Origin of the sequence: Burkholderia latens (assembly GCF_902499045.1) — a bacterium.
GTDB lineage: Bacteria > Pseudomonadota > Gammaproteobacteria > Burkholderiales > Burkholderiaceae > Burkholderia > Burkholderia latens.
On record NZ_CABVPL010000006.1, the window covers coordinates 173,015 to 220,770 of the forward strand.

Below are 47,756 nucleotides of genomic sequence, written 5' to 3' on the forward strand. Positions count from 1 at the left end.
TTGATCACGGTCGCACGGCGCTTGTCGGGGCAAAACTCGCCCATCATCGTGACCGCGTTCGGCATCGCGGCGCCCAACCCGACGCCGGTGATGAAACGCAGCACCGTCAGGTGCCCGATGGTGTTCGCGAACGCTGACGCGAAACACGCGACGCCGAACAGGAACACCGAGCCGAGCAGCAGCGAGCGGCGCCCAAGGCGATCGGACAACGGGCCCGACACGAGCGCGCCGCATGCAAGGCCGAACAGCGCTGCGCTGAGCACGGGCGCGAGATCGGGTTTGGTGAGGTTCCATTCGCCGAGCAGCGACGGCGCGATGAAGCCGATCGCGGCCGTATCGAAGCCGTCGAGCAGCACGATCACGAAACACATCAGGAATACGAGCCACTGAAAGCCGCCGAACGGCTGCTCGTTGATGAAGGCCTGGACATCGACCACGGGTGTGCGATTCATCGCTAGTCTCCTTGTCGGCCGGAATGGGCGCTTCCGCGCTGGCTCCGGTCGCATCCAACATTGATATATGCAACAAGCGCGGCCTCGTGGCCGCGCCTTTCCTTCGTTCACGCACCGATTCGCCGCCGGTGCGCGGGTCGATCGTCACGGCCCGCCGGCATCAGCGGGCCGCGCGACCGGATTACTGCCGGCTGCGCTCAGGCGGCCCCATCCTGTTCCTTGAAGATCTTGTCCGCGAGATGGAACGCGGAATTCGCGGCCGGCACGCCGCAGTAGATCGCCGTCTGCAGCAGCACTTCCTTGATCTCGTCACGCGTCACGCCGTTGTTGCGCGCGGCGCGCAGGTGCAGCGCAAGCTCCTCGCCGCGGTTGAGCGCGACCATCATCGCGATGGTCAGCAGGCTGCGCGTATGGCGCGGCAGGCCGTCGCGCGTCCAGATCTCGCCCCACGCATAGCGCGTGATCAGGTTCTGGAATTCCTCCGTCACCTCGGTGCGGTTCTCGATCGAGCGGTCGACGTGCGCGTCGCCGAGCACCGCGCGACGCACCTTCATTCCCGCTTCGTAACGTTGCTGGTCGTCCATCGTCAAAGCCTCACGCGGTCAGGAAATCGAGCAGCGCGCGGTTGAAACCGTCGGTGCACTCGATGTTCGAAATATGCGCAGCGTCGAATTCGACGTGACGCGCGCCGGGAATCGCGGCAGCGAGTGCGCGGCCCTGGTCGGGCGGCGTCGACATGTCTTTCGCGCCGGTCACGACGAGCACCGGCAGCGCAATGCCCTTCACTTCGTCGCGCAGGTCGGCCGCGTTCAGCGCGTCGCAGTTCGCTGCATAACCGTCCTTGTCGGTGTGCACGAACGTGTCGCGGATCGCATCGAACAGGCGCGGCTCGCGCTCGACGAACGCATCGGTGAACCAGCGCGGCAGCACGGCGTCGGCGAGCGCGGCCATCCCTTCGGCGCGCGCCTTTTGCGCGCGCGGCGCCCACACTTCCGGCGAACCGATCTTGGCCGACGTGTTCGCCAGCACCGCGCGCTCGATGCGCGACGGGAAGCGTGCGGCAAGCGCGGCGCCGGTCAGCCCGCCCATCGAGATCCCGCAGAAATGCGCGCGCTCGATGCCGACGTGATCGAGCAGGCCGATCACGTCGCCCGCGAGCTGGTCGATGGTGTACGAACCGGCCGGCGCGTCGGAATGGCCGTGGCCGCGCGTGTCGTAGCGCAGGATGTTGAAATGCTGCGCGAGCGGCCGAATCTGCGGCGCCCACATCTGCAAGTCAGCGCCGAGCGAGTTCGAGAAGACGAGCCACGGCGCATCGTCGCGCGCGGCACGGTCGATCCGGTAATGCAGTTTCACGCCGTTGACAGTGGCGAAAGGCATCTCAAGGTTCTCCTGGTTATTGCGCACCCGCATGCAGCGCGAGCACGGCGTCGACGTAGGCCTGCGCGTCGCCGACGTAATGTGCGGGATCGAGCAGCCGCGCGAGCGCATCGCGCGACAGGTGGGCCGATACGGTCGCATCGGCGGCGAGCACGTCGAACAGCGTCGCGCCGGTGCGCACGGCTTCCTTCGACGCATGTTCGACGACGTGATGCGCATCGAGCCGGCCGATCCGGTCGCCGAGCGCGAGCATCACGGCTTCGCCGAGGATGAGCCCGTGCGTCAGGTCGAGATTCGCGGCGAGGCGATCGGTGTTCACGTCGAGGCCCGCGACGATCTGCGCGACTTGCGCGAGCGCGCCGCCGGTCAGCCGCGCAAGCTCGGGCAGCGCGTCCCATTCGGCCTGCCAGCCACCGAGCGCGCGCTCGTGCTCCTGCACCATCCCCGCGAACACGGTCGCGACGAGGTTCGGCGCGCGCACCGCGGCGGTCAGCACGGCCGCGCAGCCGACGGGGTTACGCTTGTGCGGCATCGTCGACGAGCCGCCCTTGCCGGCGGCCGCCGGTTCGCCGAGCTCGCCGATTTCGGTCTGCATCTGCAGCGACACGTCGCGCGCGATCTTGCCGAGCGTGCCGGTCAGCATCCCGAAGCACGACGCGGCTTCCGCGATGCGATCGCGCTGCGTATGCCACGGCACGGCCGGCAGCGCGAGCTTCAGGTCGGCCGCGAACGCGGCGCTCACGCCGGCTGCGTGCTCGCGCAGGCTCGCGAGCGTGCCGGCCGCACCGCCGAACTGCAACACCAGCGCACGCGCGCGCAGCTCGGCGAAGCGCGCACGATGGCGCAGCAGCGCGTCGAGCCATTGCGCAAATTTCAGGCCGAGCGTGATCGGCAGCGCCTGCTGCAGCCACGTGCGGCCGATCATCGGCGTCGCGCGATACGTACGTGCGAGCGTCGCGAGCGACGCGCACGCTTCGTCGAGCAGCGGCTCGAGCACGTCGACCGTGTCGCGCAGCTGCAGCACGGTCGCGGTATCGATGATGTCCTGGCTCGTCGCGCCCCAGTGCACGAACTTCGCGGCCTCGGGGTCGTCGGCTTTCACTTGCGCGGTGAGCTGCTTGACGAGCGGAATCGCAAGATTGCCGCCGAGTGCGGCGCCTTGCGCGAGCGCTTCCGCGTCGAGCCGAGCGGCGTCGCATGCGCGCTCGATCGGTGCGACCGCGGCGGCGGGAATCACCTGCTGCGCGGCGAGTGCGCGCGCAAGCGCGGCTTCGACGTCGAGCATCCGCTGGATCGTCGCGCGGGGCGACCAGATCCGGTTGAGCGGCTCGGTGCCGCAGATCAGGGAGGTCAGGCGGGCGCTGTCTTCGAGCATGGCGTCAGAGTGGGGAAACGGCGTGCGCCTATTGTCTACCCAAGCGTGCCGGCGTGCAGTCGATCTGTCGATCGCGCAGCCGGCACGCTTGCCGTTCAGGCCGCGGCCTTGCGCGTCGCGTCGATCAGCGGCACGCCGGTCAGCTTCTGCAGTTCGTCGAACGACAGGTCGGTGAAGATCTCGCTCACCGCAAGGCCGTCGGACGTCACGTCGAGCACCGCGAGATCCGTATAGATGCGGCTCACGCATTGCACGCCGGTGACCGGATACGAGCACTGCGCGACGATCTTGCTCTCGCCCTGCTTCGTCAGGTGCTCCATCATCACGAACACCTGCTTCGCGCCGATCGCGAGATCCATCGCGCCGCCGACCGCCGGAATCGCGTCGGGCGCGCCCGTATGCCAGTTCGCGAGGTCGCCGTTCGCCGACACCTGGAACGCGCCGAGCACGCAGTAGTCGAGGTGGCCGCCACGCATCATCGCGAACGAATCCGAGTGGTGAAAGTACGCGCCGCCCGTCAGCAGCGTCACGTGCTGCTTGCCGGCGTTGATCAGCTCGTCGTCTTCCTCGCCGGGCGCGGGCGCCGGGCCCATGCCGAGCAAGCCGTTTTCGCTGTGCAGGAAGATTTCCTTGCTCGGGTCGAGATGGTTCGCCACCAGCGTCGGCACGCCGATGCCGAGGTTCACGTACGCGCCTTCGGGAATGTCCTGGGCGACGCGCTTGGCCATTTCATCGCGGGTCAGTCGTTTCATGTCGATTTCCTCCAGGCGGTCAGGCGGCTTGCGATGCGGCGTGTTCGGCGGCCAGCTCGGCCGCATGCGCGGCCTGCGGCACTTCGACGACGCGCTGCACGAAAATGCCCGGCGTCACGATGTGTTCCGGATTCAGCGCGCCGAGCGGCACGACTTCCGACACCTGCACGATCGCGACCTTCGCGGCGCTCGCCATGATCGGCCCGAAGTTGCGCGCCGTCTTGCGATAGACCAGGTTGCCCCAGCGATCGCCCTTGTACGCCTTCACCAGCGCGAAATCGGCGTGGATCGGCGTCTCGAACACATACGGCTTGCCGTCGATCACACGCGTTTCCTTGCCTTCCGCGAGCTTGGTGCCGTAGCCCGTCGGCGTGAAGAAGCCGCCGATGCCGGCGCCCGCCGCGCGGATCCGCTCCGCGAGGTTGCCCTGCGGCACGAGTTCCAGCTCGATTTCGCCCGCGCGGTACAGCGCATCGAACACCTGCGAGTCGCTCTGGCGCGGGAACGAGCAGATGATCTTGCGCACCCGCTTCGCCTTGAGCAGCGCCGCGAGGCCCGTCTCGCCGTTGCCCGCGTTGTTGTTGACGATCGTCAGGCCGCGCGCGCCCTGCTCGATCAGCGCGTCGATCAGCTCGGACGGCATGCCCGCCGTGCCGAAGCCGCCGATCATGATGGTCGCGCCGTCGTGGACGTCCGCGACCGCCGATTGAAGCGATTCGAAAATCTTGTTGACCATGTCTCTTCCTGATACGAACCCGCGGCACGATGCGCGGCCTGTCGAGGGGACACGCGCGTGTGGCGTGCCGCGCCGGAAGGCCGTCGTCGACCTTCGGTTTTGTTCACTATTCGAACCTAGATTCGATTAGCGAACGATGGGCCGATCATAGAGTCGCGCACAGCGCGTTGTCAAGGCGGGATCCCTCGGGGGGCAGCTGGTCGTCGAACGGCAGACCGACGTAGTTTTCGGCCAGCGACTGCGCGGCGGCCCGCGAGCGCGTCACGTATTTCAGCTCGGCGAACTTCAGGCGATTGACGAACGGCGAGTCGTCCGGCGACGCATGCAGCATGTTCGTCATGAAGTACGAGAAGTGCTCGGCGCGCCATACGCGTTCGAGGCAGGTCGCCGAATAGCGCTCGAGCGGTGTGGCATCGCCGTTGCGGTAGCGCGCGCCGAGCGCGCGGGACAGCGCGCGGACGTCGGCCACCGCCAAGTTCATTCCCTTCGCGCCGGTCGGCGGCACGATGTGCGCGGCGTCGCCGGCCAGGAACAGGCGGCCGTACTGCATCGTCTCGGATACGAAGCTGCGCATCGGCGTCACGCTCTTCTGCGTGATCCGGCCCTCGGTCGGCGTCCAGCCGGTGTCGTTCGAGAAGCGCGTGTGCAGTTCGTCCCAGATCCGCGCGTCGGACCATTCGGCGAGGTCTTCGTCGGGCTTGCACTGCAGATACAGGCGCGTGACGGTCGGCGAGCGCATCGAGAACAGCGCGAAACCGTTGTCGTGATGCGCATAGACGAGCTCGTCGAGCGACGGCGCCGCGTCGGCGAGGATGCCGAGCCACGCGAACGGGTAGACGCGCTCGAACGTCTTCAGCCGTTCGGCGGGAATCGTCTGCCGCGCGATCCCGTGGAAGCCGTCGCACCCGGCGATGTAGTCGCAGTCGATGCGGTCCGCACGGCCGTCCGCGTGCTTGAACGTGACGAACGGATGCTCGCTGTCGACATCGTGCAGCGCGACGTCGGCGACTTCGAAGTGCATCTGGTGGCCATGCGCGTCGCCGGCCGCGATCAGGTCGCGCACGACCTCATGCTGGCTGTAGACCGTGATCGCGCGCCCGCCGGTGAGCGCGCTCAGGTCGATGCGATGCCGCTGCCCGGAGAACAGCAGCTCGATGCCGTGGTGTTCGAGCCCTTCGCGACGCATCCGGTCGCCGAGGCCGGCTTCGTTCAGCGTATCGACCGTGCCCTGCTCGAGCACGCCGGCACGGATCCGGTTCTCGCAGTATTCGCGCGAACGCGCTTCGACGAGGATGGAATCGATGCCTTGCAGGCGCAGCAGATGGGACAGCAGAAGCCCGGACGGACCGGCGCCGATGATCGCGACTTGGGTGCGCATTGTTCGTCTCCAGAACATTGGTTCGAATAATGGAACACATTTGAGCGCTTTCCCGACTATGCGGCAATGCGATTCAGGAGATATGTTGTATACGTTTTGAAGATACTGGCCCGCGATGGACGCGCTCGATCTGAACCTGATTCCCTACCTCGTCGCCCTCGACGACACGCGCAACGTGAGCCGCGCGGGCGACCTGCTCGGCGTGAGCCAGCCGCGCGTGAGCACGGCGCTCGGCCGCCTGCGCGAGTACTTCGGCGATCCGCTGTTCGTGCGCACGTCGCGCGGGATGGAACCGACGCCGCGCGCGCTCGCGCTGCTGCCGGCCGCCCGCGACGCGCTCGCGCAGATCGAGCGCGGCCTCGTCGCGCCGCACGATTTCGACCCGGCCGCGAGCGCGCATACCTTCTCGATCGCGCTGTCGGACGTCGGCGAGATCGTGTTCCTGCCGAAGCTGCTGCAGGCGTTCGCGACGCATGCGCCGCACGCGAACCTGCGTTCGGTCTCGCTCGCGCACGACGAAGTCGGCCGCGGCCTCGAAGCCGGCTCGATCGATCTCGCGGTCGGCTACTTCCCCGATCTGGACGGCAACAACTTTTTCCAGCAGCGTCTGTTCACGCACCGGTTCGTCTGCCTGATGCGGCGCGGCCATCCGCTCGAACAGGCGCGCCCGTTTACGGCCGAGCAGTTCCTGTCGTGCGGGCACGCGGTGGTGCGCGCCGAGGGACGCAGCCAGGAGGTGCTCGAGAAATATCTCGCGAAGCAGCGCATGCACCGGCGCGCGGTGCTCGAAACGCCGCACTTCATGAGCTTGCCGTTCATCCTGAGCCGCACGGACCTGATCGCGACGGTGCCGCATGCGATCGGCTATGCGTACGCGGCCGAACACGCGTTCATCGTGCCGGTCGAGCCGCCGCTGCCGCTGCCGCGCTTCGACCTGAAGCAGCACTGGCATCGCAAGTTCCACAACGATCCGCGCACCGCGTGGCTGCGCGGGGTCGTCGCGTCGCTGTTCAACGACGAACAGGACGAATGGCCGAAATGAATGCGGCCGAGCGGCAGGTGAACGGCAGCCGGGCGGCCGGCCGCACGCACGAGCCGCGAAAGCATGAAACAATGGCCGGATATCCGCGCCGCCGCTGGCGGCCGCATTCGATGGAGCGACTAGATGGGTAAAAAAAACGCGCGGCCCGAGCCGGCCGCATCCCGGCCGAGCCGGCAGGAAGCCGAGGATGCCGTTCGCGTGCTGCTGCGCTGGGCCGGCGACGATCCGAACCGTGAAGGGCTGCTCGACACGCCGGCGCGCGTCGTGCGCGCATACGAAGAGTTCTTCGCCGGCTATGCGCTGGAACCGCGCGACATCCTCGCGCGCACGTTCAGCGAAGTCGACGGCTACGACGAGATGATCGTGCTGAAGGACATCCGCTTCGAGAGCTATTGCGAGCACCACATGGTGCCGATCATCGGCCGCGCGCACGTCGCGTATCTGCCGAACCATCGCGTCGTCGGCATTTCGAAGCTCGCGCGCCTCGTCGACGCATTCGCGAAGCGCCTGCAGATCCAGGAAAAGATGACCGTGCAAATCGCCGACACGCTGTTCGACGTGCTGCAGCCGAAGGGCGTCGGCGTGATTCTCGAAGCCGCGCACCAGTGCATTTCGACGCGCGGCGTGCACAAGCCGGGCGTCGAGATGGTCACGTCACGCATGCTCGGCACGTTCCGCACCGATCCGTCGACGCGGCGCGAATTCCTGTCGATCGTCGCGAATCCTTCTTCAGTCAACCTGACGAATACGTAATGCAGTCCACGAAGCAAACGGCGAACGCGCCGGTCGTGCTCGTGACCGGCGCCGCGCGCCGGGCCGGCCGCGCGTTCGCCGAGTATTTCGCCGCGCATGGCTATCGCACCGCGGTGCACTACGATCGTTCGGCCGATGGCGCGCACGCGGCGGCCCGCGCGATCGCCGAGCGCGGGCACGACGCGGCCGCGCTGCGGGCCGATCTGTCGGATGCCGCGCAGATCACCGCGCTGATCGATGACGTGTATGCGCGCTTCGGCCGCCTCGACGTGCTGGTCAACAACGCGTCGGTGTTCTGGCAGGACCATTTCCCGAGCTTCGACCTGGCGGCGTTCGACCACGCGTGGGCCGTGAACTGCCGCGCGCCGATCCTGCTCACGCGGGCATTCTACGAACGGGCACGCGCGGCCGGCACGCAGGGCGTCGTCGTGAACGTGGTCGACCAGAAGATCAAGGAAAACTTCCACCGCGACCACTTCAGCTACACGGTCGCGAAGGCCGCGCTCGGCAATCTCACGCAGATGCTCGCGCTGTCGTCCGCGCCGGTGCTGCGCGTGAACGCGGTGTTCCCCGGGCTGATGCTGCCGAGCGACGACCAGACGCAGGCCGACTTCGAACACGCAAGCCGCGCGTCGACGCCCCTCGCGCGCATCGCCGGCCCCGACGATGTCGCGAGCGCGATCCTGCTGCTGACGGGCAGCGCGTACAACGGCGTGGATTTCGTCGTCGATGCGGGGCAGAACCTGATTCGCGTCGACCAGGACGTGCTGTACAAGCACCGGTCGCCGGGCGGCAAGCACTGACGGATCGGCCATCGATGCGCGGCGCGGGCGGCCGCCTTCGTGACCCGGTGCGGCGGTGCGGCGAGATCGCGTCGCACAGGGCATACCGCGCACGCTGCGCGGCCGCCGCTTCGGCCGCGTCGTTACGGCTTTTCGGCGCTGCCGCCTTCGCGGACCTTGCCCTGCGCGACGCTCGTGCCGGGCGGCACGCTGTGCGTGAGCCACACGTTGCCGCCGATCACCGAGCCGCGCCCGATCGTCACGCGCCCGAGGATCGTCGCACCCGCGTAGATCACGACGTCGTCCTCGACGATCGGATGGCGTGCATTGCCCTTGACCAGCGCGCCGTCGCCATCGGCCGGGAAGCTCTTCGCGCCGAGCGTGACGGCCTGATACACGCGCACGCGCTCGCCGATGATCGCGGTTTCGCCGATCACGACGCCCGTACCGTGGTCGATGAAGAAGCTCGGGCCGATCTGCGCGCCCGGGTGGATGTCGATGCCGGTGGCCGAGTGCGCGATTTCATTGATGAAGCGAGCCAGCAGCGGCACACCGAGCCGGTGCAACGCGTGCGCGAGCCGGTGGTGCATCATCGCGAGCACGCCCGGATAGCACAGCAGGATCTCGGTGATGTGCTGCGCGGCCGGGTCGCCCGCATACGCGGCCTGAATGTCGCTCACCAGCAGCGCGCGAATCGACGGCAACTGCCGGCCGAATTCGCGCGCGATCTCGAACGCGCGTTCGTCGAGCTCCGCGAACGGCGTGTCCGCGTGCTCGGGCAGGAACGGCAGCGCACGGCGAATCTGTTCGGACAGGATCCGCAGCGTGCTTTCGAGGGTATGACCGACGTAATAGTCGACGCTTTCGTCGGTCAGATCCGGCGCGCCGTAATGCGTCGGAAACATCGACGCGCGCAGGCCGGTGACGATCTTGCAGATCGCGTCGCGCGACGGCAGCTCGCGGATGCCGCGCGGGTGACGCGTGCGATGGAGTTCCTCGCGCGATTCGCGCAAGCCGGCGACGATTTCTTCGAGGCCCCACTGACGGGCGGGTGATGTCGACATATGCCAATGCAGGCAGCCGCGCTCGATCGCACGGCCGCTAATAAAGTGACGGGTTCCGCAAGATTACCGCGTTTTCGTCCGGCAGCGGCACGCCCGGGGGATCGGCCGGACGGCCGAGCCCGCCGTTGCGCGACGGCGTCAGATCGTGATGCTGCTCGCGTCGATCCAGCGCACGGCCCAGTCCCGCGCGTGCGCGATCGCGTCGCCTTCGTCGTTGAACTGGAGCTCGGTCGGGAAAAAGCGGTTCGCGACGAGTTCCCCGTCGCTCGATCGGGAGATCACGACGTAGGGTTTGAACGAACCGTCGCTGGCGCGCGCGGGCGCGCAATTCAATAGATATCCGCGGTGCGTGAAGGCAGTAGTCGCTTGCATGAATCCGCCACCTCTAGTCCCTTGCTTTGTTGTTCGCTACCCGTCTTTAAGGGTGCTGCGGCGCCCCGGCGCGGGCGGAGGCGGCGAGACTGCATCCCCTGTCGCCGCTTCGCAGGAAAAGAATCATACTCTGTAGAAAACGGGTGTTCTAGCTGAAATAAATCATGACAAATCAGCGCGCGTCGCGCGACGGCGGCGACGCCCCGCGCGCCGTTTTCCCGTGGTGCCCGGAACGGGATTTGCTTCGATCCGGAGCGCTTCGCCGCCAGGAGAGCCGTGATGGAAACGTCAGCTCACGCGCGCGCCACGCGCCCGCGCAGCATCGAACTGGACAACGACGACACGCACGACAGCACCGTCGACACCGACGGCAAGAACCGCGAGGCCGCGCGTCTCGCGAGCGGCCGCGTGTTCTCGCCGGACCAGATCACGCGCAGCAACGCGTCGCTCGTCAACGCGATGCCCGAGGCCGGCGACGGTTTCGCCGGCTTCGACAGCCGCCCCGGCGGCAATCATCCGGCGTTCGCGTTGCGGGCCGGGTACATGGTGATCGAGAAGGGGTTCGACGCGCCGCCGCAGGCGGCCGACGCGCTGTTCGGCCCCGTTCACCGGATGCACGGCAGCGCGTACTGGCCGGCCCACGGACGCCGCCCGGAGCGCGTGATCGAAATCACCGCTGTGCCGAGATAGCTCGCGCGGCGTTTGAATCGGGCGTTCGATTGCTCGGGGGATCGAAGAAGCCGGCGGGCGGTCGCGCGAACGCGCGTGTACGCGCGAGCTCGTCGGGCGGCCGGTCCGCATGCGGGCGTTCGGCCGTATCGGCGCGGGGACCGATATCGGCGCCGGTTCCCGCGCGGCAATCGACGTGACGCAACATCGGACATCGCATTCCGAACGGCTTCGATGCAGCGGCGTTGATCGACGTCACGTCCTCGCGATGCGGTTGCGATTCAATGGAGGCGACGGGCGCGGGTCGTCATGCGATCGTCGATAAGCATCCGTGTCACGCTTGCGAGGCTCGAACACGTTCGCAAACCGTGCCGTCGCGCGACGCGCAAGCGCAGTAGCCGATGCGAATCGAGATATCGGCTCGACGCGCGCCGCGCCCGGCGCGATTCCGCGGTGCAGGTGGCGGACACGATCGTCACACGCGCTGGCGGTCCCGCGTGTTGATCGCGTGCTGCACAGCATGCACGCGTGCATCGCCCGCGATCGCCGCAACGACTGAAGCGCCGCGATCGCGTCGACCGGTGCGTCGCTGCAGAGTCCGTGCCGTTGGTTTACTCTGCCTCGCAGTAATGCATGGCCCGCCCGGCCATTCGGCCGACTTTCGTTCAACCCGCCACACGGAGACACCATGTACAAGCGCATTCTGGTTGCCATTGACGGCAGCGACACGTCGCGCCACGCGTTCGATGCGGCGCTCGCGCTCGCGAAGGAGCACGGCGCGGAACTGCAACCGTTCTACGTCGTCGAGAACGCCGCGATCTATTACAACGTGCCGGGCTACGATCCGTCCGTGCTGCGCGACCAGCTCGTCGCGCAGGGCAATGCGCTCGCGGCCGATTTCACGAAGCTGATGCAGGCGGCCGGCGTAAACGGCAAGACGGTGATGAGCGAGGCATCGTCGATCAACGACGTGTCGACGCTGATCCTCGACGGCGCGAAGGCATTCGGCGCCGATCTGCTGGTGCTCGGCACGCACGGCCGCCGCGGCTTCCGCCGGCTCGTGCTCGGCAGCATCGCCGAACAGTGCGTGCGGCATGCAACGCTGCCCGTGCTGCTGATTCCGGCCGCCGCGCACGCGGACGAGCAGGAAGGCTGAGCGGCAGCAGCGGCCGCAGCCCGGCGCGGTGCGGCGCGGTGCGGTGCGGTGCGGTGCGGTGCCACGTCATGCCGTGCCGTGCGGCGCCTGCCGCCGGTGCGGTCCGGTGCGAGGCGGCGCGCACGCACGCTTGCCTGCCGCACGTGGTTGCGCTTCGCGCGGCATGCGCGCGGGGTCGCGACGTTTTGTCACCCGACAGCCGTAACATGCGGTGGGACAATGATTCCGTCGATTCAACGCCGGAGTAACGATCATGCTGACGCCCGTCGCCACACGTCCCGCCGCCACGCCCCATGCAGGCAGCTGGGCTCCCCGCCAGGCACCGCACTGCTCGTCGTGCGCGATGCGGCATCTATGCATGCCGCAAGGCCTCGCACCCGAGGCGCTCAGCCGCCTCGAAGCGGTGATCTGCGCGGCGCGCCCGGTCAAGCGCGGCGAAGCGCTCTTCCGCGAAGGCGACGCGTTCGACAACCTGTACGCGGTGCGCTCCGGTTCGCTGAAAACCGTCGCCACGCGCCACGACGGCCGCGAGCAGGTCACGGGCCTGCATCTCGCGGGCGAAGCGCTCGGCCTCGATGGCATCTGCGACGACACGCATCCGCGCACCGCGGTCGCGCTGGAAGACAGCTCCGTCTGCGTGATTCCGTACGCGGCCCTCAAGTCGCTGTGCTCGGAAGCCGGCTCGATGCAGTTGCGCATGCACAAGCTGATGAGCGAGCAGATCGTGCGCGAAACGACGCAAACCATGCTGCTCGGTTCGCTGAACGCGGAGGAACGCGTCGCCGCATTCCTGCTCGACGTGTCGTCGCGCTACCTGAAGCGCGGCTACTCGCCGTCGGAATTCAACCTGCGGATGACCCGCGAAGACATCGGCAGCTACCTCGGCATGACGCTCGAAACGGTAAGCCGCACGCTGTCGAAGTTCCAGAAACGCGGCCTGATCGAGATGCATGGCCGCCTCGTGCAGATCGTCGACTTCGACGGCCTGCATCACGTGTGATGCCGCGCGGCGCGCGCGTCGGCGCCGCCGCCCGTCCGCTCCCGCCCCTTGCGCACGATCAGTCGAGAAACAGCGCGGCGCGCGCCTTCAGCGCCGCGCTGAAATCGTCGAGCCAGCCGATCGACAGCCGCCAGCTCTGCCAGTAGAGCTCGATGTCGACGGTCCGCCCGCGCGACATGTCGACCAGTTCGCCGGCCGCCAGCTGGCGCTCGACCATCCGGTCCGGACACATTCCCCACCCGAGCCCCGTTTCACATGCGCGCAGGTAGCCCGCGACGTGCGGAATCCAGTGTTGCGGCGGATCGAGATCCGCGCGCGTCACGCGCCGGATGAAACGCGCCTGCAAGCCGTCCTTCGGATTGAACATCACGCACGGCGCGCGGCGCAGCGCATCGCGCGTGATGCCCGCGCCAAAGTAGCGTTCGTGGAACGCCGGCGAACACACCGCGCGATAGCGGATGCGCCCGAGCCGCGTCGACCGGCAGCCCTGGATCGGCTCGGCCTGCGCGGTCACCGCACCCTGCACGCTGCCGTCGCGAATGCGCGCGGCCGTGTGGTCCTGATCGTCGATCACGAGGTCGAGCAAGGTTTCGCGCTCGGTGCAGAACGGCCCGACCGCATCGATGAACCAGGTCGCGACGCTGTCGTCGTTGACGGCCACGCGCAACGTCGGCCACGCGCTCGCGATCTGGCCCGGCAGCGCGGGCATCCGGCCGCCGAGCTCCGCCTCGAGCAACTGCACGCGTTCGGTATGCCGGCACAGCAGCGCACCCGACGTCGTCGCGACGCACGGCTGCCCGCGCTTGACGAGCACGCTGCCGACGCGCTCCTCCAGCAGTTTCACGCGCTGCGATACCGCCGACGGCGTGACGTTCAGCTCCTTGGCTGCCCGTTCGAACGAGCCGTGCCGGATCACGGCCGCGAGGGCGTCGAGCAATGCATAGTCGAGCATCAGTTTTCCTTAATCGGCATTAGGTGAATTAGCTTCTCTTATGTCCGGTCTGCCCGCAGACTAGCGCTAACCGTGTCACCCGTCTACTGCTTCACCTTCTCCCATCATGAACTGGATCGCCTTTTCCCACGGCGCCGCGCTGTGCGGGTCGCTCATCGTCACCATCGGCGCGCAGAACGCGTTCGTGCTCCGCCAAGGCATCATGCGCTCGCATGTCGGCAAGATCGTGCTGTTGTGCGCGCTGTCCGACATGATCCTGATCGGCGCGGGGGTCGGCGGCGCGTCGGTGCTCGTCGAACGCTATCCGACCTTCGTCCACGTGGTGCTGTACGTCGGCCTTGCGTATCTCGCGTGGTTCGGCGTCAATGCGCTGCGCCGCGCGTTCAAGCCGGGGCACGAAACGCTCGAGGTGCGCGGCGACGCCGTCGCGCCGCCGCCGCAAGGCGCGGTCGCGATCGTGCTGATGACGCTCGCGTTCACGTGGCTCAACCCGCACGTGTATCTCGATACGTTCCTGTTGATCGGCACGGCCGGTGCACGCGAGCCGGAAGGTGCGCGCGTCGCGTTCGCGATCGGCGCGATGACGGTCAGCATCGTATGGTTCCTCGGGCTCGGATACGGCGCGCGACTGCTCGCGCCGTGGTTCCGCAAGGCTGTCGCTTGGCGCGTGCTGGATGCCGCGATCGGCAGCATGGTGCTGTTTCTCGCGGCCGTGCAATTGCGATAACGGCGGTCGCCACCGATCGATCACGGGCGGCCGCATGCCGCCCGTTTTTCGTTGCGGCGCAGCGCCGCAAATCTCATGAACTCCGATCCGCACCGTATCGGCGGCGGCCCGGCACCGCGAAATTCCGCTCCAGATCCAACCTGGCAGCACGAACCGTCTGCATAACGTACGCGGCGTCTGCGATGCAGCGCCATTTCTCCGCGTTCGCGGCCGCGGGCCGCCTGCACGATTCCGGCCGATGCGCGAGAATGTTCCGGTGTCCCGCGACAACGGCGAAAGCGCTTCGCCCATCCGCCGTCCCGTCGCATTCGTCTCGACCCATCCCGTCGTTCGATTCTTTCATCTCGCAGATATCGGAGAGAAACATGGCACTACGCACCCTCGGCACGTCGGACATCCAGGTTTCACCGCTCGCATTCGGCGGCAACGTCTTCGGCTGGACCGTCGACGAGCCAGCATCGTTTGCGCTGCTCGATGCCCTCGCCGACACCGGCATCAACTTCATCGACACGGCCGACGTCTATTCGGCCTGGGCGCCCGGCAACAGCGGCGGCGAATCGGAAACGATCATCGGCAAGTGGCTCAAGCGCTCCGGCAAGCGCGAACAGGTCGTGATCGCGACCAAGGTCGGAATGCTGCAAGCGCGTGCGGGGCTGACGAAGGCGAACATCCTGAAAGCCGCCGACGATTCGCTGCGCCGGTTGCAGACCGACTACATCGACCTGTATTTCTCGCATCGCGATCTCGCCGACACGGCGCCGCTCGAAGAAACGCTCGCCGCGTACCAGACGCTGATCGACGCAGGCAAGGTGCGCATCATCGGCGCGTCGAATTACAGCGGCGCGCGCCTGCGCGAAGCCGCCGATGTCAGCAAGCGCAACGGCCTGCCTGCATACCAGGTGATTCAGCCCGAATACAACCTCGTCGACCGCGCCGAATACGAACGCGATCTCGAACCGGTCGTGCGCGACCTGAAGCTTGGCGTCGTCAACTATTACGCGCTCGCGAGCGGCTTCCTGTCGGGCAAGTACCGCAGCGAGGCCGACCTGAAGAAGAGCGTGCGCGGCGATCGCGTCGCCCGCTATCTCGATGCGCGCGGCCTGCGCATCCTCTCGGCGCTCGACGACGTATCGGCGAAGCACGGCACACGACCAGCCGCGATCGCGCTCGCGTGGCAAATCGCGCGGCCGACCATCACCGCACCGATCGCGAGCGCGACGTCGCTCGAGCAGCTCGCGCTGCTCGGCGAAGCGATTCGCGTGCGGCTCGACGACGACGATATCCGCAAGATCGACGCGGCCAGCGCGGTCTGACGTCGTTCTGCCGTGAGCGGAATATCGGCTGCACGCGAGCCGGCCTGCGCTGGACGGTCCGGCCGATACAGTCGCACGTTGCCGGAGTTCGCGATCGCTTGCGGGTTTTCGGACATCACGCACTTCGGGCGCGCGTTCAACGCGCGGTTCGGGTGCAGTCCGCGAGCGTATCGCGTCGCGTGCCGCCAGCCCCAAGCCTCGCGAGGCACGAGCGTATGGCCGCGAGTGCCGGCCATACGCCCGCGCCGCAGCGCGGCCAGGCGCCACGCATCAGCCGAGCGGCGTCAGCGAAATACTCGCGTTCGTCGAATCGGACACGCTATCGGCATTCATGACGACCCACTGCTGGTTCGCGCCGAACAGCGGAATCGAGATCGACGATGCCGTGGTCACGTTGACCTTCGTGTTGGTGATCGCATACGTATCGCCCGGGAACTGCGACACGTTGGCCGTGTACTGGTCATCCGGCGCGTTCAGCACGTAGACGGCCACCTGTCCCGACGAATTGAACACCGCGAAGTAGAACGCGTTGATGCCCGACGATACGTTCAACACGTACCGCTGCGCACTCGGCACGAAGTAGTAGCGGCTGTACTTGTTGAACGGATAGCGCTCGCCGTTGGCCTGCAGGTTGTTGTTGTTCAGGCCCGACGTATTGGTCGGCATCGCCTGGCTGCCCAGCCACGCCTCGGCCTGCGCACCGTTGCCGGCCTGCGGATCGAGCGTCGCGGTCAGGCTCGCGGAGCCGCCGTTGCTCGGTCCCGAGAACGTCAGCAGCGCCGCCGAGCCCTGATTGCCGGTCGTTTGCGCGATATTGACCTGCGCGTAGTACTGGTTGGCGCCAACCAGATCGATCGGTACTTGTTGCGCGGCCTGCGTCGTGTTGTACAGAAACGCGACGTTGATCGGATTCACGATCGAATTCACGCACTGCAGCGGATTGCCTTGGCTCACGACCAGACGATTGCCGCCATTCCAGTTTTGCGTACCCATGATGAAGCTCCGTATCGATTGCAGCGGATTATCGAGAGACGCGCCGCCTGTGCCGTCCGCGGAGACGGCCACGTCGCTCACCTGTCGCCGCCGGTAACGGGACGCGTGTCGTCCCGGCGCCGGCGGCGAAATGCCTGGCGTTTGGTCAGCACTTGCCCCACAGCACGATCGTGTAGACCGCGGAACCGTTGAGATAGACGGTTGCCTTCAGCCCCGTCGGGATGAGGCTGCCGCATGTTTGCGCGCAGACCTTGAGCTGCCCGCCGATCGGAACCGGAATCGGCAGCGTGATGCAGAAGTTCCCGTAGATCGGGATCGAGAAGCACAACTTGCGGGTCGCCGGGTCGTAGTTCGCTCCGACGCACACCGACAGCTTGAGCGCTTCGACGCCTTCGAGCTGGACGTTGCCTTGCTGGGAAACTTCCCCGTCGAAACCCGTTGCAGCAAAGTTCGGCACGTGATCGGCACCGCCGTTTTCCTGACATGAGCAGCCTGACATGATGACTTCCTCTCAGTGTGGATCCATGATCGGGATGCACGAACGGATCCGGAATCCGCGCACCCTGACGTCCGGCCGGTTGCCCACTTCATCTGCATCCCTAATGATCTGGCATGCGATACGTCGTGGATCATCCGACCGCGCCCCGCGGGCAATCGAGTCGAGGGTGCCGTTGGTCTCCTCATCGTCACCGCCGCCCGCCCGCCGGAACATCATGCAACGCCTGTGCCAGCCGCAGGCTCACACGTACGTGCAGGATCGGAAACGGATGCACGGGGGAGAAGCGGACGACGGCGTCCGCGGCGCGCGCGCGCGGTGGACGATTTCGTCCAGTCGCATGCCGGTGCGGTGACGGCACGGCCGACGACGGCGCACGCGAGCGCACCGGGCGTGCGCTCGCGACACGCGCCCGGGTGCTCGAATGAACGGGGAACGAAACGGCGGCGCCTCCGGAAGTCCGGTGCGACGCGACGGGTCGCACCGGAAGCGCCGCGGCTGCCGGTCAGCCGCCGGCAGGGACCTTGCTGTACGTGAGCCGGCTGGGGCGCACGCGCATGCGTACCAGCGATACGAGCAACGAGAAGCCCGCATGATTCGGATCGATCACCGGCACGTACGTGCCGGTCGCTTCCTCGATCAACACCGACACGCGCGCCGCCACATCGACGAAACCCGTGCAGCCGAGCAGGATCGACTGCGCGCCGTCCTCTTTGATCGCCTTCATGGCCTGCTCGAACGTGCGCGCCGCCACCACGTCGACGTTGTCGAGTTGAGCCACCGGACAGTCGATCGCGCGGATCGACGCAAACGTGTCCTGCAGTCCGTAGCTTTGCGGATGCCCGCGCTGCATCGCAAGCGTGCTCTGCAGGATCGTGATGATCGAGAAGCGCTGGCTCAGCATCAACGCCGAGAACGCCGACGTCGGAAAGCCGCCGACGATCGGGATGTCGATCGCTTCGCGTGCGGCCTCCACGCCGCACATGTCGAAATCGGTCAGCCAGATGCCGTCGAAGCCGTCCCGCTCGATCGCACGCGCGAGCTCGACGACGGGCATCCCGTTCTCGAGCCAGTCCGTCCGGTTCTCGATGTCGGGATGGCCGGCCGCGATGTTGCGGATGTCGACTTGCACGTCGGGCGGCACGACCGGCGCGACCGCCTTCATGATGCGGTCGTTGAACCGGGCAGTCGCGACCGGCACGAGTACGCAGATACGAAGCGGCGTCGTCATGATGCGTCTCCGTGGCGGTTGGCCGGCAGCGATCCCAGCGGGACGTACGGCCCGAGATACCCGAGCGATGCGAGCAATTGCATGAAGCTGTCGAGAATCAACCCGCCCGGACGGGACAGTTCCGGATCGGCACGCCACGCGAGCAGCGTCACGGGACGCTTGCCGACGGCCGGGTTCAGCGAGCCGCCGTCGGTCAGCAGATCGCCGTTCGTGAAGATCGGCTGACCATCGCCGCCGACGAAATAGGCGACGCTGTCCGGCGACAGCACGATCGGTTCGGAACGGCGGCTGTCCCATGCAATCAGCGATTCGTTCTGGTACAGCACTGTATACAGATGCTCGCCGGCACGAATGCAGATCTGGCCGACGTCGAAGCCGCCGCTCGTATCGACCTTGGCCGACACCAGCTCGCCCGGCTCGGACACCGCGCGCGCCACGATCCCGCATTCCGCGGCGAGATACGCGATCATCTGCGCCGCGCTGCGCACGTCGCCGCTCTTCACCGCGCGCCCGAGCGCCAGCGCGCGCGACAGCGTACCGCGGATCGGTGTCGCGCGACGGATCTCCGGCGGCGTCATCACCCACATCGCGAGCCCGCCGAACTGGCCGAACTCCGGATCGGCGACGACCGGGCGCAGCATCTGCTCGACGATGGCCGACACGTCGCGCTGGTGTGTCGCGTTGCCCGCGCCGCCGCCGCGCGGCGTCACGTCGAGCTCGACGCACAACCCGCGCTGGCTGACGAGGAAGGCAGGACGCGGATCGATTTCAGCGGCGGCGAACGTCAGCATCGGCAGCGACGGCACCGCGCGCCCGGCACCATCCGCGTCGATCACCGCAAGGCCGAGCTTCGCCGCGACCAGTGCGGCCACCGTAAAACCGAGCGCGCCGCTCTCGGGCGGCATGATATACGCGAGCTTGCGGCCCTGCGACGCGAGCCGCGCCTGAACGTTCTGCACGGCCATCACGGGCCCGGTCGGATACATCGCCGAATTGATCGCTTCCGGCGCGCCGAGGTAGGCGACCATCACGGCTTCGCCCTCGGTCGCCTCGTCGACCGACACGACGCGGATCGTATCGGTCGCGTAGTAGTCGCCGCGGCGAAATTGACGGGCAAGATGGCTGGCGGACGTGATGGTCCCGCCGCCGCCGCTACCGAAGAACGCTGCGCCGAGCAGCAGCGAAGGGAGGTCTTCCTGACGCAGTTCATAGCTCATTTGCGAGTCCTTTCCTGGACGGGGTGGGGAACATGTCGCCGCGGAGCTCTGCAAGCAGGTTCCGCGCGTCGGCAAAGCGCGGCAGCGGATCGGGGGCGAGCGCACGCAGCGCGCGCTCGAGCGTGTCGGCGGCTTCCGCACGGCGACCGGTGTGCAGCAGCAGTTCGGCGAGATAGCGCGCGGCGTCCACGCGCGCGGGTACCGAGCCGAGCGCGAGCGCGGTCGACAACGCGGTGCGCAAGCCCTGCTCGGCCGCGACCGGATTGCCGAGCGCCCATTGCGCGCGTGCGCGGACGATCAGCAGTTCGCCGAGGTAGACGCGCTCCTGTCTGGCGAGTACCTCATCGAGCGCGATCGCGGTGACGACTTCGCACGCGTCGGGCCGGCCGGCGCGCAGCAGCAGCTCGCCGTGCCGCCACGCCTTGAACGAATGAAACAGCGCGCCGCCATTGCAGACGACATGATTGTCATAACCGTCCAGCATGACGTCCTGCGCTTCATCGAACCGGCCCAGCGAGCCGATGTGGCAGGCACGAAACACCTGGCCAACCCCGCGATAGAACGCGAAGCCGTTCGCCATCGAGATCGATTCGAGCTCACCGGCCAGCGGCCCGAGCCGCTCCATGTCGCCGAACAGGCACGCAAGCCACGCCGCTCCTTGCAGGTTGACCGCGCGAGCGAACACATGCGACTCCTGCGCCCATGCACGCTCGATCAGCATCTCCATCGCGCGCCGTGCCTGTTCGAACGCCCCGACCTGATAAGCCGCCAACCCTTCGAACGTCAGCGCGAGGCTGGCCAGATCCAGCCCCTGCGAACCGGTGCGCGTATCGTCGCGCGCGATGCCGAGCAGGTTGCCGCGCGCCAGGCACGCCAGCGCTTCCTCGCTGTCGCCGAGCCAGAACAGCGTGTTCGTCATCGCCACGTGCGCTTCGTCGAGAGCGGTTCGCGCGCCCACCGCCTGCGCGCGTTGCAGCATGTCCTGCGCCGTCGCGCGCGCGTGCTTCAACTGCAGCGTCGTCAGTTGCGTCGTCCATACGCCGAACTGGATCGACGCGATTTCCGCCGCGTCGCACACGCCCTCGCCGACCGCCAGCGCCGCGGCATAGCAGGCGGTCGCCTCCGAATACAGCCAGCCGTGCACGCTGCGCAGGCACATGGCAAGCAGCCGGTACGCGTCGAACTGCAGCCGGCGCACGTCGTCGTGCTCGTGGTGGGCCTGCAGCACGTCGAGGCAGCGGCGCAGCGGCGCGATCGCATCGGTGAAGCGCGAAGCATCGATCAGCGCACTGGCGCGCTCCAGACATTTGCGGGCCTCGCGGCCATGCTCCTCGCGCGCTTTCAGGCGCCGCTCGATCGTCTTGCGCCCCACCCCGAGCAGGACCGCTGCCGCGCTCTTGTTGTGTCCGGTGCGCTCCAGCGCACGATCGATCATCAGGTTCTCGGCAGCCGCGAGCTTGTCCCGTCCGTCCAGCTGCAGCAGCATGTCGGCAAGACTCGAGCGCGACACCGATCCGGCCGTCTCGTTCGCGAGGAACGGCTCGAGCGTTTCGACATCGACGTGCGCGCGCTCGGCGAGCACGCTCAGTTGACTGACCAGATTGCGCAATTGCCGGATATGGCCCGGCCACGCGTGCTGGCACAGCCGCCGGATCGCGGCGGGCGAGAATTCGAGGCGGCGCGGCTGCTGCGCGGCAAAGTGCGCGACGAGCGCGGGGATATCGTCGACGCGCTGATCGAGCCCGGGCACCGTGAGCACGAATACCGCGAGCCGATAGAACAGATCTTCGCGAAAGCGGCCGTCGCGGGCCAGTTCGCGCAGATCGCGATGTGTGGCCGCGACGACGCGGCCCTCGAAGCGCTGGCTCGCCGACGCGCCGATCGGACGGAACGTGCGGGTTTCGAGTACGCGCAGCAGCTTCGGCTGCAACGCGAGCGGCAGTTCACCGATTTCGTCGAGCAGCAGCGTACCTTTGCCGACCGCCTGGAACAGACCGGGCCGATTCTCGCCCGCGCCGGTGAACGCGCCCTTGACGTGCCCGAACAGTTCCGCTTCGACGAGATGCTCGGGAATCGCGCCGCAGTTCACGTCCACGAACGGCTGATCGTGATGGAGGCTGCGCGCATGCACGCGCCGCGCGACCAGTTCCTTGCCGGAGCCGGTGGGGCCGACGATCAACAGCGCGTGGTCGGTCGGCGCGACGCGGTCGATCATCTGCATCAGTTGGCGAAACGGCGGCGACGCGCCGATGAACGCGCCCTGATTGTCCTTGTCGGGGACGAACGGAACGAACGCGGTCGGATTCATCTGGACACGCGCGGCAGGGCGATCACGGGAACACGCGGCACGGTAACGCCGCGCCGTGGCGGCCGGTACTGGCCGACAGCGTCACGCGGCGTGATCCGGCTTGTGCGGAATTGCCGGCAATAAACCCGTCAAAGCGTAATCGCCGAGCAAGAAAATCGTCTGCGAAAGCGCGGCGCCATTCACTTGAATCGAATGAAATCGGGTTCCGGGTCAGTCTCCGCCTATCGGTGAAGCGGGATTTCCCGACAGCCCGGAATTTGGCCGGCACGATTTCACCGATATGAACTCGCATCGCCGCCGCTTTGCCCAAACAGCGACGCGCAGAATGACTGACGACACGAATCGACATGGCGCCCCCGGATTAGATGGTCTCTCGTTGTTTTGCTTGCAACGGCGCAACCGGCGCGACCCTGCGTAGCGCTGCGCCGAAGTCCGCGCAGGAACACGCCGGGAGCCGGCCGAACGCGGCAAGCCCCTCGCTGGCTCGATGGCTCGATGGCTCGCCCGACTGCTTGGCGCTCAATCCCGGAAAAGCCGGGCCACTCGCCGTGCGCCGCTATCGGGTCTCGCAACGAGCGTTGTCGTCGCAAAAAAATATGACAGCACCGTCATTTAACTTATTCATAAATCAACATTTCGCTACGAATACCGCAATACGCGACAACTTGGACCCGAGTGAAGTCACGCCCCGAAAGTATAGGATTTTACATTTCGACATATCGGCATCCAGAAAAAATCAATTGGATTTAAAAAAGCAGTAGTAAGGCGTTACCCCCATACCGGATCCGCCGTTATTGAGCTTCAAGTTTTCAGCCGTAATAATGAATTCGAATATTTCAGAAAACAGCGATGGGCCGCCCCGACGTCATCTGTCCCCACGAAAATCGTCCTTGACACCCTATCTTTCGATATATATCTTTAGACATGTTTTCCGACATATAGGACTCGATCATGCGACACAACCCCTGCCGTGACCATGCCCGAGGCGACGGACATGGTGCGCATGCGCGCCCCGACTGGTTCGTCGGCCTCTGGCACGCGATCGGCCGCCACCGCCGCGGTCACGACCCATTCGGCGGCGGTCCGTTCGGCGGCCGCGGCGGACGCGGCGGCTTTGGCGATTTCGGCGACGACGGCATGCCGCGCGGCCGCCAGTTCAGCTCCGACGATCTGCAGTTGCTGCTGCTCGCGCTGGTCGCCGAGCAGCCGAGCCACGGCTACGAACTGATCAAGGCGCTCGACACGCGCTCGAACGGTTTCTACAGCCCGAGCCCCGGCATGGTGTATCCGGCACTGACCTATCTCGAGGAAGTCGGGTTCGTCGTGTCGCAGGCGGAAGGCAACCGCAAGCGCTACGCACTGACCGACGCCGGGCGCGCGCATCTCGATGCCCAGCGCGAGCGCGTCGACATGCTGTTCGCACGCCTCACGCATCTCGCGCGCAAGATGGAATTCATGCGTCGCGCGTTCGCCGGCGAATCGGCGGGCAGCGACGCGCCGGACGACGCGCAGTCCGGCTGGCTGCCGGAGTTCGTCGAGGCCCGTCTCGCACTGAAGCGCGCACTGCTCCACAAGAGCGCTGCCGACGCCGACGAACAACGGCGCATCGCGGCGATCATGCGCCGCGCGACGGCCGAAATCGAAGGCGGCACCGGCGCGTAATCCGCGCCTCCGTCAAAACCCAAGGAGAACGGATCGATGCAGAACCCATCCGAACGCACCGTTACCCGCGTGCGCCATACGCTGAAATTCCGCCTGCTGCAGGTCGTGCGCGTGCGTGCAGTCACGCCGCACCTGCTGCGCGTTACGCTCGGCGGCCCCGACCTGGCGGATTTCGAATCGTCATCGTTCGACGATCACGTGAAGGTGTTTTTCCCGGCGCCCGGCGCCGAACGACCGGCGATGCCGACGCTCGGCGCGAACGGCCCCGAGTTCCCGGAAGGCCAGCCGAAGCCGGTCGCCCGCGACTTCACGCCGCGCCGCTTCGATCGCGCCGCCTGCGAGCTCGATCTCGAATTCGTGCTGAACCATCCCGGCCCCGCGTCGCAGTGGGCGGCGCAAGCGCGCGTCGGCCAATGGCTCGGTATCGGCGGCCCGCGCGGTTCGTTCGTCGTGCCGACCGATTTCGACTGGCATCTGCTGATCGGCGACGACACGGCGCTGCCGGCCATCGCGCGGCGGCTCGAGCAATTGCCGGCCGGCTCGCGTGCGGCCGTCGTGCTGGAAGTCGCGGATCGCACCGCGCAGATCGCGTTCGACACGCGTGCCGACGTGCACGAAATCTGGCGCTTTCGCGCGGAAGCCGATCCCGCCGACGGGGACGCGCTGTTGACCGCCGTGCGCGAACTGCCGCTGCCGTCGGCCGGCGACGGTTACGTGTGGGCAGCGGGCGAAGCACAGTCGATGCGCGCGGTGCGGCAACACCTGACGGGCGAGCGCGGCGTCGACAAGTCGCGCATCCGCGCGGCGGCCTACTGGAAGCGCGGCGCGGCGGCCGTGCACGAAACGCTGGAAGACTGACGGAAACGGGCGCCCGCGCATCGGCGGGCTTGGCATCGGCGCGGCGGCTGGTATATATGTATGTCTGCGACGCCGCTGTCGGGCGACAGCCGCCGCAGCCTGCCGAGGAGCGCCCGGTCATGACAAAAGAAAGCCACGCTTCGCCTTTCCTTCGCAACCTGAAAATCGCCAGCTATTGCGGCCTGGCGGCCGTCGTGCTCGCGCTGTTCGTCGCGATGTGCGCGATCCTGAAGGAAAGTTCTCTCGAACGCGATGCCGCAAGGCCTCCGGGCGAAACGTCCGAACTTCACGATGCGGGCGGCAGCACGTCGGCATCGGCCGAGTCGGCCAGGACGCCCGGTTGACGGCGTCCCGCCCATCCTGCTTCCACGTCGCGGTCCCGCTCAAGGCGTGCGCTCGCGCCCCATCATCACCGCGTGCACCACGTCGCCGAGCCGTTCGAGCAGCTCGACGATGCGTTGCCCATATACGTGCGCGGCCAGTGCACCGGCCGTGCCGACCAGCACGCCGCCGACCATGTCGAACGGCCAGTGCACGCCCGCATACACGCGTCCCCATGCAATCGCGGCGGCCATCGCGATCATCACGTACCCGGTAAGCCGCGTGGCGCCGGCGAACAGCATGCCGAGCGCGAGACTCCACGCGAACGTCATGTGATCGCTCGGAAATGAGCTGTCCGGTGCATGCGGAATCAGTTGCGTGCCGACGCCGGCCATGAACGGCCGCGGCGAGAACCACACATGGCCGATGACCTGTGCGAGTACGAGCGCGACGCACGTGCCGACACCGGCTTCGATCGCCTGGCGCCGCGTCGGCCGCTCGCCGAAGATCCAGGTCAGCAGCAGCATCGCCGGAAGCGCATAGACGAGCCAGTCGGCGGCGAAGATCGCGAGACGGGCAACGCCCGGGTGCGGCGCGGTGCCGGCATTGATCGCGGAAAACAGGATGAGATTGAGGTTCTGCATGAATCGGATGACGTGGGACGTAAGAATGGGGCCGGGCAGGCCGGTCGGACCCGAACGATGCTAGTGCTCACTCGCTTAAGCGCCGCTTAAAGCGCGCCGCGAGCGCGATCGGGCCCGCCGCTCGCGCGCGAACGCGCTTAGAACCCGCACTGCAACACAAGTTCACACAATTGTCACATTCCCGCGCGACCGTCTCCCGGAAAAGCTCACCGTCCATCCCGTAAACGCTCACCTATTTCACATCGTGGCGTCATTGTCGTATGCGAGCATCGGGCGATCTGGTGCCGTCCCCGTCGTTTGTACCGATCGCCTCAACATTTGCGTGGTAAATAATTCGAAATCGGCAACAATTAATTCCATATGCGGCATCGCACAACGGCAACGCACAGGCATAGGATTACGAGCTTACGAGCACTCTTCCACGAAGCGATCAACAACAAGGAGTCCGCATGAAAACGAGCGATGTCCGATCGAAAGCGTTTGCGATGCCGTTGACCAGCCCGGCGTTCCCGATGGGCCCGTACCGTTTCGTCGATCGTGAGTTTCTGATCATCACGTATCGCACCGATCCGGACCGTCTGCGCGAGATCGTCCCCGAGCCGCTGCAGATCACCGAGCCGCTCGTCCATTACGAATTCATTCGCATGGCCGATTCGACCGGCTTCGGCGACTACACGGAAAGCGGCCAGGTGATCCCGGTCGAATACAACGGCCAGGCCGGCGGCTACACGCTCGCGATGTATCTCGACGATCACCCGCCGATCGCCGGCGGCCGTGAGCTGTGGGGTTTCCCGAAGAAGCTCGCTTCCCCCACGCTGCACGTGAACACGGATCACCTGCTCGGCACGCTCGACTACGGCAAGGTGCGCGTCGCAACGGGCACGATGGGCTACAAGCACAAGGAACTCGACATCGACGAGCAGACGAAGCGCCTCGCCGGCCCGAACTTCCTGCTGAAGATCATTCCGCACGTCGACGGCACCGCCCGCGTATGCGAACTGGTGCGCTACTACATGGAGGACATCAAGATGAAGGGCGCGTGGACGGGCCCCGCATCGCTCGAACTGGCGCCGCACGCGCTCGCGCCGGTGGCCGACCTGCCGGTGCTCGAGATCGTCGAAGCGCGCCACATCGTCGCGGATCTCACGCTCGGTCTTGGCGAAGTCGTCTACGATTACCTCGCTCAGTAACCGCGCCCACACGTCCGCAGTCGTTTCTCCCTGTCAATCCTTTCACCACGGGAAATTCAAAAATGAGCAACCTGAATGGCAAGACCGCAGTCGTCACGGGCGCCGCAAGCGGCATCGGCAAGGAAATCGCGCTGGAGCTCGCGAAGGCGGGCGCGGCGGTCGCGATCGCCGACCTGAACCAGGACGGCGCGAATGCGGTGGCCGACGAGATCAACAAGGCGGGCGGCAAGGCGATCGGCGTCGCGATGGACGTGACCAACGAAGACGCCGTGAACAGCGGCATCGACAAGGTCGCCGAAACGTTCGGCTCGGTCGACATCCTCGTGTCGAACGCGGGCATCCAGATCGTCAATCCGATCGAGAACTATTCGTTCTCCGACTGGAAGAAGATGCAGGCGATCCACGTCGACGGCGCATTCCTGACGACGAAGGCCGCGCTCAAGCACATGTACAAGGACGATCGCGGCGGCGTCGTGATCTACATGGGTTCGGTGCACTCGCACGAAGCATCGCCGCTGAAGTCGGCGTACGTGACGGCCAAGCACGGGCTGCTGGGCCTCGCGCGCGTGCTGGCGAAGGAAGGCGCGAAGCACAACGTGCGCTCGCACGTCGTGTGTCCGGGCTTCGTGCGCACGCCGCTGGTGGACAAGCAGATTCCGGAGCAGGCGAAGGAGCTCGGGATCAGCGAAGACGAAGTGGTGAAGAAGGTGATGCTCGGCAACACGGTCGACGGCGTGTTCACGACGGTGCAGGACGTCGCGCAGACGGTGCTGTTCCTGTCGGCGTTCCCGAGCGCGGCGCTCACCGGGCAGTCGTTCGTCGTCAGCCACGGCTGGTTCATGCAGTAACGTCGCCGCCTTCGTCGCGGGAAGCGATTCCCGCGTCACCGCTGATTCTCACGCGGGAGCGCCGTCGGTCGACGTCGCTCCCGCCGACTCCGCCGTCCACGGCGGGATTTCTCGGAGCAACTGATGAAACCGCACGCGCGTACAGAAAAGCAGGCCGTCGATGCGGCAGACCTGCATCACGAAGCCGGCGCGCCGGCCGCTGCGCGGTCGCTGCCGTACGAAACGATCGCGCTCGTCCTCCAGGGCGGCGGCGCGCTCGGCGCGTATCAGGCCGGCGTATTCGAAGGGCTGCACGAAGCAGGCATTCCGCTCGACTGGATCGCCGGCATCTCGATCGGCGCGCTCAACACCGCACTGATCGCCGGCAACGCGCCCGAACATCGCGTCGAGCGGCTGCGCGAATTCTGGGAAACGATCTGCCAGCCGGCGTTCTTCCCCGCGATCCCGGCCGCGTTCGAATTCGCGCTGTTCAACAGCATCGACCAGATCCGCACGTTCTTCACCGCGTCGCAGGCCGCGAGCGCGATGATGCAGGGCCAGCAAGGCTTTTTCGTGCCGCGCTTCCCGCCGCCGCTGCCGGGCGTGTCCGATCATCCGCAAAAGATCAGCTGGTACGACACGTCCGCGCTGCGCGCGACACTGCTCAAGCTGTGCGATTTCGACCGGATCAATTCGGGCGAGACGCGCGTGTCGATCGGCGCGGTCAACGTCGGCACGGGCAACTTCGTGTACTTCGACAACTCGCGCATCCGCCTCGCGCCCGAGCATTTCATGGCGTCCGGCGCGCTGCCGCCCGCGTTCCCGCCGGTCGAGATCGACGGCGAGTATTACTGGGACGGCGGTGTCGTCTCGAACACGCCGCTGATGGAAGTGCTGCGCGCACGGCCGCGCCGCGACACGCTCGCGTTCCAGGTCGACCTGTGGAGCGCGCGCGGCCCGTTGCCGCGCACGATGGCCGACGTCGCGGAACGCACGAAGGACGTGCAGTATTCGAGCCGCACGCGCTTCGTCACCGACACGCTGCAGCGCGAACAGCGCTACCGCAACGTGCTGCGCCACGTGCTCGAGCAGGTGCCGGAAGAGCAGCGCAAGAACGACCCGTGGTGCATCGAGGCTGAAGCGATGTCGAGCGGGAAGAAGTACAACATCCAGCACCTGATCTATCAGCAGAAGGCGTACGAGCACCACTACAAGGACTACCAGTTCGGTCTGTCGACGATGCGCGACCACTGGTGCGCCGGTCTGGACGACATCCGCAAGACGCTCGCGGTCAAGGACGGCCTCGCGCTGCCCACCAACGACGCGGGCTTCGTCACGCACGACATTCACCGCCGCCGGTAACGCCGTGTGCAACGGACCGGCGCTCGCTGCGCCGGTCCGCCCTCTTTTCCGATTCGACATGCCGATTTTCATTGCGCTGTTTGCGCTCATCGCCCTCGGATGGGGCGCCGTTCATCTGTTCCACGTGATCGCCGCGCAGTTCGGCCGGCCGGTGGCGATCGCGGCCGCCGTGCTCGCCGCCGCGATCGTCATCGCGCTCGTCGCGTGGTGGGTCAAGCGCCGCCGCGACATCGCCCCGAACACCAAGGAACAAGGCTGGACCCACATCGTGCATCGCGCGTGGGGCGAGCTGCGCGTGTCCGCGACGCAAGGACTGCTGTGGCTGTCGCACGACGGCGCGGACGGCCGCTATACGTTGTCGCAGCTCGACGGCTGCGAGGCCGCGCCGATCGGCGGCCGCTGGCATCTGGTCGTGCGTGTGCGCGACGCGGTGCGCGGCGAATGGAAATTGCCGATGATGGACAAGCGCGACGCGCAGCGCTGGGCACGCGTGCTGATGCTCGCGAAGGACAACCGGCTGTAACGGCCGGTCACGGCAGCGCTGCCGATGCATTGCTTTCCGGTGGGAGGCCGCAATACGCCGCGACTTGCTATCGCGCGCCAAGCGCCCACAACGCGTCGAGCACGTGCTGCGTCGACCGCTCGACCGGGCCGGCCCGATGGGCGATACCGAGTTCGCGCCACAACGCCGGGCGCAGCGGCCGCACGACGATGCGTGCATCGGGCAGCGGCGCGCCGGCCTCGTGCGGCAACAGCGTCGCGCCGTAACCGGCGGCGACCAGACTCTTGATCGCATCGTTGTAGTTCAGTTCGATGCGCGGCTCGGGCCGGTGGCCGCCGAGCGCGAACCATTCCGTCGTCAGCCGCGACAGGCGCGTGGTCGCATCGTTGAGAATGAGCGGACGCGCGGCCAGATACGCCGGCGTCACCCGTGCCGGCGGTTGCCAGTCCGCCGGCAGAAAGGCCAGCACCGGATCGCGCCGCCACGCGCGGATCGACAATCCCGCGACCGGCGGCTGCGGCAACGCGACGAGTCCGACGTCGAGCGCGCCCTGCACGAGACGCGCGAGCGTGTCCTGCGACGTGAGCACCGCGATCTGCACGTCGATGTCCGGATGGTGCTCACGCAGCCGGGCCACCGCCTGCGGCAACAGATGCGCGATCGCGCCGGTCGATGCGCCGAGACGCACGCGCCCGGTCAACCCCTGCACTTGCCGCTCCACGTCGTCGAGCGTCGCTTCGACTTCGGCCAGCAGCCGGCGCGCGCGCTCGACCAGCACCGCGCCGATGGCCGACGGCCGCACGTTGCCGCGCGTGCGTGACAGCAACGGCGCGCCGATGCGGCTTTCGAGTTCGGCGACATGAAGGCTGACCGTCGGCGGCGCAAGATGCAGCAGTTGCGCGGCGGCGACGAAGGAGCCCTGGTCGGCGATCGCGACCAGCGTGCGAAGCCGGTCCAGACTGATCTCGCGCATTTGCACCTCTCGTTCAGGAAAGCTGAATCCCGGGGTCAGGAAATTCAACTTTTCCTATTCTAGGCGTTGGGTGGACGATACGGCTTTTCCGATATCCGAAACGAGGAAACGCGACGATCATGAGCCACTCCACTGTCTACATCGACGGCGATCAGGGCACCACTGGTTTGCAGATCCACGAGCGCCTGCGCGATCGCACCGACCTGCGGCTCGTCACGCTGCCCGATGCCGAGCGCAAGAACCCCGTGCGGCGCGCCGAAGCGATCAACGCATCGGATATCGCGATTCTGTGCCTGCCCGACGACGCCGCGCGCGAAGCGGTCGGCTTCATCCGCAATCCGGCGGTACGCGTGATCGATGCCAGTTCCGCCCATCGCACCGACCCCGAATGGGTGTACGGCTTTCCCGAGATGGCGGCCGGACACGCGCAGGCCATCGCCGGCGCACGGCGCGTCACCAATCCGGGCTGCTATCCGACCGGCGCGATCGCGCTACTGAGGCCGCTGCAACACGCCGGACTGCTGCCGCGCGACTACCCGGTGAGCATCCATGCGGTGTCGGGTTACTCGGGCGGCGGCCGAGCCGCGGTCGACGCGTTCGAATCGAACGACGCTGCACGCGCGAAACCGCTGCAGATCTACGGCCTCGCACTCGCACACAAGCATGTGCCCGAGATCCAAAGGCATGCCGGGCTCGCGCATCGACCGCTGTTCGTGCCGGCCTACGGTGCCTATCGGCAGGGCATCGTGCTCACCGTGCCGATCGAGCTGCGCCTTCTGTCCGCCGGCGTGACCGGTGAGATGCTGCATGCGTGTCTCGCGCACCATTACGCCGGCGCGCGTCACGTCGAGGTCATGCCGCTCGCCGGAACCCGCGCGATCACGCATCTTGATCCGCAGGCGCTGAACGGGACGAACGATCTGCGACTCGGCGTGTTCGTCAATGAAGAGCACGGTCAGGTGCTGCTGTCCGCCGTGTTCGACAATCTCGGCAAAGGGGCGTCCGGGGCGGCCGTGCAGAACCTCGACCTGATGCTGGGGGCGGTGAGCGTGGCGTAGCGGCGGGAGCGCACGATGCCTCATGCCCCCGTAAAAGCTCACCTTTCGCCGATTTCAGCCCGCATCGTCGCTCGCCGCAGCATTCAGGCCGGCGAGCGCCTGCGCCAGATAGTCGACGCACACGCGCACTTTCGCCGACGCCGCGACGCGTTCCGGATACACCGCCCAGATGTTCGCCGGCTGAATCGCGTCCGGCAGCACGCGACGCAACTCGCCGCGCTCGATCAGGGGCCCCGCTTCCCAGATCGAGCGCAACACGATCCCGCGTCCGGCGAGCGCCCATTGCACGGCCACCTCGCCGTGATTCGTCGACAACGCGCCGCCGACCTTCACCGTCGCCGTTTCTCCGCGCACGTTCAGCCGCCAGATGCCGAACGGATGATCGCGCTCCTTGATGGCGAGACAGTCGTGCGACGCGAGATCGGCGAGCGCGCGCGGCGTGCCGCGTCGCGCGAGATAGTCGGGCGACGCGCACAGCACGCGATAGTTCGCCGCGAGGCGGCGCGCGATCAGGTGATCGGCGATCTCGTCGCCGATGCGCACGTCGACGTCGTAGCCTTCGCCCGCGACATCGACGAGCCGGTCGAACAGATCGAGCCGCACGTTCAGTTGCGGATAGCGCGCGGAAAAGTCCAGCAGTGCCGGCGCAACGACATGCCGGCCGAAACCGAAGCTGCTCGAGATGCGCAGCGTACCGCGCGGCACCGTGCGCGTGGTCGACACATCCTCGACGAGATGATCGACGTCGTCGAGAATCTTCTCGGCGCGCGCGAATACGCGCTCGCCGGCCTCCGTGACGGTCACGCGGCGCGTCGACCGATGCAGCAGCCGCGTGCCGAGCTGCGCCTCGAGCAGCGCGATGCGCTTGCTCACGTACGCGGGCGACACCGCGAGCTGCTCGGCAGCCGCGCTGAAGCTCGTCAGGCGGACGACCACGCTGAACACGCGCAGGTCGTCGAGATTCGGCGATTTATTCACGATTCGTGGAAAGTCGATTAACGTTTCACGCGATTTTAATCCGAATGGAAATAAATAGAATGGCGTCGTGTTCCGCTGCGCACGCTGCCGGCGGCCCGATCAGCCAAGGAGGCTTGCATGAGCGACAAGACGTACAGGATTGCCGTCATCCCCGGTGACGGCATTGGCCGTGAAGTGATGCCCGAGGGCCTGCGCGCGCTCGATGCCGTGACCGCGCGCTTCGGCATCCGGTTCGAGTTCGAGCAGATCGACTGGGCGAGTTGCGACTACTACGCGCAGCATGGCCAGATGATGCCGGACGACTGGAAGGCGCAGTTATCGGGCATGGACGCGATCCTGTTCGGCGCGGTCGGCTGGCCCGCGACGGTGCCCGACCACATCTCGCTGTGGGGTTCGCTGCTGAAATTCCGCCGCGAGTTCGACCAGTACATCAACCTGCGGCCCGCGCGCCTGTTCGACGGCGTGCCGTCGCCGCTCGCCGGCCGCAACGCCGGCGACATCGACTTCATGATCGTGCGCGAAAACACCGAGGGCGAATATTCGTCGGTCGGCGGCACGATGTTCGAAGGCACCGAGCGCGAAGTCGTGATGCAGCAGTCGATCTTCACGCGTCACGGCACCGAGCGCGTGCTGAAGTTCGCGTTCGAGCTCGCGCAGCGCCGCGCGAAGCGCCTGACGGTCGCGACGAAGAGCAACGGCATCGCGATCAGCATGCCGTGGTGGGACGCGCGCGCAGCCGAAATGGGCGAACGCTACCCCGAAGTCGCCGTCGACAAGCAGCACATCGACATCCTGTGCGCGCGCTTCGTGCTGCAGCCGGACCGCTTCGACGTCGTCGTCGCGTCGAACCTGTTCGGCGACATCCTGTCCGACCTCGGCCCGGCGTGCACGGGCACGATCGGCATCGCGCCGTCGGCGAACCTGAACCCGGATCGCGCGTTTCCGTCGCTGTTCGAGCCGGTGCATGGCTCGGCGCCGGACATCGCAGGGCAGTACATCGCGAACCCGATCGCGATGATCTGGTCGGCGGCGATGATGCTCGACTTCCTCGGCAACGGCGCGGGCCGGGAACGCGAAGCGCACGATGCAATCGTCGCCGCGATCGAAGACGTGCTGCGCACGGGGCCGCGCACGCGCGATCTCGGCGGTCAGGCGGGAACGCAGGAAGTGGGCGAGGCAATCGCGGCGCGGATCGCCGGCTGACGGTTCGCCGGGAAGGGTGTGCGGCCTGATGGTGGCCGACGCATGTCGTGTTCGGCGGCGACGGACCGGACGGATTGCCGCACACCTTTGTCGAATCCGACATGCTGCGCGATGCCGGTTCTGCGGGTAATGCCGCTCGATCGCGCGCGTGCTTATGTTTCGGCACGGCGGTGCATCGGCGTGAAAGGCATCACGTTTGAAATCGAGCGGTGAGTTGAATCGCGTGTCGACACACACCGGTTGAACGTCATCGCGCGTTCGGTGGCGACATTGTCATGTCGTGTTCGATGCGCGGTCGCGCGCGCACGTGCACGACGAGAAATCGCGCGCGGCAACCCGCAGTGCTTTCACAAGCGCAATCGTGCCGTTTCCTGCGAAGCATGATCGGTGAGATGCGGGACGCGAAGCATCACACCGTCCCGCATGAAATGCCCCGCTCCCGAAAACGCTCACCTCAGCGCGCGGCTCCCGTATTTCCTCACCGTTGAACAGAGACGCCGCGCTCGATGTACCGTCGAGCGTGACTTGGCGTCGTCATCGCGCGCGTCACAGTCCGAGATCGGACAAGCCCGGATGATCGTCCGGACGGCGGCCGAGCGGCCAGTGGTACAGGCGGTCCGCTTCGCGAATCGGCAGATCGTTGATGCTCGCGTAGCGATGCGCCATCAAGCCGTTCTCGTCGAACTCCCAGTTTTCATTTCCGTACGAGCGGAACCAGTTGCCGGCGTCGTCGTGCCATTCGTACGCGAAACGCACCGCGATGCGATTGCCGCCGAACGCCCACAGCTCCTTGATCAATCGATAGTCGAGCTCGCGCGTCCATTTCCGTTGCAGCAGGCCGACGATCTCGTCGCGGCCGGTCACGAATTCCGCGCGATTGCGCCAGCGGCTTTGCGGCGTGTAGGCGAGCGACACGCGCTGCGGGTCGCGCGTGTTCCATGCGTCTTCGGCGGCGCGCACTTTCTGGCGTGCCGTTTCGAGCGTGAAGGGCGGAACGGGCGGACGAACTTCCGGGGACGCGGACATGAAATGCTCCTGTGCAAGGTTCCGGCTACGCACGCGCGCAACCGGTTGGGACGTGTTACTTCGGCGCTCGAGATAGCGTATCGAGCAACAGTTCGGCGGTGGCGCGCGCATCGCGCGCGGCCGATGGCTCGCCGCTGACGAGCGCGACGCCGATCGCGCCGTCGATCAGCACGAGCCATTGACGCGCAACGCGGGCCAGCCCGCGACGCTCGATCGCGGCTGCGTCGGCATACGCGTCGAACCGCTCGCGCACGAATGCCAGCAAGCGCGCCTTGTGCATGCGCGCGACGACGCGCACCGGATCGTCGGCGTCGGCAATCTCGCCGGACGCGTTCAGGAATGCGCAACCGTGGAAATCGGGTTGCCCGAACCAGTCGCGCAGCACGTCGAACATGCCGAGCAACTGCGCCCGCGGCGACTTGCCGCGCGCGAGCGTTGCGTCGACGAACCAGCGCATCCAGCGTTCGTCACGGCGCGCGAGCGCGGCGACGACCAGCGCTTCCTTCGATTCGAAATGCGAATAAAAGCTCTTTCGGGCGGCGCCGGAGCGCTTCACGATCGCATCGACACCGGTGGCATGGATGCCGCCGGTGTAGATCAGCGCTTCCGCCGCGTCGAGCAGCCGGTCGCGAACAGCCGGTTCGGTTGAGGGGGCGTCGTGCGTGTTCATGTGTTTACGGTAGAACGGTCGTTCTCCCGCGTCAATACGCGCGTGCAAAAGCCCTGGCGGCGGCGGGGCGATCTTCACGTCGGCTTCGTGTCGGAGGTCGCGACGTGACGGCTGCTCCGCTTCGCCGCAGCGAGTGCTGGCGCGAGGCGGGCGCTTGTCGCGCGCGTAGCGGGATGCGGCACGACACGGACTCGCGACGGTTTCCGGTCTCCGCGGTAAACCGGTCGGGATCGGATTGCGATGTCCGAAACGAAAGCGCGGCGTGCTTCGTCTGCGATTCGAACCGCAATCGTCGAACGGTGAGCGAATCAGATGGCCGGCAGTGCACCGGTGGGGTCGACTGCATCGCTAATGGGTGAGTTCGTCGGTCACCCATAGCCTCACGTTCGAGGCTGCAATGCGGTATACGCGACACGCTGGCGCGTTGCCGCGGAAACTGACCAACCCGCTGCAGGCAATTCGATGACGCAACAGGGATCTTGCCGCTCAGGCGAGACGAGCGAATGTGGAAGGATAGGAAGAAAGGCGCGCGCCGAACGACGCAGGCGAAAAATCAGCGGAGCGATACTGACGGGTGAAATGCATGCGCGACGCCATATCACCGATGCGTACTGCGAAATCGAAGCATGACCGCTCGCGTAGAGCGATCGAGACACGGCTTACAGCCCGTTGATTTGCGCGCTGGTGCACGCCAGGAAAGCGTGATCGAGCCATCGTCGACACCGAAATCCCGCTCCCGAATATTCTCACCTCAAGCGTGTGCCGAAGCCGCCCGGCCCGACCAACACGCCGGTCGATACGACCGGAGCAGCCGGCAAACGCGCCGAACCGCTCCGCCGGAACTCAGACCGTCCAGTCGAGAATCACCTTGCCGCTTTCGCCTGACAGCATCGCGGCGAACCCTTTCTCGTAATCGTCGGCCGCGAACCGATGCGTGATGATCGGCGACAGATCGAGGCCGCTTTGCAGCATCGCGACCATCTTGTACCAGGTCTCGAACATCTCGCGGCCGTAGATGCCCTTGATCTCCAGCCCCTTGAAGATCACCTGGTTCCAGTCGATTGCCGTCTGCGCGGGCGGAATGCCGAGCAGCGCGACCTTGCCGCCGTGATTCATCGCCTCGAGCAGGCTCGTGAACGCGCTCGGCACGCCGGACATTTCGAGGCCGACATCGAAGCCTTCCGTCATCCGCAGGTCGGCCATCACGTCGCGCAGCGATTCGCGCGCGACGTTGACGGCACGCGTCGCGCCCATCTTGCGCGCGAGTTCGAGCCGGTAGTCGTTGATGTCGGTGATCACGACGTTGCGCGCGCCGACGTGCTTCGCGATCGCGACGGCCATGATGCCGATCGGGCCAGCACCGGTGATCAGCACGTCCTCGCCGACGAGGTTGAACGACAGCGCGGTGTGCGTCGCGTTGCCGAACGGATCGAAGATCGACGCGAGGTCGTCGGAAATCTCGGGCGGAATCTTGAACGCGTTGAACGCGGGAATCGCCAGATACTCGGCGAATGCGCCCTCGCGGTTCACGCCGACACCGACCGTGTTGCGGCACAGATGCCTGCGCCCGGCGCGGCAGTTGCGGCAGAAACCGCACGTGATGTGGCCTTCGCCGGACACGCGATCGCCGATCGCGAAGCCGCGCACTTCCTGCCCCATCTCGACGATCTCGCCGACGTATTCGTGACCGACGTGCATCGGCACGGGAATCGTCTTCTGCGCCCAGTCGTCCCACTTCCAAATATGGATGTCGGTGCCGCAGATCGCCGTGCGGCGAATCTTGATCAGCACGTCGTTGTGTCCGACTTCCGGACGCTTCACGCGCGTGAGCGCGAGGCCGGGGCCGCGTTCGAGCTTTGCCAGTGCTTTCATGGTCGCGCCTCCGTCAGACGATGCCGAGCGACTTGCCGACGCGCACGAACGCGGCGACTGTCTGGTCGATTTGTTCCGGCGTGTGCGCGGCGCTCATCTGCGTGCGGATGCGCGCGCGGCCGCGCGGCACGACCGGGAACGAGAAGCCGATCACGTAGACGCCTTCGGCGAGCAGTTTGTCGGCCATGTTCGTCGCGAGTTGCGCATCGCCGAGCATCACCGGGATGATCGGATGCGCGCCCGGAACCAGCGTGAAGCCGGCGGCGGTCATCTGCTCGCGAAAGCGCGCGCCGTTTTCGCGCACGCGTTCGCGCAGCTTCGCACCTTCGTCGCTGCCGAGCAGTTCCAGCACCTTCAGCGACGCCGCAGCGATGCTCGGCGTGAGCGTGTTCGAGAACAGGTACGGACGCGAACGCTGACGCAACAGTTCGACGATCTCGCGGCGGGCCGCGACGTAGCCGCCCGATGCGCCGCCGAGCGCCTTGCCGAGCGTGCCGGTGATGATGTCGACGCGGCCCTCGACGCCGCAGTGCTCGGGCGTGCCGCGGCCATGCGCGCCGATGAAGCCGACCGCGTGCGAATCGTCGACCATCACGAGCGCACCGTAACGATCGGCGAGATCGCAGATGCCTTTCAGGTCGGCAATGATGCCGTCCATCGAGAACACGCCGTCGGTCGCGATCAGCTTGTGGCGCGCACCGGCCGCGTCGGCTTCCTTCAGCTTCGCCTCGAGGTCCGACAGATCGTTGTTCTTGTAGCGGAAGCGCTTCGCCTTGCACAGGCGAATGCCGTCGATGATGCTCGCGTGGTTCAGCTCGTCGCTGATCACCGCATCGTGCTCGTCGAGCAACGTTTCGAACAGGCCACCGTTCGCGTCGAAACAGCTCGAATAGAGAATGCTGTCCTCGGTGCCGAGAAACGATGCAATCGCGCTTTCGAGCTGCTTGTGCACGGTTTGCGTGCCGCAGATGAAGCGCACCGATGCCATGCCGAAGCCGTCCTGATCGAGGCCGGCCTGCGCCGCGGCGATCAGGCGCGGATCGTTCGCGAGACCCAGATAGTTGTTCGCGCAGAAATTCAGCACGCCGGCACCGCCGGCGAGCCGCACGGCCGCCGCCTGGGGACTCGCGATCTCGCGCTCGGTCTTGTAAAAACCATCCGCGCGGATCTGGTCGAGCGTCCCGCGCACCTGGGCGAGAAAGGCATCACGCATCGCAAAGCTCCTGACAGGGTTCGCACGCCGGCGCGCGCCGCTCGTGGCGGCGGCCAACGGCCTGCTACTGTTATAGTCGGTCGTTCGATTGACCGCATTTATCCGATATTCCGAACTAGAATTCGAAATATCGAACAACTCTAAGCGAACGGAAACCAAATGGCAAGTTCCTCCGCGTCGCGCCGCACGCCTGCCGGCGCCGCACCGCAGCCGCCGGGTGTGACGCCGCCGCGCGTCGGCGAGCAAATCCAGCGCCTGCGCAACGAACGCAAACTGACGCTCGACGACCTGTCCCGCGCGGCCGGCGTATCGAAGTCGATGCTCTCCGAGATCGAGCGCGACAAGGCCAATCCGACGATCGCGGTCGCGTGGCGGCTCACGAATGCGCTCGGCATCACGCTCGACGAACTGTTCTCGCAGCCGAAAGCCCCTGAAACGATCCGCGTGGACGGCCCGCACGACATCCCGACACTCGCCGGCCACGACGGCCGCTATCAGCTACGCGTATGGGGCCCGATCGACCTGGCCGGCAAGTTCGAGTGGTACGAGCTGACGCTGCCGGGCGGCGGCGCGCTCGTATCGAACGCGCATGAGCCCGGCACACGCGAGCACCTGACCGTGCTGCAGGGCGCGATGGAAATCGAAGCCGCCGCGGCGAGCCGACGCCTGAAGGCCGGCGATACCGCGCGCTATCCGGCCGACACGCCGCACGCTATCCGCAATCCCGGCAAGGCCGAGGCACGCGCGCTACTCATCGTGATTCATCGCTGACGCCGTGACTAGCTGGCCAAAAGGCCAGTTGCGGAAAGAACTGTATATTTGTACAGTATACGGACATTCCGCCATGCATTGGCCGCGGGGCGCACCGAGGCGCCCCGACGGTCGACAGGAGTCTGCGATGACAGAAGAACAAGATTTGGCCGCGCTCAGCTTCAAGGCTGCCGCGCACGACCTCGAACTGATCGTTCGCCATATAGCCGCACGTTACATTCGTCAGCGCGTGCCGCTGTCATGGCGTCTGCTGCACGCCATCGAAGCCGAGGCGCTCGCCGATCTCGGCTTTGCCAGCCGGCACGACGCCGGCATGCGCCAACTGTTCGAACGGCCGTCGGACATGACTTTCCCCGAAACGGACGATCCGATCGACTTCGGGCGGTCGAACGCGCTGCCCGCCGTGTTCTCGTTCGCTGTCCTCGCATATGAAGCCGCGGCGAAGTCGCAGGAAGCCACGCCCCGCGAACGCGTTCACCGTCCATCCAAGGCGTGGGGCGACTGATTCAGCGCATAAGCGCCGAACCGGCGGTCCACTGTTGCATCCCGTTGCCCGCGATGTTGCGCAAACGGCTACCATACACGCAACTAACGGAATAAATACGATGTCCCTTCCCACATCCTCCGCCGCGCCGACTCGCCCCGAAGAAAAGGATCTGTTCGACCGCGGCGCTTCCGACTGGATCGTGTCGCCGGAAACGGCGTTCGATGCGTGGCTCGCGATGCAGGACTACCGTCGTTCATCGGCCGACGTCTATCGCGCACAATGGGGCGCATTCCTCACGTGGCTGCGTGCGCACCAGAAGAATCTCGCCACGGTCGATACCGCGTCGATCGCGAATTTCGTCGGCGAGCTGCCGATCCGGAAAACGCAGCGAATGCGCTACCTTCGCTTGATCGAGCGCGTGCTCGACCATATTCGCCGCACCGAACTCGCGTCCACCAATCCTGCACGGTTCATTGCTCAGGATGGCGAAGCGAACTGGCGTCAGGCACGCGACAACGAACCCACCAGTTTCCTCACGCCTGCCGAACGCGCGAAGTTGCTCGCGTACCTGTTTTCGCCCATCGGCGTATCAGGCGCCGCGTACTGGAAAGAACGCCGCGACCGCGCGCTCGTCGCCGCGTTTCTCGGCGCCGGCGTGAAAACGGGCGAAGCGCGTGCGCTTACGATTAGTTGCATCAACACCAGCGGAACGTCGCTGCAGATCCCGTCGACGCATCCCGATTTCTCGCGCGAAACCCATCTCGCTTCATTTGCGATCGCGTTGCTCGAAGCGTGGCTCGTGGAACGCAAGCGCCAGGAGATTCCCGGCGAACTCGTGTTTCCGGCGTCGCACACCGGGCGGCCGATGCACAAGGCCACGATGCTGCGCGCGATCGATGCGATCGTCGAATCCGCCGGACTCACGTCGTCGCGCACCGCGCGTGCGAGTCCACAAACGCTGCGCAATACCTACGCGGCCGAACTGTTCGAACACGACGTGCCGCCCGAGCGCGTCGGCAAGTGGCTCGGCTTCATGCGGCCGATCTCATCGAACCGTCTGCACCGCGCGTGGAAAAACTGGCGTGAAGGTCTCGCGAATGGTGACGTGTCCGATCAGGACGCAACTCACTGATGCGACGCTGGCTGCTCACACGACACGATCCGTGAGCAGCCTTGTGCGGCGTAGCCTCACCGTTTCTCAGCTCCCGAAAACTCTCACCTCAAGCGTCCCGGATCATCTCACCTGTGTGATCGCTGTGCCGGTCGATGCGTCAGTCGCGCGCAAAGCGCGCGACCGCTTCGAACCGCGACGGCCACGGTCCCGACGCATGTTCGCATTCGGGGCACGATACTTCGAACCCGTCATCCCCATGGGAGAGCTCCGGTTCGCCGTCACAGCGCGGGCACTGGTTCGGCACCGGTGTGTCGTGGTCCATCGACGTGCCGATCGCGGAAAACGCCGCCGCGTCGAGCTGGCCTGCATCGGCCAGACGCCGGATCAGCGCGGAGATTTCCGGAGTCATCCCGCGGCTCGCCCGTAGCGCTTGCGCGTCGCGCGTCGCCCGTTCGAGCTCGTCGCTCTGCGTGCGCAACTGTTCCTCGAGCCGGTCGGCGCGCGCCTTGGCCGCGCTCAGTTGCTGGAGAAAGTCGAATTCCTTGCGCTGCACGTCACGCAGCCCGCTCTGGTAAGTCGACGCCATGCTGCGCAGAGAGTCCAGCTCGACCAGCATCGGTTTGACACGGCGTTCGGCCTCGGCCACCGCATCCTTGATTTGCTGCGCGTAGTGCTCGGTACGCTGTTGCAATTCGGCTTGCAGCGCGTCGATGCGATCGCGCAGCGCAGCGTTCTGGCTCTGTTCGGCGTCGACGCGGCCCGCCATGGCAGCCAGTTCCTTTTCGAGCCGGGCGACTGTGGTGAGCAGCGTCGCTTCGTTTGCCGAACCGTGCGTCGATTGCGACGCAAGCTGCACTTCGAGCTCGGTCACGCGCGCCTGCAACTGGTCGTTGCGGGTTTCGCTGCGGGCCAGCGCCGCTTCGAGGGTTTCCTGTCGGACCGTAGCGTCGCGCAGCCGCTGTTCAGCATCGGCAATGTCCGCGCGGACCTGCTCGCGGTCGACGTCGAGACTTTCTCGGGCTGCTTTCAATGCTTCTTCATATAACGCGCCGAGCAATGCGCCCGCCTTTTCCTCGACCGCTTTCGGAATCGCCGCGCCGTCGAGCCGAACCTTCGACGCGGACCGAATGCGCTCCCAGAAATGGTCGATGTCTTTAGGAATGTCGCTGGCGCTGCCAGTCTGGGTCAGATCCCGGACGGTCGCTGCCGATGGCCGGATGCCGAGATCGAAAAACAAGCGCTTGCAGGCATGGAGTGACAATTCCTGGCGCCGCGCACCGCCCGCGCGCAGGGATTCCAGCTCGCTACGGATGGCTTCACGCATTTCATCCAGCGTCATGGCAAAACTCGCAGACATTGAGATGTTGCAATCATAACGAAATACGTATCTTTTGATACTTGTTCTCGCAGACCGTGGCGAATTTGCGTCGCTCTCCACGGAAACCGTGTCTGTGGGCTCATTGCGACGAACCGCGCGTGGAATTTCGTGAAACAAAGCGAAGAAAGTGAGACAAGCGCTTGTTTCGCAAGGATTTTCTATCGAACCCGAAAAACGGGCATTTGTTTCACATCACGGCCGATGTTATGGCCGGTGGGTGTTCAGCGGTTGGGGTCTCTGTGGAAAACTCAGCGACCGATGTCTTGAGAGTATTAGAAGTAAACACCCTTGAACCCTTAGTTAAAAACGTTAACGCCACGGCACAGCCTTATGTAGCAAGGGTTTCCGGCGAGCAAGGTGAAGTTTTACGGGAGCCAAGGTGACCTTCTGCGGGAGCTGAAGTGATGGGGTTCAGGGAGCTGCGTGAGCCGATGCAGGAACGGTCGTGAGCGGATTCGGGATCACAGTAAAACACGAGATTTCCCAAAGGTGAGAGTTTTCGGGGCCACACAGCCGCGGAACCCGCGCCGCGCCTAACCGCACAGTTTTCTGCCTGTGCAGACATAGGTGAGCATTTGCGGGACCCTCTTCGCGCCCTGATTCTGCTCATCTTTTGGGCATTTTTGCCGAAAGGTGAGGTTTCACGGGACGCCACAGCGATTTGCTGTGAGGATTTCCGGGAAGCCATCGCCATTTTGCACCGCAAAAGGGCGCCAGGAGGCCGATGAGGGACGAAAGGTGAGGCTTTTCGGGAGCGAAATTCGGGTTTCTATAGGCCGGTCCTGTGAAGGTGAGCTTCTTCGGGGCGCAAAACACAGTGCGCTGTTCAGCTCGAAGGTGAGACTTTTCGGGGGCAATCTGTGCCCGAAAATTGGGCAAAGGTGAGGCTTTACAGGACCCGAGACGGGGAGAATTCGCTGAAAAGCCCGCCAGGACTGGCGGAAATCCGATTTTTGCTGTGCCACTTTTCGGCACAGGTGAGGCTTTTCGGGAGCCGACGCACAGGTGTTGCGTCACGGTGAAGGCACGAAAGGTGAGGTTTTTCAGGAAGAGGCCGCTGGACGTGGCCAGAAACCGACTGCGCATAAGTATCGGACGCGATTGACATTTTTGATACCGGCGCGGTTACGGTGAGATTTTTCAGGAGCCGTTTCCGTGTCTGTTGCGGCGTCGCTTTTTTCAATAAGGTGAGGCTTTTCGGGAGATCGGGGCCGCTGGTTCCGCGTGCGCCGGGGATTCATGAGAATCGCGTTCACAGATTGGCGACTCGGGAAGGTGAGAGTTTTCGGGACTGTATGGTTTCTGTGCGCTGTACAATGCGCGCCCGGACTCGAGAAACCGCTGTAGCCGGCGATTTGAACCGGCTCGGTGCCAGTGTTTGCGCACGACGAGCGGGGCTGCGAACGCGCGGACAGCCTTGCCTGTACGTGCATACAGGCCGGCAGAGAGGGATCGGCGCGGCGCTGTGATAAGCGCGCCGTCGTGCAGTCGCAAAATTACGACAAATCGAAAGGTGAGCCGATACGGGAGCGAGTTTCGCACGGGTCGAGCACAGGCGAAAATCTGTGAATCCGCGCTTCCCGCGACACGTCTGGACGAGTCCGAAACGCCGTGAATCCGGACTGGTGAGGATTTTCGGGAGAGGGTTGGGGTGAGTGCCGCTTTGTCCGCGCACTTCACCCGCTATGGTGAGCATGTCGTTCTGGACGCACATCACCACAGGCGCTATCCTTCCGTGAAACTTCTCCTCCGACCCGACGCATGGCCACGAAGCGCGCCAAGAAAACCGATGTGGATGTGGTGAGTGCCAGTTCAGCCGAATTGCGGAAGGCCGTCGAGGCGATCGCGATTCAGCCGAAGAGCGGCAAGATCACGCTCCTGACCCGCAAGCTGTTCAACGTGCTGCTCGCCGTCGCGCAGCAGGCCGACGACTCGGGCGATACCTATCGCGCGCTGCTGTCGGATATCGTCGCCAACTCCGCCTTCGATTCGAACGACACCGCACTGGTCAAGGAACACCTGCGTCGCATGGTGTCGGTCCAGGTCGAATGGAGCACCGGAACGTCGAGCCAGAAGCCAGGCCGCAAGTGGGGGATCTCGACACTGATCGCCGATGCGGAAATTCTCGAGGATCCGGCTACCCGTCGTGTATGGGTCGAATTCTCGTTCGCGCCGAAGATCAAGAAGAAGCTGCTCGATCCGGTTCAATACGCACGTCTGAGCCTGCAGTTCCAGAGCCAACTGCGCAGCAGCGCGGGCCTCGCGCTGTACGAGATCTGCGTGCGCTACCTGACGAACCCGAGCCACCTGACGATGCGCGAGCCGTGGGAATGGTGGCGGCCGATCCTGTCGGGCACGCCCGACACGGAGGCCGGCGACGAGGCGAAGCGCGAGTACAAGTATTTCAAACGCGACTATCTGCGCCCGGCGATCGCCGAGGTCAACGCGGTCACGAACATTTTCGTCGAGTTGATCGAGCATCGCGAAGGGCGGCGGGTCGCGGAGATCCAGTTCCGCGTGACCGAACGCAAGCAACCGATGCTCGCACTCGACGAGCACCCGAACGTGTTCGACAGCACGCTGGTCGACCGAATGGTGAAGCTCGGGATTCCGCTCAAGGAAGCGCAGACGCTCTACGCGGACAGCGAGGAAAACCGGATTCGCGCGGCGCTGCAGATGACCGAGCAGCGGATGCGCAGCACGACGCTGCCGCCGGTGCGCAGCGCGCCCGCGTTGTTCAAGGATGCGTTGAAGAAGGGTTATGCGCCGCCGGTCGAGTCCGTTGACGCTCTGCCTTCCGGCACGCCGTCGGCGAAGGCGGTCGCGGCGCAGCCGGACGATCTGAAGGCGCGGCTGTTGAGCGAATTCGCGGCGTTCCGCCGCAAGGAAGCGAAGGTGTTGTACGAGGAGCAGGGCGACGCGGAGCGTGAAGTGGCGCGCGAGTCGTTCGAGTCGGAAGTGCTGCCGACGATGGGCTCGCACCTGCGTGACGACTGGCGCAAGCGTGGTCTCGAATCCAAGCTGGCCGAGACGGCATTTTTCGACTGGCTCGCGCAGAAAACCTGGGGCGAGCCAACCGACGGCGACCTGCTTGCGTTCACCCTGAATCAATCACGGGCCGCCTGAGAGCGCTTGAGGCCCGTTCGGCTCTCTCTGGGGCGCGGCCGCCGACGCCCCGATCAGCCGGCTGGCCTGACGCATCGCCAGGCCCTGCCGGTTCCTGCCATCACTCCGACAACAACATCCGCTCGAGCTGCTCGAGGATCGCGTCGCGCTTGTCCTTCGGCAAGCCGCGCAGGCGCAGTTCGATCCGGTCTTCGCCGTATGACTTCAGGTCGCCGACCGACTTGCCGCCGAGCTTGATCTCCAGACGCTGCGCGTAGCGCTGACGGCTCGCCGGTTTCGGCGTTTCCTGTGCCGCAACGCGACCCTTGACGATGTCCGACACCTGGCGCGTGCTGAGATCGTCGGACACGATCTTGTTGATCAGCCGCAGCGTCGCCTCGGTGCCGCGCGCATTGTGATAACGGCCGACCTGATACGCCATGTTCGAACCGAAACGATCAGGGCGCGCGACCATTTCCTGCATCACGGCTTCCGGCAGCTTGCCGATCGATAGCGCGACCGCGACCGTCGACTCGTCCAGGCCCAGATGTTCGGACAGTTCCTTCTGACTCTGGAAATGCTTTTCGTCGAGGAAGCGGCGCCATACGACGGCGTTGTCGAACACCGTTTGCGAATCGCGTTGCACGTTCAGGTCGTAGCCGAGCTTGTAGCTCTCGATTCCGATCGGCACGTCGATCACGATCGCCTTCACGGTTTCCTTGTTCGCTTCCTTCAGCGCGCGCACGCGGCGGCCGCCGTCGCTGACGAAATAGGAACCCGGGTTTTCGTAGTCGGGAATCACGTGGATCGCCTGCTGTTGCCCCTGCTTCGCGAGGTTGACCGCGAGCTCGGCAATCGACGACTTCAGGTAAAAATGCCGCGGGTTGAACGGACTATGCTTGATCGCCTTCAGCGGCAGCTCGATCACCTGGCCTGGCGCATAGCGGTTCTCGAGGCGCCACGCGCGATATTGCGGCGACTCGTCGGTCGACGGTTCGAGCAGGATTTCGGGAACGGCAGGTGGCGCGACGTCCTTCCTGGCGGATTTCGTTGGGGTCGGCGTGGCCGTTTCGGATTTGACGATGCCATCGATGGCATTGAGACGATCAAGCGCGGTCCGCTTCTCGCTCGTCGTGATATCCGGGCGCGCTTGGAATCCTTTTGCAAATTGGGAGGGCTTCATGTGACTCCTTTATGCGCATAAAGTCAGGGCAGCATGGCGACGATTTCGTCGGCGCATGCGCGAATCTCCGCGGCGGCCAGCTTGGCGCCGCGATCGTTCATCTGCAGCACGGTCTGACCGAGCGCCATCGCCTGCTTGTACGCTTCCCGGGTCGGGATTTGCGTTTTCAGCAGCGGGAAGCCGAGTTCCTCGAGCGCCCGCTTGAGCTCGCGGGTCAGCATGCGCTTCTCTTCGGTCTTGTTCAGCAGGAAGACGGCGCGAAGGTCTTCGTTCATTACCTGCGCCTGCTGGATCAGCTTGACGAGCCCGACGCTCGACCAGTAATCGGCCGGCGACGATGACGTCGGGATCACGGCGATCGACGCAGCGAGTAACACGACGCCGGACACCTTTTCGGTAATCGACGGCGGGCAATCGACGACGATGATGTCGTAGTCGTTGATGAACTTCTTGATCTCGCGGTGGATCTGGCCGCCGGCTTCGGCGAGGTTGACGACCGGGAAAGGGATGCCGGTGTCGGTGTCACCGGATGCGCTGGACCAATGAACCAGCGTGTTTTGACCGTCTGCGTCGATAACGAGGACGCGCTTCCCTTTCTCGTGGAATGCCGCGCCGAGGTGCATGGCAATCGTGCTTTTGCCGACGCCACCTTTTTGTTGAGTGACTGCAATGATTTCCGCGGCCAATTTTCACTCCTGTTTTTGGTCGTTGGAATTCTACAGGACGATATTTATATTTCAATGAAATTGTCGTTCGACAACTACGCGTTGGCCATTCGGGCTATTGGTTTATGCGCATAAACGGGCCGCAGCGACGGACGGCTTGAGCCATCGCGGGGACGGCGTCGCAAGTAGACGGTGCGCGACGAGAGAACAACACCGGCCGGATAGATCGATCACGTCGAGTCCGCGGTGGCCTCATGGCTGCCGTCTGCTCTTCCGCGCGTCGAGGATGTCGACGGCGCGTTTATGCGCATAAAGTGCCGGCGCCGGAGAACGGGCCTAGATCGAATTCGGTGCCCTCGGCAGCCATGACGACGACCCCTGCGCGGGGGACCATGGAATGTCGGCGTGCCGATGCTTGCCCGCCGGTTTATGCGCATAAACCATCGAGGCGCTCAGCGACCCAACGCAACGACCCAACGCAACGACCCAACGCAACGACCCAACGCAACGACCCAACGCAACGACCCAACGCAACGACCCAACGCA

47 protein-coding genes (1 of these 47 cut by a window edge) are annotated in these 47,756 nt (G+C 65.7%); 21 read left to right on the forward strand and 26 right to left on the reverse strand.

Annotated elements, in window-relative coordinates:
* The 7 genes from BSE24067_RS06885 to pobA all read right to left on the reverse strand — a co-directional run.
* Nucleotides 1-452: the start of an MFS transporter gene (locus tag BSE24067_RS06885; protein ID WP_151063774.1), read on the reverse strand. The gene continues 907 nt to the left of window position 1, outside the view; 452 of the gene's 1,359 nt are visible here — the first part of the coding sequence; its start codon is at nucleotides 450-452; its stop codon lies off the left edge, out of view.
* Between the two features lie 197 nt (nucleotides 453-649).
* Entirely contained in the window at nucleotides 650-1,036 is a 387-nt protein-coding gene (pcaC, locus tag BSE24067_RS06890; RefSeq protein WP_059645068.1) for a 4-carboxymuconolactone decarboxylase, read from the reverse strand.
* 10 nt (nucleotides 1,037-1,046) lie between these two features.
* Nucleotides 1,047-1,832: a 3-oxoadipate enol-lactonase gene (gene pcaD / locus BSE24067_RS06895; protein ID WP_151063775.1), complete on the reverse strand. Its 786-nt coding sequence runs from the start codon at nucleotides 1,830-1,832 to the stop codon at nucleotides 1,047-1,049.
* A gap of 16 nt (nucleotides 1,833-1,848) precedes the next feature.
* Complete coding sequence (locus BSE24067_RS06900; RefSeq protein ID WP_151063776.1) at nucleotides 1,849-3,207, reverse strand: 3-carboxy-cis,cis-muconate cycloisomerase; 1,359 nt, start codon at nucleotides 3,205-3,207, stop codon at nucleotides 1,849-1,851.
* 95 nt (nucleotides 3,208-3,302) lie between these two features.
* A complete protein-coding gene (locus tag BSE24067_RS06905; protein ID WP_006749279.1) occupies nucleotides 3,303-3,959 on the reverse strand; it encodes a CoA transferase subunit B in 657 nt (218 codons plus the stop codon).
* 19 nt (nucleotides 3,960-3,978) lie between these two features.
* Nucleotides 3,979-4,695, reverse strand: a complete 717-nt coding sequence (locus BSE24067_RS06910) for a 3-oxoacid CoA-transferase subunit A (RefSeq protein ID WP_151063777.1) — start codon at nucleotides 4,693-4,695, stop codon at nucleotides 3,979-3,981.
* A gap of 145 nt (nucleotides 4,696-4,840) precedes the next feature.
* Nucleotides 4,841-6,073 carry a 4-hydroxybenzoate 3-monooxygenase gene (gene pobA / locus BSE24067_RS06915; RefSeq protein WP_151063778.1) on the reverse strand — a complete coding sequence of 411 codons (1,233 nt, stop codon included), beginning with the start codon at nucleotides 6,071-6,073 and terminating at the stop codon, nucleotides 4,841-4,843.
* A 115-nt stretch (nucleotides 6,074-6,188) separates the two neighbouring features.
* Between pobA and BSE24067_RS06920 the strand changes: the two genes are divergently transcribed.
* From BSE24067_RS06920 to BSE24067_RS06930, 3 genes are all read left to right on the forward strand, one after another.
* Nucleotides 6,189-7,115 carry a LysR family transcriptional regulator gene (locus BSE24067_RS06920; RefSeq protein WP_151063779.1) on the forward strand — a complete coding sequence of 309 codons (927 nt, stop codon included), beginning with the start codon at nucleotides 6,189-6,191 and terminating at the stop codon, nucleotides 7,113-7,115.
* 123 nt (nucleotides 7,116-7,238) lie between these two features.
* Nucleotides 7,239-7,868 carry a GTP cyclohydrolase I FolE gene (gene folE, locus BSE24067_RS06925; RefSeq protein WP_151063780.1) on the forward strand — a complete coding sequence of 210 codons (630 nt, stop codon included), beginning with the start codon at nucleotides 7,239-7,241 and terminating at the stop codon, nucleotides 7,866-7,868.
* Nucleotides 7,868-8,671, forward strand: coding sequence for an SDR family oxidoreductase (locus BSE24067_RS06930; RefSeq protein ID WP_151063781.1), 804 nt, complete (start codon nucleotides 7,868-7,870; stop codon nucleotides 8,669-8,671). Before folE ends, BSE24067_RS06930 begins: the two co-directional genes overlap by 1 nt.
* Nucleotides 8,672-8,793: 122 nt before the next feature.
* On the opposite strand, the gene epsC is transcribed toward BSE24067_RS06930, so the two are convergent.
* Together epsC and BSE24067_RS06940 are read right to left on the reverse strand one after the other, a co-directional pair.
* Nucleotides 8,794-9,714 (reverse strand): serine O-acetyltransferase EpsC, encoded by a 921-nt coding sequence (gene epsC, locus BSE24067_RS06935; protein ID WP_151063782.1) that lies wholly within the window; start codon nucleotides 9,712-9,714, stop codon nucleotides 8,794-8,796.
* 138 nt (nucleotides 9,715-9,852) lie between these two features.
* Nucleotides 9,853-10,086: a hypothetical protein gene (locus tag BSE24067_RS06940; RefSeq protein ID WP_011659947.1), complete on the reverse strand. Its 234-nt coding sequence runs from the start codon at nucleotides 10,084-10,086 to the stop codon at nucleotides 9,853-9,855.
* Between the two features lie 279 nt (nucleotides 10,087-10,365).
* Here BSE24067_RS06940 and BSE24067_RS06945 point away from each other — a divergent pair, with 279 nt between their 5' ends.
* The 3 genes from BSE24067_RS06945 (at nucleotide 10,366) to fnr (ending at nucleotide 12,911) form a co-directional block, all read left to right on the forward strand.
* On the forward strand, nucleotides 10,366-10,776 hold the full coding sequence (locus tag BSE24067_RS06945) for a DUF3005 domain-containing protein (RefSeq protein ID WP_151063783.1): 411 nt from the start codon (nucleotides 10,366-10,368) through the stop codon (nucleotides 10,774-10,776).
* 667 nt (nucleotides 10,777-11,443) lie between these two features.
* Nucleotides 11,444-11,911 (forward strand): universal stress protein, encoded by a 468-nt coding sequence (locus tag BSE24067_RS06950; RefSeq protein WP_151063784.1) that lies wholly within the window; start codon nucleotides 11,444-11,446, stop codon nucleotides 11,909-11,911.
* A 253-nt stretch (nucleotides 11,912-12,164) separates the two neighbouring features.
* Nucleotides 12,165-12,911, forward strand: a complete 747-nt coding sequence (fnr, locus tag BSE24067_RS06955; RefSeq protein WP_151063786.1) for a fumarate/nitrate reduction transcriptional regulator Fnr — start codon at nucleotides 12,165-12,167, stop codon at nucleotides 12,909-12,911.
* Between the two features lie 58 nt (nucleotides 12,912-12,969).
* Here fnr and BSE24067_RS06960 read toward each other — a convergent pair whose 3' ends face one another.
* Nucleotides 12,970-13,863 (reverse strand): LysR family transcriptional regulator ArgP, encoded by an 894-nt coding sequence (locus BSE24067_RS06960; RefSeq protein ID WP_151063787.1) that lies wholly within the window; start codon nucleotides 13,861-13,863, stop codon nucleotides 12,970-12,972.
* 106 nt (nucleotides 13,864-13,969) lie between these two features.
* On the opposite strand from BSE24067_RS06960, the gene BSE24067_RS06965 reads away from it, so the two are divergent.
* Nucleotides 13,970-14,590 carry a LysE/ArgO family amino acid transporter gene (locus BSE24067_RS06965; protein WP_151063788.1) on the forward strand — a complete coding sequence of 207 codons (621 nt, stop codon included), beginning with the start codon at nucleotides 13,970-13,972 and terminating at the stop codon, nucleotides 14,588-14,590.
* A 365-nt stretch (nucleotides 14,591-14,955) separates the two neighbouring features.
* Nucleotides 14,956-15,903: an aldo/keto reductase gene (locus BSE24067_RS06970; protein ID WP_151063789.1), complete on the forward strand. Its 948-nt coding sequence runs from the start codon at nucleotides 14,956-14,958 to the stop codon at nucleotides 15,901-15,903.
* Between the two features lie 270 nt (nucleotides 15,904-16,173).
* Here the strand turns inward: BSE24067_RS06970 and BSE24067_RS06975 are convergent, their stop codons facing one another.
* The 6 genes from BSE24067_RS06975 to BSE24067_RS07000 form a co-directional block, all read right to left on the reverse strand.
* A complete protein-coding gene (locus BSE24067_RS06975; protein WP_151063790.1) occupies nucleotides 16,174-16,896 on the reverse strand; it encodes a hypothetical protein in 723 nt (240 codons plus the stop codon).
* A gap of 145 nt (nucleotides 16,897-17,041) precedes the next feature.
* The gene (locus tag BSE24067_RS06980) at nucleotides 17,042-17,395 is read right to left on the reverse strand and encodes a hypothetical protein (RefSeq protein ID WP_151063791.1); all 354 of its coding nucleotides are present in this window, start codon (nucleotides 17,393-17,395) and stop codon (nucleotides 17,042-17,044) included.
* Nucleotides 17,396-17,897: 502 nt separating this feature from the next.
* A complete protein-coding gene (locus BSE24067_RS06985) occupies nucleotides 17,898-18,623 on the reverse strand; it encodes an aspartate/glutamate racemase family protein (protein ID WP_151063792.1) in 726 nt (241 codons plus the stop codon).
* A complete protein-coding gene (locus BSE24067_RS06990; protein ID WP_151063793.1) occupies nucleotides 18,620-19,840 on the reverse strand; it encodes a DUF917 domain-containing protein in 1,221 nt (406 codons plus the stop codon). Before BSE24067_RS06990 ends, BSE24067_RS06985 begins: the two co-directional genes overlap by 4 nt.
* A complete protein-coding gene (locus BSE24067_RS06995) occupies nucleotides 19,830-22,148 on the reverse strand; it encodes a sigma 54-interacting transcriptional regulator (RefSeq protein WP_151063794.1) in 2,319 nt (772 codons plus the stop codon). The genes BSE24067_RS06990 and BSE24067_RS06995 overlap by 11 nt, the downstream gene beginning before the upstream one ends.
* A gap of 22 nt (nucleotides 22,149-22,170) precedes the next feature.
* On the reverse strand, nucleotides 22,171-22,497 hold the full coding sequence (locus BSE24067_RS07000) for a hypothetical protein (protein ID WP_151063795.1): 327 nt from the start codon (nucleotides 22,495-22,497) through the stop codon (nucleotides 22,171-22,173).
* A gap of 602 nt (nucleotides 22,498-23,099) precedes the next feature.
* On the opposite strand from BSE24067_RS07000, the gene BSE24067_RS07005 reads away from it, so the two are divergent.
* From BSE24067_RS07005 to BSE24067_RS07015, 3 genes are all read left to right on the forward strand, one after another.
* Complete coding sequence (locus BSE24067_RS07005; protein ID WP_151063796.1) at nucleotides 23,100-23,810, forward strand: PadR family transcriptional regulator; 711 nt, start codon at nucleotides 23,100-23,102, stop codon at nucleotides 23,808-23,810.
* Nucleotides 23,811-23,846: 36 nt separating this feature from the next.
* Complete coding sequence (locus BSE24067_RS07010) at nucleotides 23,847-24,668, forward strand: siderophore-interacting protein (protein ID WP_151063797.1); 822 nt, start codon at nucleotides 23,847-23,849, stop codon at nucleotides 24,666-24,668.
* Between the two features lie 119 nt (nucleotides 24,669-24,787).
* On the forward strand, nucleotides 24,788-25,012 hold the full coding sequence (locus BSE24067_RS07015) for a hypothetical protein (RefSeq protein WP_151063803.1): 225 nt from the start codon (nucleotides 24,788-24,790) through the stop codon (nucleotides 25,010-25,012).
* Between the two features lie 39 nt (nucleotides 25,013-25,051).
* Here BSE24067_RS07015 and BSE24067_RS07020 read toward each other — a convergent pair whose 3' ends face one another.
* Nucleotides 25,052-25,633, reverse strand: coding sequence for an undecaprenyl-diphosphatase (locus BSE24067_RS07020; protein ID WP_151063798.1), 582 nt, complete (start codon nucleotides 25,631-25,633; stop codon nucleotides 25,052-25,054).
* Between the two features lie 449 nt (nucleotides 25,634-26,082).
* On the opposite strand from BSE24067_RS07020, the gene BSE24067_RS07025 reads away from it, so the two are divergent.
* The 4 genes from BSE24067_RS07025 to BSE24067_RS07040 all read left to right on the forward strand — a co-directional run bounded on the left by BSE24067_RS07025 (nucleotide 26,083) and on the right by BSE24067_RS07040 (nucleotide 29,535).
* The gene (locus tag BSE24067_RS07025; RefSeq protein WP_151063799.1) at nucleotides 26,083-26,823 is read left to right on the forward strand and encodes an acetoacetate decarboxylase; all 741 of its coding nucleotides are present in this window, start codon (nucleotides 26,083-26,085) and stop codon (nucleotides 26,821-26,823) included.
* A 62-nt stretch (nucleotides 26,824-26,885) separates the two neighbouring features.
* On the forward strand, nucleotides 26,886-27,671 hold the full coding sequence (locus tag BSE24067_RS07030) for a 3-hydroxybutyrate dehydrogenase (RefSeq protein WP_174904718.1): 786 nt from the start codon (nucleotides 26,886-26,888) through the stop codon (nucleotides 27,669-27,671).
* Between the two features lie 123 nt (nucleotides 27,672-27,794).
* Nucleotides 27,795-29,012, forward strand: a complete 1,218-nt coding sequence (locus tag BSE24067_RS07035; RefSeq protein WP_170297523.1) for a patatin-like phospholipase family protein — start codon at nucleotides 27,795-27,797, stop codon at nucleotides 29,010-29,012.
* 58 nt (nucleotides 29,013-29,070) lie between these two features.
* The gene (locus BSE24067_RS07040) at nucleotides 29,071-29,535 is read left to right on the forward strand and encodes a hypothetical protein (RefSeq protein WP_151066329.1); all 465 of its coding nucleotides are present in this window, start codon (nucleotides 29,071-29,073) and stop codon (nucleotides 29,533-29,535) included.
* Between the two features lie 67 nt (nucleotides 29,536-29,602).
* Here BSE24067_RS07040 and BSE24067_RS07045 read toward each other — a convergent pair whose 3' ends face one another.
* On the reverse strand, nucleotides 29,603-30,487 hold the full coding sequence (locus BSE24067_RS07045; RefSeq protein WP_151066330.1) for a LysR family transcriptional regulator: 885 nt from the start codon (nucleotides 30,485-30,487) through the stop codon (nucleotides 29,603-29,605).
* 119 nt (nucleotides 30,488-30,606) lie between these two features.
* Here BSE24067_RS07045 and argC point away from each other — a divergent pair, with 119 nt between their 5' ends.
* Nucleotides 30,607-31,545, forward strand: coding sequence for an N-acetyl-gamma-glutamyl-phosphate reductase (gene argC, locus BSE24067_RS07050; protein WP_151066331.1), 939 nt, complete (start codon nucleotides 30,607-30,609; stop codon nucleotides 31,543-31,545).
* 54 nt (nucleotides 31,546-31,599) lie between these two features.
* Here the strand turns inward: argC and BSE24067_RS07055 are convergent, their stop codons facing one another.
* Entirely contained in the window at nucleotides 31,600-32,523 is a 924-nt protein-coding gene (locus BSE24067_RS07055) for a LysR substrate-binding domain-containing protein (RefSeq protein ID WP_151066332.1), read from the reverse strand.
* A gap of 117 nt (nucleotides 32,524-32,640) precedes the next feature.
* On the opposite strand from BSE24067_RS07055, the gene BSE24067_RS07060 reads away from it, so the two are divergent.
* Nucleotides 32,641-33,726: a tartrate dehydrogenase gene (locus tag BSE24067_RS07060; RefSeq protein WP_151066333.1), complete on the forward strand. Its 1,086-nt coding sequence runs from the start codon at nucleotides 32,641-32,643 to the stop codon at nucleotides 33,724-33,726.
* 546 nt (nucleotides 33,727-34,272) lie between these two features.
* Here BSE24067_RS07060 and BSE24067_RS07065 read toward each other — a convergent pair.
* The 4 genes from BSE24067_RS07065 to BSE24067_RS07080 form a co-directional block, all read right to left on the reverse strand.
* Complete coding sequence (locus BSE24067_RS07065; RefSeq protein WP_151066334.1) at nucleotides 34,273-34,752, reverse strand: nuclear transport factor 2 family protein; 480 nt, start codon at nucleotides 34,750-34,752, stop codon at nucleotides 34,273-34,275.
* Between the two features lie 55 nt (nucleotides 34,753-34,807).
* Nucleotides 34,808-35,422, reverse strand: coding sequence for a TetR/AcrR family transcriptional regulator (locus BSE24067_RS07070; protein ID WP_151066335.1), 615 nt, complete (start codon nucleotides 35,420-35,422; stop codon nucleotides 34,808-34,810).
* 843 nt (nucleotides 35,423-36,265) lie between these two features.
* Complete coding sequence (gene tdh / locus BSE24067_RS07075; RefSeq protein ID WP_151066336.1) at nucleotides 36,266-37,294, reverse strand: L-threonine 3-dehydrogenase; 1,029 nt, start codon at nucleotides 37,292-37,294, stop codon at nucleotides 36,266-36,268.
* Nucleotides 37,295-37,307: 13 nt separating this feature from the next.
* On the reverse strand, nucleotides 37,308-38,507 hold the full coding sequence (locus tag BSE24067_RS07080) for a glycine C-acetyltransferase (RefSeq protein WP_151066337.1): 1,200 nt from the start codon (nucleotides 38,505-38,507) through the stop codon (nucleotides 37,308-37,310).
* A gap of 159 nt (nucleotides 38,508-38,666) precedes the next feature.
* Here BSE24067_RS07080 and BSE24067_RS07085 point away from each other — a divergent pair, with 159 nt between their 5' ends.
* The 3 genes from BSE24067_RS07085 to BSE24067_RS07095 all read left to right on the forward strand — a co-directional run bounded on the left by BSE24067_RS07085 (nucleotide 38,667) and on the right by BSE24067_RS07095 (nucleotide 40,897).
* Nucleotides 38,667-39,278: a helix-turn-helix domain-containing protein gene (locus tag BSE24067_RS07085; RefSeq protein ID WP_040138960.1), complete on the forward strand. Its 612-nt coding sequence runs from the start codon at nucleotides 38,667-38,669 to the stop codon at nucleotides 39,276-39,278.
* Between the two features lie 127 nt (nucleotides 39,279-39,405).
* A complete protein-coding gene (locus BSE24067_RS07090) occupies nucleotides 39,406-39,783 on the forward strand; it encodes a DUF2471 family protein (protein WP_151066357.1) in 378 nt (125 codons plus the stop codon).
* A gap of 100 nt (nucleotides 39,784-39,883) precedes the next feature.
* Nucleotides 39,884-40,897: a tyrosine-type recombinase/integrase gene (locus BSE24067_RS07095; RefSeq protein WP_151066338.1), complete on the forward strand. Its 1,014-nt coding sequence runs from the start codon at nucleotides 39,884-39,886 to the stop codon at nucleotides 40,895-40,897.
* 139 nt (nucleotides 40,898-41,036) lie between these two features.
* On the opposite strand, the gene BSE24067_RS07100 is transcribed toward BSE24067_RS07095, so the two are convergent.
* The gene (locus BSE24067_RS07100; protein ID WP_151066339.1) at nucleotides 41,037-42,218 is read right to left on the reverse strand and encodes a DNA-binding protein; all 1,182 of its coding nucleotides are present in this window, start codon (nucleotides 42,216-42,218) and stop codon (nucleotides 41,037-41,039) included.
* Nucleotides 42,219-44,018: 1,800 nt separating this feature from the next.
* Here BSE24067_RS07100 and BSE24067_RS07105 point away from each other — a divergent pair.
* Nucleotides 44,019-45,383 (forward strand): replication initiation protein, encoded by a 1,365-nt coding sequence (locus BSE24067_RS07105; protein WP_151066340.1) that lies wholly within the window; start codon nucleotides 44,019-44,021, stop codon nucleotides 45,381-45,383.
* 100 nt (nucleotides 45,384-45,483) lie between these two features.
* On the opposite strand, the gene BSE24067_RS07110 is transcribed toward BSE24067_RS07105, so the two are convergent.
* Nucleotides 45,484-46,545, reverse strand: a complete 1,062-nt coding sequence (locus BSE24067_RS07110; RefSeq protein WP_151066341.1) for a ParB/RepB/Spo0J family partition protein — start codon at nucleotides 46,543-46,545, stop codon at nucleotides 45,484-45,486.
* Between the two features lie 23 nt (nucleotides 46,546-46,568).
* Nucleotides 46,569-47,231 (reverse strand): ParA family partition ATPase, encoded by a 663-nt coding sequence (gene parA, locus BSE24067_RS07115; RefSeq protein WP_151066342.1) that lies wholly within the window; start codon nucleotides 47,229-47,231, stop codon nucleotides 46,569-46,571.
* Between the last annotated feature and the right edge of the window lie 525 nt (nucleotides 47,232-47,756).

Coding starts and splice junctions, on each gene's coding strand:
- BSE24067_RS07010 (WP_151063797.1), top strand. CDS start 23,847: ATGCAGAACCCATCCGAACGCACCGTTACCCGCGTGCGCCATACGCTG.
- BSE24067_RS07105 (WP_151066340.1), top strand. CDS start 44,019: ATGGCCACGAAGCGCGCCAAGAAAACCGATGTGGATGTGGTGAGTGCC.
- BSE24067_RS06905 (WP_006749279.1), bottom strand. CDS start 3,959: ATGAAACGACTGACCCGCGATGAAATGGCCAAGCGCGTCGCCCAGGAC.
- BSE24067_RS06910 (WP_151063777.1), bottom strand. CDS start 4,695: ATGGTCAACAAGATTTTCGAATCGCTTCAATCGGCGGTCGCGGACGTC.
- BSE24067_RS07045 (WP_151066330.1), bottom strand. CDS start 30,487: ATGCGCGAGATCAGTCTGGACCGGCTTCGCACGCTGGTCGCGATCGCC.
- BSE24067_RS06980 (WP_151063791.1), bottom strand. CDS start 17,395: ATGTCAGGCTGCTCATGTCAGGAAAACGGCGGTGCCGATCACGTGCCG.
- BSE24067_RS07000 (WP_151063795.1), bottom strand. CDS start 22,497: ATGTCGATTCGTGTCGTCAGTCATTCTGCGCGTCGCTGTTTGGGCAAA.
- BSE24067_RS06970 (WP_151063789.1), top strand. CDS start 14,956: ATGGCACTACGCACCCTCGGCACGTCGGACATCCAGGTTTCACCGCTC.
- pcaC (WP_059645068.1), bottom strand. CDS start 1,036: ATGGACGACCAGCAACGTTACGAAGCGGGAATGAAGGTGCGTCGCGCG.
- BSE24067_RS06995 (WP_151063794.1), bottom strand. CDS start 22,148: ATGAATCCGACCGCGTTCGTTCCGTTCGTCCCCGACAAGGACAATCAG.
- epsC (WP_151063782.1), bottom strand. CDS start 9,714: ATGTCGACATCACCCGCCCGTCAGTGGGGCCTCGAAGAAATCGTCGCC.
- folE (WP_151063780.1), top strand. CDS start 7,239: ATGGGTAAAAAAAACGCGCGGCCCGAGCCGGCCGCATCCCGGCCGAGC.
- pobA (WP_151063778.1), bottom strand. CDS start 6,073: ATGCGCACCCAAGTCGCGATCATCGGCGCCGGTCCGTCCGGGCTTCTG.
- BSE24067_RS07095 (WP_151066338.1), top strand. CDS start 39,884: ATGTCCCTTCCCACATCCTCCGCCGCGCCGACTCGCCCCGAAGAAAAG.
- BSE24067_RS06985 (WP_151063792.1), bottom strand. CDS start 18,623: ATGACGACGCCGCTTCGTATCTGCGTACTCGTGCCGGTCGCGACTGCC.
- argC (WP_151066331.1), top strand. CDS start 30,607: ATGAGCCACTCCACTGTCTACATCGACGGCGATCAGGGCACCACTGGT.
- BSE24067_RS07040 (WP_151066329.1), top strand. CDS start 29,071: ATGCCGATTTTCATTGCGCTGTTTGCGCTCATCGCCCTCGGATGGGGC.
- BSE24067_RS06960 (WP_151063787.1), bottom strand. CDS start 13,863: ATGCTCGACTATGCATTGCTCGACGCCCTCGCGGCCGTGATCCGGCAC.
- BSE24067_RS07015 (WP_151063803.1), top strand. CDS start 24,788: ATGACAAAAGAAAGCCACGCTTCGCCTTTCCTTCGCAACCTGAAAATC.
- fnr (WP_151063786.1), top strand. CDS start 12,165: ATGCTGACGCCCGTCGCCACACGTCCCGCCGCCACGCCCCATGCAGGC.
- BSE24067_RS07085 (WP_040138960.1), top strand. CDS start 38,667: ATGGCAAGTTCCTCCGCGTCGCGCCGCACGCCTGCCGGCGCCGCACCG.
- BSE24067_RS07100 (WP_151066339.1), bottom strand. CDS start 42,218: ATGACGCTGGATGAAATGCGTGAAGCCATCCGTAGCGAGCTGGAATCC.
- tdh (WP_151066336.1), bottom strand. CDS start 37,294: ATGAAAGCACTGGCAAAGCTCGAACGCGGCCCCGGCCTCGCGCTCACG.
- BSE24067_RS06945 (WP_151063783.1), top strand. CDS start 10,366: ATGGAAACGTCAGCTCACGCGCGCGCCACGCGCCCGCGCAGCATCGAA.
- BSE24067_RS07080 (WP_151066337.1), bottom strand. CDS start 38,507: ATGCGTGATGCCTTTCTCGCCCAGGTGCGCGGGACGCTCGACCAGATC.
- BSE24067_RS07025 (WP_151063799.1), top strand. CDS start 26,083: ATGAAAACGAGCGATGTCCGATCGAAAGCGTTTGCGATGCCGTTGACC.
- BSE24067_RS06990 (WP_151063793.1), bottom strand. CDS start 19,840: ATGAGCTATGAACTGCGTCAGGAAGACCTCCCTTCGCTGCTGCTCGGC.
- BSE24067_RS07035 (WP_170297523.1), top strand. CDS start 27,795: ATGAAACCGCACGCGCGTACAGAAAAGCAGGCCGTCGATGCGGCAGAC.
- pcaD (WP_151063775.1), bottom strand. CDS start 1,832: ATGCCTTTCGCCACTGTCAACGGCGTGAAACTGCATTACCGGATCGAC.
- BSE24067_RS07090 (WP_151066357.1), top strand. CDS start 39,406: ATGACAGAAGAACAAGATTTGGCCGCGCTCAGCTTCAAGGCTGCCGCG.
- BSE24067_RS06920 (WP_151063779.1), top strand. CDS start 6,189: ATGGACGCGCTCGATCTGAACCTGATTCCCTACCTCGTCGCCCTCGAC.
- BSE24067_RS07065 (WP_151066334.1), bottom strand. CDS start 34,752: ATGTCCGCGTCCCCGGAAGTTCGTCCGCCCGTTCCGCCCTTCACGCTC.
- BSE24067_RS07005 (WP_151063796.1), top strand. CDS start 23,100: ATGCGACACAACCCCTGCCGTGACCATGCCCGAGGCGACGGACATGGT.
- BSE24067_RS06965 (WP_151063788.1), top strand. CDS start 13,970: ATGAACTGGATCGCCTTTTCCCACGGCGCCGCGCTGTGCGGGTCGCTC.
- BSE24067_RS06950 (WP_151063784.1), top strand. CDS start 11,444: ATGTACAAGCGCATTCTGGTTGCCATTGACGGCAGCGACACGTCGCGC.
- BSE24067_RS06930 (WP_151063781.1), top strand. CDS start 7,868: ATGCAGTCCACGAAGCAAACGGCGAACGCGCCGGTCGTGCTCGTGACC.
- BSE24067_RS07060 (WP_151066333.1), top strand. CDS start 32,641: ATGAGCGACAAGACGTACAGGATTGCCGTCATCCCCGGTGACGGCATT.
- BSE24067_RS06900 (WP_151063776.1), bottom strand. CDS start 3,207: ATGCTCGAAGACAGCGCCCGCCTGACCTCCCTGATCTGCGGCACCGAG.
- BSE24067_RS07070 (WP_151066335.1), bottom strand. CDS start 35,422: ATGAACACGCACGACGCCCCCTCAACCGAACCGGCTGTTCGCGACCGG.
- BSE24067_RS07020 (WP_151063798.1), bottom strand. CDS start 25,633: ATGCAGAACCTCAATCTCATCCTGTTTTCCGCGATCAATGCCGGCACC.
- BSE24067_RS06940 (WP_011659947.1), bottom strand. CDS start 10,086: ATGCAAGCGACTACTGCCTTCACGCACCGCGGATATCTATTGAATTGC.
- BSE24067_RS07030 (WP_174904718.1), top strand. CDS start 26,886: ATGAGCAACCTGAATGGCAAGACCGCAGTCGTCACGGGCGCCGCAAGC.
- BSE24067_RS07110 (WP_151066341.1), bottom strand. CDS start 46,545: ATGAAGCCCTCCCAATTTGCAAAAGGATTCCAAGCGCGCCCGGATATC.
- BSE24067_RS06975 (WP_151063790.1), bottom strand. CDS start 16,896: ATGGGTACGCAAAACTGGAATGGCGGCAATCGTCTGGTCGTGAGCCAA.